Consider the following 40625-nt stretch of genomic DNA (forward strand, 5'->3'; position numbering starts at 1 on the left):
TCTGCAATGCCTACCGCAGCAGAACCCATAATGGGCCGCTTGGTGGCGTCTCTGTCGCCGCCGGCACCGAGTACCACTGCAACTCGTCCCTGCACTTGCGTCTTAACGCTCTCGAGCACAGCACTGACAGCAGCTGGCTTATGGGCGTAGTCCACGACTGCGAGGAAGTTCTGGCCCTCATCTATCCGCTCCATGCGACCCGGCACACCGACCTCGGCAATACCAGCGATGAAAGCTGCAATGTCAGACTCGACCTGATGGGCAATAGCAATCGCGAGCGTTGCATTGGCCACGTTGAACTGCCCCGGCAGCGCAAGCTGTACCTGATGATCGCGACCTGCGCAGGAGACGGTGAATTCCTGGATTCCAGCTGGGCTAGTAACTACGTCGCCAGCACACACATCTACCGCTCCCCCCTGGGAGCTCACGGTGACGGCTTCACCGGCGACCTCGACCATCCGGGCACCCCACTCATCATCGACCATGATGACCGCTCGCTCAGCGCGCGCAGGAGAACCAGCGCGGAAAAAGCCAGCTTTCGCCTCGAAATATTCTTCCATTGTGTTGTGGAAGTCTAGGTGGTCTTGAGAAAGATTTGTAAAACCACCTACGGCGAACTTAGTGCCGGTGATTCGGCCCAGGGAGATCGCATGGCTGGACACTTCCATCACCACATGCGTGCACCCTTCGGAAAGCATCATGGCGAAGAGTTCCTGCAGCTTGGGAGCCTCGGGAGTAGTCAGCTTCGAGGGCACTGCGACACCGTTAATTCGGGTTCCCGTAGTACCGATAATGCCGACCTTATGTCCCAGCGCCATCAGCCCGGCTTCCAAGAGATAAGTAGTGGTGGTCTTTCCGGAAGTTCCCGTCACGCCGAGAACAGTCATGTCCTCCGAGGGGTGCCCGTAGACCGCCGCGCTCACCGGACCGAGTATCGACCGCACATCTGCCACGCTAATGACGGGCCGGGTCTCTCCACTATCTTGCAGAATTTTTAGACCGTCTTCGTCGGTGAGGATCGCAGCAGCCGGAGTGCCGGCAGCATACTTAGCTCCATGGGCGTGCAGTCCCGGCAGCGCTGCGAACAGGGAGCCGGCTTTAAGCTCACTGGAGTTCAGCGTGATGTGGTCGAAGACGAGATCAGCCACGTCGCCGCCGTTGAGGCGCCCGCCGCTCAGTGCGAGCACTTCATTAATTGTGACAGTCACGTTCCTCATTCTCCTTATTGTTTTTGTTCTGTATCTAATTATTGAGTCTGTCAGTGCGCCTGCAGAATGAGCTGGCCCTCGGCTGGCCGGGAAAGCGGCACGTTGTCGCGGTTGAGTAGCCAGGATCCGATGTCGTGGAACAACGGAGCTGCGCTTTGTCCGCCGTCGCTATGCACGCCACGTTCCGGCTCATCCAGCATGATGCCAACCACGAAGCGCGGGTCATCAGCCGGGGCAATGCCAGCGAAAGTGATCCAATACTTGCTATTGGAATAGGACTGGGTGACGGGATCTACCTTCTGGGCGGTACCAGTTTTGCCGGAGACCTGGTAGCCGTCGATAGCTGCACCTGGGCCGGTGCCCATTTGCACTCCGGTGGGATCCTTCTGGGTGACAGAACGGAACATGTCTGTGACCACCTTGGCGGTGTTTTCACTGACTACGCGAGTGCGCGCCGGCTCTGGCTGTTGCTGCACCGTGCCATCTGGATTGGTGATCTTCTTAACGATGCGTGGCTCGATACGCTCGCCACCGTTAGCCATCGTTTGGTAGATGCTAGTCATTTGCAACAGGGTCATGGACATGCCCTGGCCGATCGGCAAGTTAGCGAAAGTACCGCCGGACCATTGGGAGCGGTCCGGAACTAGTCCCTCAGATTCGCTAGGCAGCTCGACGCCAGTGACACGTCCGAGCCCAAACTTCTCCAGATACTCCGCATAGCGATCCTCACCAACCCGTTCGGCCAGCATCAGGGTGCCAACGTTGGAGGACTTACCAAAGATTCCTGTGGTGGTGTACTGTGCGTCGCCGTGCTCCCAGGCATCGCGGACCGTCACACCAGACATGTGGATGGAGCCGGGAACGGTGAGTACCTCGTCCGGTGTGGTCACGCCGCCCTCAATCGCTGCGGCAGCCGTGATGATCTTAGCCACGGAGCCCGGCTCGAATGGGTGCGTGACAGCCGGGTTGTCAAAACTCCGGCCCTTTTCAACCTGCTTTTCGATGTCCCCGTTCGGGTCTATGGTGTCCGAGTTAGCCATCGCCAGAACTTGGCCGGTTTTCACATCCAGCACCACGGCTGAAGCTTCCTTAGCCTTGGAATTCACCTTGGCTTGTTCCACCTGCTGCTGCACATAAGTCTGCAAGTCTAGGTCGAGGGTGAGCTCGACTTCCGCGCCGTCCGTCGCCGGAATGTGATCGCGGGAGGTACCTGGGATGGATTGGCCATCCGCGGACACATCCTGCGTCAACCGTCCATCGAGCCCAGCAAGCATCGCATCTGAGCTTGCTTCGAGCCCGAACTGGCCTTCGCCGTCCATGGAGATCTTGCCGACCACGTTTTCTCCGACTGCCCCATTCGGGTACTGCCGGATGTCTTGGTGGTCCGCAGCCACGCCTTTGAACTTCTGGGCGATGTCTGCGGCAACATCGGGATCCACGTTGCGAACCAAAACCTCGTAGTGGCTGTCCGCGCGGATCTTCCGCTTAATGTCATCGCCGTTAACTTTGTTTGTGGAGCCTCCGGATTCCGAAATGATCTTCGGGATCTCGGTAGCCATCCGCTCAATTTCCTCATCGAGCTTTTGTTCCAGTACGCCGTCGAGTTGATCCTCGGGAATCGCGGACAATTGCCCTTCGGTAGCAAGCCGCTGTCGAGCGCGTTCTTTGATCTCATCGCGGAGTCGATCTGGTGAGACCGTCAGGGACCGTGCCTGCATGGTGTACGCCAGCAGATTGCCCTCATGATCGGTGATTGCGCCGCGACGAGCAGGGTCAACGTACACGCGGGTGCGCTGTTCCTCCGCTTTGGCCTGAAACTCTGGGCCCCACACGATCTGTACCCAGCCGAGGCGCGCCACGAGCAGGCCTGCTACGACGACGGCAACGCCGCGGGCAAATTTGAGCCTGCGGTTAGGGTCACGCTTGTTGGTGCCATCGGCGGCGCCCAGCCGCATGGAAGGGCCCGGCGCTTCTCGACGCCCATAATCGTCATCCCATGTTGGAGCTGCGCTGTCGCGGCGGGCATCAGCGTCAAATCGGTCTGAAGACAAGTCGCGAGACGAATATCCCCTCCCCGATGGGGAGGAGGGACGCGAATGTGACCGGCCTTTGCGGGGCGGGGTCATCTAGCTCCTTACTCCATCCCGCTGGTTCCAGCGCCGCGAGCACGTGGTGCATATGGTGCTACACCTGGCACCGTGGCACCGTTTTGCGGAATCGGTTGAATGTTCTCCGTTACGGCCTTGATTTCATTCGGATTGCTGGACGCCTGCTGTGGGCGACTCTGCGCACCGTTGACATCAATAATAGGACGAACAGCTGCTGGATCACTGGGACGCTGCTCCGTAATTGCGCCATCTTTTTCCACGGCAAGGATTCCCGGTTGCTCGGCCACGACCATCTTGTGGTCAGCTGCTACACGTGCAACTTCTGCGGCAGCACGAGTGGCCTCCACATCGCGGTTGAGGGTTTCCAGCTGGTTGTCCAACTGCTGTTCCTGCGCGTTGAGTTCCTGGAGGTGAAAGGCCTGCTCGGTGGACTTGCCCGAGAGCAGCATCGCCGCTGCAATCGCAAACATGATCAGTACTACGATTCCGATGGCAAGGTTCGTGCGATGCGGATTGGCCTTTTCGACCACAACACGGCGCCCGCGAACCGATACCACCTGCTGTGAACCAAGTCGACGCTGGAAACGACGCGTTGGGGTTGGCTGCAACCGGGACGGAGTTTGTGGGCGATCAAGGAGCGCAGTTGCCGCGCGCTGAGTACGCACTGGGGCCTGCGGATTGCGGTGCTGCTGTCCGCGCTTCGGGGTACGTGGCGGGGTGATGACACTCATTAGAATTCTCCTCCGTCAGTGTGCGCAATGCGTTCGACCGCCCGCACGCGGACCGGTGCGGAACGTGGGTTTTCGTTGATTTCTGCTTCGGTAGCCGTCTCCGCACCTCGCGTAACGAGTGCGAACTGGGGCGCAGTGCCCGGCAAATCCATCGGCAACCCCGGCGGGGTTTTCGACTTACTCAGCTCAGCCAGCTGCTTCTTCACGATTTTGTCTTCCAACGACTGGTAGCTCATGAACACCACTCGCCCACCCAATGCCAGGCGTTCGCAGATCATGGGGATGACATTCGCCAGAGCATCCAGCTCAGCGTTGACCTCTACCCGCAGCGCCTGGAAGGTGCGCTTGGCGGGATGTCCACCTGTGCGCCGGGTTGCCGCAGGAATCGTCGCATAGAGCAACTCCACAAGTCGGGCCGACGTACTAAACGGCTCCTTCTCGCGTTCCCGGAGCACCGCGGAAGCAATTTTTCCTGCGAAGCGCTCGTCGCCATATGCCTTAAGCACATGCGCCAGCTCGCCATGGGAGTAGGTGTTCAGGACGTCGGCAGCCGTGATGCCCTTGGTCGGGTCCATTCGCATATCCAGCGGCGCGTCCACTTTGTAGGCAAAGCCACGCTCCGGCTGATCGAGCTGCATGGAAGACACCCCGAGATCAAACAAGGCCCCGGCGATGCCGTGTGTGCGAGCGGTATCGAAAATTTCTCCGGCTTCGTTCGAGATGGCGTCCTCGAGGCCGTCGAAACGCGTCTGCACTCCCACGAAGCGGCCCTCGAAGGGTGCTAACCGTTCACGCGCACCGTCCAGCGCGAGGGGGTCACGATCAATGCCGATCACCTTGGCCTGCGGGAATGTACGCAGGAAATGCTCCGTATGCCCGCCGGCACCAAGCGTGCCATCAACAATCACCGCGTTCGCACCAAGCTTCTCGACGCCCGGCCGCAACAAATCTGCCATGCGATCGCGCATCACTGGGACGTGGCCGTGATGAGCCTCAATATCGAAATTTTCCATCCTGTGGCCACCTCCCTTTTGCCGTAGTTGCTTGGGTTACGCTTCGTTGTTCACAGCCCCGATACGTATAGGGCCCTACTCGGAGGGATCGATCTGATGTCGGGGAAGTACACCAGAGCTTTCGACCTCCAAGCAGAGTCCATACACGCACCGCATGGCGCGAGCTTTCTGCCCTATAGCAAGCCACCCAAGATCTCGCCCTCCGCGGAGGAGAAGGAGTCTTCGGTTTCTGCCTGGTAGTTGGACCAGCTTTCGGCATCCCAGATTTCCAAGAAGTCCACCGAACCGATCACGACACATTCTTTGGTCAACCCTGCGTACTGCCGATGCGTGGCCGCCAAGGTGATTCGCCCCTGGGAGTCCGGCCGTTGCTCGTCAGCACTCGCAGCGAGGTTTCGAATGAATGCGCGTGCTTCTGGGTTCGTACGAGAGACCATGGCCGCTTTGCGGGCACGTTCCTCGAATTCCGCCTTCGGGTAGATCGCAAGGCTGTGATCTTGCCCTTTGGTGACCATCAATCCACCTGCGAGCTCCTCGCGGAACTTTGCGGGCAGTGTCAGTCGCCCCTTGTCATCGAGCTTTGGGGTGTAGGTACCTAGGAACATTCCCGGACCCACCTTCCTTCAAGCTTTGAACAAGTTCGGGAGTTGAACTTCTTTGGCTGCTGGCGAGTTGATTCCATCCTCGTTGGGTACCGATTCAAGAGTCACCTACCCCAACCACCGAAACCCACAATACCCCACTTTCCCCCACTCACAACCCCTAACACCCCACCACCAATGCCTTCACAAATATAAATGCAGGTGAAAGCACTTTAATGCACTTGAAGAAATTTGGTAACTTTTTGATGCAAAAATCACATTAGCCACATCAGCAACATTGGCAACAAAATGGCGCTGCGGGCTATGCGGCGACCCCATGACATTTCCCCACATCATTAGCGTTTTCCCGCCAACAGGAATGCAGAGTGGGGCAAAGTGGGGGAAGTTTCCCTATTTTGAGAAAGCCGGCCACTTCCAAGGCGGAAAGAAGGAGTCAAGATGGCTATAGACGCCCCGTTTGGGCATAGAAAAACCCCTGGGATCATCCAACACATTGATCCTCAGGGAGTTTTCGTTCTAGCTCTTACTGACCTTCTTCAAAGCGACTACGAAAGCGCTCATCCATGCGGCCGGTAAACCCAGAGCCGTTACTCGGTTTACGTTGGCGGACACTCTGGGGTCGCGATAGGGGCACGACCCTATCATTACTTCGCAGCATCCAAATTCCAGAGCCGAGCATAGTTAAGAAGCCGACCGCACTAAGCCCTACAAACCACAAGGTTTCTTGACTCAGGGCGATTCCGCCGATGAGAAACACGAGACCGAGCACAAAAATGGCTACGCCCTTCAGGGAGAACTCAAAACGCGATTCCCCAGCTACACTAGATACCGTGGCACCAAATTTGGGATCTTCAGCCAAGAGAGACTGTTCGATTTCCCGAAGTGCACGCAACTCTTGTTCAGATAGCGACACTGTTTCCTCCAATCGACCACGGGCAACGATTCCACACCTACGCCCTTATACTCCCCTTAACGTCCACCCTATCGGGAAAGTTCCCTGCGCTAGAAAAAACTGCACAGTTCCTTAAGCCGCGATTGCCCCAGCAAACACGCCTCCCTCAACTTCATCCAGAAACTGCTCAACTAGTTCAAGAAGCCCCGCCACCATTTGAGGCTCCACCTCTGTCTCAAGCCCATTAATTGCCCGCGACCGCATCCGGGAATAAGGCTTAAAAATCGCCGCCCATTCTCCACCCCGCGAATCAACCAGCTCTAGCTGCGCCCAGGCGCTAGAAGGTCGACGGCGTCGATTAGCAACAGCAGATCCAGCGACACACGCCCCAGCAGTGCGCAACGCAGCCTGGTACGCAAATTCCAGAGCGCTCGCATAGTCTCCGGCTTGATATGCCTCAAGAGCATCTCTAATTAACACCGAAGCACGGCTAATAAATCCAGCCTGCTTACCGTAATACTTAGAGATTGACCTCGTTGTCGCCGATACCACCGTTGCCATGCGAACCACGTCCTAATACTTGTTCTACGCTGCTATTACCCACACCTTAAAAGTCAAGCCGGACACCACCATCTCCAATTTAGAACATACTTTCTAATCGGCAGATAAAACACCTGCTTACACTCCATATTCTACGCCCGAGTCATCAACAAAAACAACGGTTTTCCAACTCTGAGCCAACAATCATGCTTCGATAGTCATGTGCCTGTAAAAATCCGCCGACTCGACCGCATCGAGTTTGCCCACCATGTTCCGCAACTCGTCGACCTGTACATGGACGCCATGAACTACGACGACAACTTGCGAGCTACGTGGATTCAGTCATGGCGGCAACACGCCTCCAATGCCGGTTTCGTAGCCGTGGTCGCATACGACGAAGAACAGTTACTCGGTATCGCCCATGGGCATTCCGGTAATCCCATGAACTGGTGGCACCTACAGGTACAAAACGGCCTCATCACCACCGGCAAACATGACCTCCATCGCCGGAAACTCATCAACTACTTCGAACTCTCCGAGATCCACGTCCGCCCCGGCGAACAAGGAAGAGGAATCGGTACCGGTCTACTGCGAGAGCTGCTCGCAGAAAACCGGCATCCGTGTGTGATGCTGTCAACGCCGGAAGTGGCCGAGGAACGCAACGGCGCCTTCGGTCTCTACCGAAAATTTGGCTTTGAGGACATCCTGCGAAACTTCATCTTCAGCGGCGATGCCCGCGAGTTTGCGATACTCGCGGCACCACTACCACTCCGCGAGAACCAACCCACATAGCACCAGCCGCCGAAATCCGACTTCCATGTTTCGACCCGGAACTAAACCACCCATCGGCGACCTGCAGATTTCCCAACGCCGACAAGCGAAAGTCGGATCATGAAAGTCGGAATTCGGAAAAACCACCAGAACCCGAAGCCCGCGGATTTGAGATACTCGCGGCACCACTACCACTCCGCGAGAACCAACCCACATAGCACCAGCCGCCGAAATCCGACTTCCATGTTTCGACCCGGAACTAAACCACCCATCGGCGACCTGCAGTTTTCCTAACGCCGGCAAGCGAAAGTCGGATCATGAAAGCCGGAATTCGGAAAACCCACCCGATCCAAAAGCACCGGCAACCCAACATCCCAACTAGCCAGCCGGCTGCCACGCTGGGGCCATCCCAAGGTTGTGTAGTACCTCGTGCGTTGCTTTTGCAAAGTTCATTGTCATGAAGTGCAGGTCAGGGACGCCTTCAGCAATGAGTTTTTCCGCCATCTCGGTAGACAGCGCAATCCCCTCTTCGCGAACTGCCGCTGGGCCGCTAGCTGCAGCTTTGTTGAGGCGGACTGCCACCGCAGACGGCAACGTGGCTCCAGAAAGCTCGATCTGTTTCTCAACTGAACGCAGACTGGTGATGGGCATGATTCCCGGTACGAGTGGCTTTGTGCCTTGCTCGGGATCGGCAGCAATCAGGCGATCCCGCAGGCTTAAGAAGTGCTCTGCGTCGAAGAATACTTGGGTGATCGCATAATTCGCCCCGGCGCGCAGCTTTTCCAGCGTGTAGGAAGTATCGGCCTCGAGGTTCGCAGCACGATGATGTCCCTCGGGAAATGCTGCGATGCCGATGTCGAAGTGGGCGGATGCCGGGGTCTTTCGCACGTGCTCGATGAGCTCCTTGGTGTATTCGAGTCCGGCCGGATCCTTGCGCCATTCGCCGAGGGGGTCGCCTGGGGGGTCGCCGCGGAGCGCGAGCAGATTCGTCAGTTCTGCTTGAGCGTAGGCGGAGAGGATTTCGGTTAGCTCGGCAACAGAGTGCTCGACGAGGGTGAGGTGCACGAGTGTCGGCAATGGCATCGCCGCGAGGCGCTTGGCTACTCTGAAGGTGCGGTCACGGGTGGAACCACCTGCTCCGTAGGTGACTGAGGCAAAGCTAACCCCAAGTCGCTGAAAAGCAGTGGCGGCATTCCACAGGCGCATTTCCGCGGCGTCGTCTCTCGGCGGCATGAATTCCACGGAGAATTTGACGCGCGCATCGTTTGGCTCGGCTAGCAGCGTGGAAATTGGGGTATGTCGTGGTTCTGCCATGGCTAGGTATCTTATTGTTATAGAAGTGCTGTTTGCGGGTTTTCCGCAAAAGTAGGGTGCTCGGCCAACTACAAGTGAGGGAAGTGCTGTGACTACTTTCGATTCCCAAGACCTAACGCTGGAGAACATTCCGGCGGCGGTCAATGAGTGCCTCGCGGAGTTTTTCAATTCGCAGCGGGCCGTTGTCGCGGAGATCGACGCGGTGGTCCTCGATGCAGTGTCGCTGCTGGAAGACATGGTGATGGGTGGCGGCAAACGCATGCGTCCGATGTTCGCCTGGGCGGGTTATCAGGGCGCAGGCGGACATGTCGAGGAAGACCCGATGGCAGTGCTGCGGGCGGTGTCGGCGCTAGAGTTCATTCAGGCCTGCGCGCTCATTCACGATGACATCATTGATGCCTCAGATACGCGTCGTGGCTCCCCCACCGTGCACCGCAGGGTGGAGGCCAATCACAACATCAGCGGGTGGGTCGGAGATGCCGCAGACTTCGGCACCGGGGTCGCGATCCTCATCGGAGACCTTGCACTGTCCTGGGCCGAGGAAATGCTGCAGAGTTCGGGACTGTCCGATGCCGCATTGCGCCGGGTCCGCGCCCCGTGGAGCGCTATGAAAACCGAGGTCATCGCGGGCCAGATCCTCGATATCACCGCCGAGAGTTCCGCCAATGAGCGCGCGGACATCGCGGAAAAGGTCAACCGCTTCAAAACCGCCGCGTACACCATCGAGCGCCCGCTCCATATCGGCGCTGCGCTCGCAGATGCTCCTGCCCCGCTTGTCGACGCCTACCGCGCCTTCGGCCATGACATCGGCATCGCGTTCCAACTTCGCGATGACCTCCTAGGAGTCTTTGGAGATCCCAGCATCACCGGCAAGCCTGCTGGCGATGACCTTCGGGAAGGAAAGCGCACAGTGCTGCTAGCGGAGGCGCTGCGTCGCGCGGATGCCGATGCGCCGGCCCATGCCACTGCGCTGCGCACCGGCATTGGGGCCACCGATGACCCGCAGCAACTCGCTGCATTGGCAAGAATCATTGCTGAGTTGGGCGCGGACGATGTCGTCGAAAAGCGAATCGCAGAACTGACGGAGACTGGGTTGCAGCACCTCGAAGGCACCGAGCTGTCTGAAGAAGTGCGCCTGAAGCTGCGCGAATTGGCGATCCGAGCCACGAAGCGACAGGTCTAGCGTGACTTCCTTTTTGCGTACCCCCTGGTTGGGGCTTCTTTCCGCCTGCTTGATCACTATCGCCTCGTTTGGGGCGGGCGCGATCCGCAATCGTGGTGGAGTGCTCGAACACCTCGGGCTTTCACTGTTTGCGTATGGGCACGGCGCTGCCCTGAGCAACGCCCTACTGTGGGTCGGCATGCTGGGGATGATCGCCGCTTGGGTGGTCCTGGGACGACGCCTCCGCCTGGAGCCGGCTGCCATCACCGCAGGCTCACTGCGACGGGTCTTGATCTGGTGGATCGCGCCGCTGACCTTTGCAGCCCCGATTTTGTCCCGCGACGTGTACTCGTATCTGATGCAGGGCGCAATGCTTCGCGACGGCTTCGACCCCTATACCCAAGGCGCAGCCATCAATCCCGGCCCCATGCTGCTGGAAGTTAGCCATGACTGGCGCAATACCACCACCCCTTATGGCCCGCTGCACTTGTGGATCGGCGAGATTATCACCTCGATAGTGGGCGACAACGTCACCCTGGGCGTAGTTCTTTACAAGGTGGTCTCGATCTGTGGCTTCCTGATGATCGCCTGGTCCGTACCACGCATCGCTACCGAGCTGGGGGCCGATCCGCGCTGGGCGTTGTGGCTCGGTGTGGCTAACCCGGTGATGATTTTCCATCTCATCGGCGGCATGCACAATGAGTCCCTCATGGTGGGGTTGGTGAGCGTCGGCGTGCTGTGTGCGATCCGAGACCGCTTCGTTCCCGCGGTAGTACTGGTGGCCATTTCGGTGTCACTGAAAGCAACCGCGGTGTTCGCATTGCCGTTTATGGTGTGGATGGCCATGCGCAAGTTCGCGCATCGCACGAGCGCCGAGCCGAGCATCGCGCAACGTTGTCTGGCATTCGTCCTCAGTGGCGTGTGGATGACCGCCCTGACAGTAGCGGTGGTCGGCGCAGTTACCTGGGCCTCCGGCGCTTCTTGGGGCTGGATTTCGCAGATCTCCGGCAACTCTAAGGTGATCAATCCGCTGGCGCTGCCGTCTTTCGTCGCCGGCGTGCTCACGCCCATCGGACAGCTAATCAACGAGGACATTGATTACAACAACTTCCTCGTATTTACCCGCCCGATCAGCCAGGTGCTGATGCTGGTTGGTTTGGTAACTGTCTGGTGGATATTCCGCAAGAACCGCGTGCGGGCTGTCATGGGCATCGTCGCTGCCTATGCTGTGGCCGTGGTTTTCAACGCGGTAACCCTGCCCTGGTACTACACCAGCTTGCTCAACCTAGTCGGGACGTTTCCACAGCCGGTTAAGGTGCGTCGGCTCACCACAATGCTCTCCGTGGTGATTGCCGCATCCTTCACAGGCAGCGGCAATCACATGTTGTATAACATCACCTGGATGGCGGGAGTCGTTGTTGGCGCTTGGCTGCTAACCCAATTTGTTTTCGGTGAGGAAGCAGCCCAGCGGTCGGCCTAAATGGCCATCGACTGCGCGCGCCGCATCACTTCCCGAGCGAGGTGACCGTGCAGCGCATCCACCGGGCGTCCGGGTAGCGAATCATCGTCAGTAAACAAGTAGCCGATGATTTCTTCGTCGGTGTAGCCGCCATCGCTGAGGAGCGCGATTACACCGGGGACAAATTTCACCAGGTGGCCGTCCTCGGCAAGGAAGCGCTCCGGCAAGTATTTGACGCCATCACGGTTAACTGCGATGAGCTGGCGCTCACGCAACAGGTGGAAAACTCGGGTCACCACCACACCCATACGATCCGCAAATTCGGGAATCGTCAACAAGGGTTCATCGGCGGAAAGTACGTCGTGTGCAGAAGGAATAGAACTCACAAGCACACAGTCTACCCGGGTCGCCTAGCGTTCTCGCAGTTCGGTGGGCCATACTATTCCCCATGAGCAATGTAATGGTCGGTGACATCCTCGATGGGCGCTATCGGGTAGAAACGCAGATTGCCAAAGGCGGCATGTCTACGGTCTATCGCTGCGTTGATATGAGGCTGAGCCGGCCCGTCGCCGCGAAGGTGATGGACGAGCGCTACTTGGACGATCCTGTCTTCCGGAGCCGTTTCGAACGTGAAGCAAAGTCAATGGCGCAGCTCAACCACCCGAATCTGGTGAATGTCTATGACTTCAACTCCACCGGTGACCACGCTTTCCTCGTCATGGAGCTCATCACTGGCGGCACGTTGCGCGAGCTGCTGGCCGAGCGGGGTCCGATGCCTCCTCATGCCGCAACCCAAGTGATGCGGGGCGTGTTGACGGGTCTGACTGCGGCGCACCAAAAGGGACTCGTCCACCGAGATATTAAGCCGGACAACGTCCTGATCAATTCCGATCACCGCGTTAAGCTTGCCGATTTCGGCCTAGTCCGGGCGGTTTCTTCTTCGGATCGCACCTCCGACAGCATCGTTGGCACAGTCTCCTATCTTTCCCCTGAGCAGGTCAGCGGAGCGCAGATTGGGCCCGCCTCAGATGTCTATTCGGCCGGGGTGCTCCTGTTCGAGTTGCTCACCGGCACCACCCCATTTGATGGCGATACCCAGCTCGCCCACGCGATGCGGCGCCTGAACCAGGACGTCCCACTCCCGAGCTCGCGCATCGACGGCGTGCCATCGCTATTCGACGAGTTAGTCGTCGCCGCCACTCACCGCAGCCCTGCCGAGCGCTTCGCGACGGCCGCCGACTTCCTCGCAGCGCTCGAAGACGTTGCGACTGAACTGGAGTTACCTTCTTTCAAGGTGCCAGTTCCCACCGATACGGCGGCCTCGCGCGCCACAGAGATTGTCGCCCCGCTGCCCGCTGCGCAGCCCCTGGCTCCGGACACTGCCCACTCAACCAGCATCTTGCCGCCGTATCAGGAGCCGGAACCAGTCGCCCCGGAAACCGCGGCATTTCCCGTCGCTGCCACCCCAATGGAACGCGCTCCCCTGCCAACACCACTACCGCCCCGTGACCTGGAGATGAGGGACCAGCAGCCACCAGATATCGCTTTTGAAGAATCTCAGCCGGTAAGTAACCGTTCCCCGATCAAGCTCATTGCGTGGCTACTGGTGGTTGCGCTGCTGATTTCAGCTGTGGCCGTAGGCGGATGGTGGTTCGGCTCGGGTCGCTATGGCGAGATTCCGCAGATCCTCGGCATGGAGCAGGCCGCAGCAGTCGCAGCAGTATCCGAGGCCGGTTTTGATCCCGTCATAGCGGATTCCTATTCGGATGATGTTCCGGTAGGAAAGGCGGTGGGCACTGAACCCCCTTTTGGGCAACGAGTGCCGCGATCTGATCAGGTAACGGTACTCATCTCACAAGGTCAGCCCACGGTGCCAGCGTTGCCAATCGGCGGCGATATCGCCGAATATCGGCGCAGCGTAGAGGAACGCACACTGCAATTGGCGATCGGCGACGATGTTTATTCTGAGTCGGTTCCGGTCGGCGCAATCGCCCAGGTTTCCCCTGCGGCTGGGGTGAGCGTGCGAACCGGTTCCACGATCACGGCTTCTCTGAGCAAGGGAGCCGCCCCAATCCCGGTCCCAGACGTCGCTGGGCGTGAACTCGACACTGCGCGTGCGATGCTGGAACAAGCCGGTTTACACGTTGGGTCTATTTCCGAGGACTACTCCCCACAGCATGCCCAGGGGCACGTGATTTCCAGTAGTCCGGGCGCGTCCTCGAAGCTAGCCAAAGGCTCCGCTGTGGACCTGAAGGTCTCCAATGCGCTACAGGTTCCGGACTTAGAAGGAACCTCGCTGGATAAGGTGCAGTCAGAGCTAGCAGCGGCCGGATTCATCGTCACCGTGGAGCGCTCTAATGCGGCTGGCGACGTCCCCAATGAGATCGTGGGGGTATCGCGAAAGGCAGGCGATCTGGTAGATCCTGCTTCTGCGGAGCTAAAAGTTACAGTCGCATCAAAAATCAAGGTAGCATCTGTGACAGGAAAGACGGTGCAAGAAGCAACCGCCATCCTCGGCGCCCAGGGTCTGGGTGTTTCTGTTAACCGCTCGGGCGACAGAGTAATCCGGCAGAGCCCTCGAGCTGGAAGCAAAGTCGAGCCGCGCACGAGTATAGAACTGACAATTATCTAAAGAATGAAAACCAAGTACGCCGCACCCATTGCGTGGGCAACAATCATCGTCATTGCCCTGTTCAGCCGAATCGTTGTCAGTCCCAGCGGCGTGCGCCTACGCGGCGCAATTGACCTGCAGGTGTATGCCCATGGCGGAATGACTTTTCTCCGCGGGTTGCCGCTCTACGCTGCGTCCTTTGGCGAGTCTGGTAACGGGCTCCCCTTCACCTATCCCCCTTTCGCGGCATTCCTCTTCAGTACTTTCGCCTGGCTCCCATTTCCGGTCGTCGTCACGCTTTATCTGTGCGCCTGCCTGGCCTGCCTGTGGGCGATTGCGCGCTGGCTCGCATTACCGGTGCCCACTGCTGTTGTCACTGCGCTCTTCCTGTGCGCACACCCCACCTTCAACACCCTCAGCTTCGGCCAGATCAACATCTTCCTGATGACGCTGATCCTGGCGGACGCTTTTGATAAACGCCCAGCATGGCTCCCGCGCGGAGTGCTGATTGGCATCGCCGCAGCGATCAAGGTCACCCCAGGAATTTTCCTGTTGTGGTTCTTAGTACGCCGCGACTTCCGTGGTTTGCTGGGAATGCTGGCTGGCGGCGCTGCGGCAACGCTCGGGATGGCGGTATGGAAACCACGGGATACCTGGACCTATTTCACCGAAGCTCTCGTCGACCCGAACCGCGTCGGCAATCCCGCCTACATCTACAACGCCGCTCTCAAGGGTGATCTGCTCCGCCTGGGGGCGCCGGATGCAGTGTGGTACCTCGCCCTAGTAGTCAGCCTCGCCTTGGGGGTATGGGCAGCCTACCGGGCACACCGCTGTGGCCAGCCTGTGCTGAGCCTGGTATTCATTGCGGCGATTGGTCTGCTGGTCAGCCCAATTAGCTGGACGCATCACTGGACGTGGTTGCCGGTACTCGCACTGCTCGCGATCAAATCTGCAGCTGCAGTCGGCGTGCGGCAGGACGTGTTTAAGGTGCTTGCTGCCTTGACGTTCTTCCTGCTGATCTTTGTGTTCCCGCTTGCGGCACCACTACCGTGGCTGGAGTCCATTGTGGTGGCCAGCTTCGCGGTGCTGTGCCTGGCGTATTTTGTGGTCACGCTGCGACTTTTCCCGAAGGTCGCGCCGGTTTAGCACCCAAGCAAAAGGCGCCTCTGGGATCAATCCTTCCAGAGGCGCCGAAACAGCTAATTTTGGGCTAACGACGCTGGTTACGCAACATCTCCGCCACCAGGAACGCCAGCTCCAGTGATTGCTGAGTGTTCAAACGCGGATCACACGCCGACTCATACCGTCCCGGCAGATCAACATCAGTGATGTCCTCTGCACCACCCAAGCACTCGGTGACGTTCTCACCGGTCAATTCGATATGAATACCACCGGGGTGGGTGCCCAACGCGCGGTGCACTTCAAAGAAGCCCTGCACCTCATCGATGACCTTGTCAAAGTGCCGCGTTTTGTAGCCATTGGAGGAGGTGTAGGTATTGCCGTGCATCGGGTCCGACTGCCAAATGACCTTGTGCCCAGCATTCTCTACAGCCTGGACGATGCCGGGAAGAACCTCACGAATCTTGTCATGACCCATGCGTGCCACGATGGTTACCCGGCCAGGTTCATTATTCGGATCGAGCTTTGCCACGTATGCCACAGCTTCCTCCGGTGTGATGGAAGGGCCGATCTTGATGCCTACGGGGTTCGCGATCAGCGCAGCGAAATTGACGTGGAAATCATCAATGCCACGGGTACGCTCCCCGATCCAAAGCTGGTGTGCGGACACGTCCCAGAGTTCTTCCTGGTTCTCATCCAGGCGCAGCATCGCGCGCTCGTAGTCCACCAGGAGCGCCTCATGGGAGGCAAAGATATCGGCGGCGCGCAGACCAGGGTCATCCACTCCACAGGCATCCATGAATCGCAGACCAGCCTCGATCTCCCGGGCCAGCGCTTCATAACGCGCACCGGCAGGAGAATTCTGCACGAACTCGCGGTTCCACTCGTGGAGACTGCGCAAATCAGCGGTACCAGAGCTGGTGAGCGCACGCACCAAGTTCATCGCGGCCGAAGAGTTAGCGTATGCACGGATCATGCGGGCCGGGTCGTGGCGACGCGCCTCCGGGGTAGCCTCCACTCCGTTGACGATGTCACCGCGATAATTCGGCAAGCCCGTAGCGTCGAGGTCAGAAGAGCGTGGCTTGGCGTACTGACCTGCAATACGGGCCATTTTGACTACCGGAGTCGAGGCACCGTAAGTCAGCACTACTGCCATCTGCAGCAGGGTCTTAACGTTAGCTCGGATGTGCTGCTCAGTGTTGCTCTCGAAGGTCTCGGCGCAGTCTCCACCCTGCAGCAGGAAAGCCTTGCCCAAGGCGACGTCAGCCAGCTGCTTCTTCAGGTTGCGGATTTCCTGTGGCACCACGATCGGCGGAACAGTCTCTAGGATGCGGCGCACCGCGGCTGATTGCCCTTCATCCCAGGTCGGCTGCTGATGCGCGTCACGCGCGATAACGTCACGGAAGCGCTCCTCCATTCCGGGCGGCAATGGTGGGAGGCTTGGTAGCTCGTTTACAGGGATATCAACAGTCCAACTCACACTCCACAAACTACCACGCTAGATGGGCGGAGCGAACTAGTTGACGCAGTTCTTGGCGTCGATAGGCAGCGCCTGCATACACACCTGGAACTTAGCTAGGTTGTGGCGTGCATCTACCAGCGCATCGTGATTGCCCTGCGGAATCGGCGGCAGCTTTGGATAACCGGCCATTTCCCAGTACTGCTTGAGCTCCCGGGTGTAGCGCGGAATGGCCCGTGGCAAACCCGCCATGTCGCCCCATAGTTGGGCAAGCAACACGTGGTCATAGGCGCCGACCCACGCCCACAATTGGGGCTGGGTGCCTGTCGACGTCAAGAACTCATATACCTCTTGCCGAATGCGTTCCTCGGACTTCCACGCCGGATCGCTCGGATTGGGTAGTTGCGCAAGGACATTCGCCGCTACCCAGGCATTGGCCTTGGATGCGTCGAATTCCGTGGAGACGGCGTAGTACTCGCGGCCATCCTCAGCCACTATTGCGATGGAGACCAGCTCGATAGTCTGGCCGTCCTCGATGAATTCGGTGTCATAAAAATAGCGCACGCAGAGGCTTTCTAGTTGAGCGTCGGTTCTACCTCAACAATAGTCGGCGGTGTGCAGGCTCGGACTGTTGCCCCAGTATTGCTAGCAGCTGCTGGTAGACCGCCGGCGGCTTTACTGACCACCCCAGAACGGGGATCTTGGAAATGAGGTGGAAGGCTACCCCACCGACCAAGCTGAAGACTACGCACATCCATACCCACACTGTGGCGTTGTGCAAGGGGTTTTGGGCACCGATTTCGAAGGGTAGGCCCCGGAACAGGAACGGGAAGCAGAACAACAGGGTCAGCCCGAAGCCGTGCCCGATGTACAGCACCAGAGTGTTACGCCCGAAAAACCGCAACACAGGAAATACTGCAGGCAACTTTGCAATAGCCACGGCGAGCAGCAGCGCCGCTGGCAGCGTCAGAACTCGCACGGGCAGTTTCACCAGCAGTTCCGCCTCATAGAATCCCAGCACGTGGTCAGACCACAGTGGCCAACCGACAAAGTCTACGGACCACTGGTGGATCCACAGTAGGTCGAGTTTGCGTGAGCCCGCGTAGGTGAGCGCCGTAAGCGCGAGGGCTAGCGGGTGGAACGCGTTCTTCGTGAAATATGAAATGGCCGGTTTGCAGCGGACACCAATCAGGAAGATTGGTAGGTACAGCGCCACATGATTGACGATTACTGGGCGTTCCTCTATCAACAAGGCGCATAGCGGAAGCACACTGAGGACAAACACCCACGGGGTAGCTAGCGCGCGTGTAGCCCAAGCAATGATGGTCACCACCACCAGGCAATACAAGAACCACATCAAGGTGGATCCTTCCAGGACCGTCTTAAAGACAATGTCCCAGGTGGGCTCGGGATCGGCAAGAAACTTGTGCCATTCCACGTACTTCAGCCACAGCTCGACGGGCGCCCAAATTGCGTAAGGGATGAGGATGAACCACACGCGCTTAAACAGCAATTCCGCCAGCGTGAAGTGCAAAACCTTGGCAGCCAAGAAGCCACTGACTACAAAGAACAGTGGCATCCGCATCGGGTCCAGAAAGGCATTTACTTTGGCGGGCCAGCTTTCAAGCCCATTGGGCACCACTAGGGTCGCGTGCAGAAACAACACACCGAGGATTGAAAGTCCCCGAGCTGCGTCGGGCCAATCCAGGTATTCTTTCTCAACCTGCGCCGCCATATTGCCTTACTTGTTGCGATTAACTACTAGAAAACTGGAATCCCATAGGATTCTCCAGGGTTTTCCTAGGTTAACCCAAAGTAAAGTGCGGGGCCAAACTTAGAAACTACGCTCCGGGCATGGCTGCTGGCGGATATCCCCTGCCAGCTTCCAAGGATTTCTTCACGTCAGCTGCATAAACGTCGACATAGGTCTGGCCCGAAAGCTCCGCCAAGACGTGCATCACATGATCGGTGAGTTCGCGCTGCGTGCTGTATTCATTCGCATCCAATCCGCGTTCCGCAGCGAACTGCATTGGATCTATCGGGGCACCAATGACAATGCCTACCCGCGTTGGTCGCGGTATCCACGAGCCGATGGGGTTTGCCTTTCGGGTTCCGATCATCGCCACTGGAATGATCGGGGCCTTGGTGGCCATGGCAATACGCGCCATTCCCGTCTTGCCACGGTATAGGCGTCCATCTGGGGAGCGAGTTCCTTCCGGGTAGATGCAAAGGACGTCGCCACGCTTGATAACGGCCTCACCTGCATCCATAGCTGACTGCGCGGCGTCACCCGAGCTGCGGTCGATAGGAATCTGGCCGACGCTGGTAAAGAACCAACGCTGCAGTTTCCCCTTCACACCGGTTCCGGTGAAGTATTCCTTCTTAGCCGGAAACGTAATTTGCCTTGGGCACAGTAGCGGCAGGTAGAAAGAATCCATCACTGCCTGGTGGTTCGACACCAGTAATGCCCCGCCCGTTGCTGGGATGTTTTCCGCACCAATAATGGTCGGACGGTTGTAGACGCGCAAGAACGGGCCAACAAAGACGTTCTTAAACAGCCAGTACCACTTGTTGCGCATCTCGACTCTCCACCTCGGCCTTGAATTACTGAACTTTTCCAACCTTACCTTGGGCTGTGCCAGCTTTGCCCATTGTGCGCCCTGTGTCTGCTGCAATCCTTGCCATTCGGGCCGCACCGATGATGCCGGCATCGTTACCCAACTGCGCCAGCTTCACCTCAGGAAAAGGCCGGTGACCGGCTCCGACGATCTCCCGCTGCGCCTTCTCGACGGCCGTGGGCAGGAATACATCACCATCCGCAGACACACCACCCCCGAGGACAATCAGTTCGGGATCGAAGATATCGCTAGTCATGGCGAGAGTAACCCCGAGCCAGTGGGTGAAATCAGCCATTGCGGCCAGCGCTATGGGGTCTTCAGTGCGCGCTGCCGCAATCACAGATTCCCCGGTCCACGCTTGGTCTGAGGAGCCGTGCTGTGCGCTTAGCTCGATGGCCGTAGCAGCGAGCGCTGTCCCCGAGCAGTATCGCTCCAGGCAGCCACGCTTGCCACATGGGCATTCTCGGCCGTCGGGAACCACCGGAAGATGCCCAAGCTCCGGAGCGGTGCCAAATGCCCCGCGATATATTTCACCGCGGTGAACCAGCGCAGCCCCAATGCCGGTGCCAACGCTGACCAGCACCCAGGTCTCAGCATCGCGCGCTGCGCCGTAGGCCGCCTCCGCTATCGCTGCGGAGTTTGCGTCATGTTCCAACGCAACGGGCACAGGAAGCCGGGCAGCTAGTCGTTCTTGCAATGGCGCATCGCGCCACGGCAGATGGGGGGCGAAGCGCACCCTTTCGCGCCCTGCGGTGAGGAAACCAGCTACTGCGATTCCTATTCCAAGCACGTGGTACCGCTCGATGAAATCCATGCTCATATGAACGATCGAGTCTTCCATGCTGCGCTCAGTCCCGTAAGACTTCAGCTGCATACGTTCGACGATCGTGCCATCCGCAGTAACGGCGGCGGCCCGCAGGTTGGTACCGCCGATGTCAAACCCTAACGTGACGTGATCGAGTTGCTCAGACACTGCAGCCACCTCCCTCTTCCCTTGCCATACCAAGCAAACCCGTTAAGTATAGCGTGGGTGTTAAGGACGTAACACTTCCTGGAAACGCGCGCCCAGCTGCTCCCACGTCCAATTCTCCCGAACGTTTCGCAGACCGGCCTCCCCCATGGCTGCCCTCAAGGTCCCATCTGAAAGCAGTGTCAGCAGTTCGTGCTCTAGGCTTGCTAGGTTTCGGCCGTCAATGACTCGGCCGCTCTCAGGGGTGACGGTCTCCGGGGCGCCACCGGAATTCCCGGCGATAACTGCGCATCGTGCGGCCTGTGCCTCAAGATAAACGATGCCAAGGCCCTCAACGTCCAACCCCCAGCCTCGCGTCCGGGCTGGCATCGCGAATACGTCACTAATAGCTAGAGCGCACAAGCGTTCCTCATCCGAGACTCGTCCGGTAAACACCACGCCATTCCCAGCCATTTTCTTCAGCCGGGTGCAATAGCTGCCGTCCCCAACGATCAATAGTTGCGCTGCGGGAAAACGTTCACGAATCTTGGGCCACACTTTAATCAAGGCGTCTTGTCCTTTGCGCGGGACGAGCCGCGAGATGCAGCTGACCACTGGCCCGGATTCAAGGCCCCAGCGCTGCCGGAAAGCAGCTAAGGCCTCTGGGGCGGGACTGAGAAACGCGTCCGCTGCGACCCCCGAAGGCAGGTGCGCAAACCGGGTGCCGCGTCCAAAGGGCCGCGCTAATCGACGCCGGGTGTATTCCGAAATGTATGTCACCACATCACAGCGTTGGCCGATCACACCTAGGCACTGGCGCGCCACCGGGAGCATCGACCAACCGACTTCATGTCCATGAGTGGAAGCAACGATCTTTCGTGCTCCCGCGGCACGTGCCTGCCCAGCCATGAGAGCCAAGGGGGCAGCAGCGCCAAACCAGATAGTATCCACTTCATGTTCGCGAATGAGTCGTGCCATTTCCCGTGCAGTGGCAGGAGTCGGCAGCATCACTCGATGTGGCCACCGCACCACCGTATAGGGACTCTCCGCATCCCATGCCGCAGCGGCAAGTGCGTCCTGAGTAGAGGCGAAAACAATCACATCTCGGGGATCGAGCGTGGCGAGGAAATCGCGGACATAAGACTGAATCCCGCCTATGGTGGGCGGGAAATCATTAGTCACCAGGAGAACCTTCATCGGATGTAAGTCCTAATAGCGACGCGCTCCATAAAACGGCATGGAATCCATGTTCACAACCTGCAGCGGGATGCCGTAATCAGATGCGTGGACAATCTTTCCATCTCCCGCGTAGATGCCCACATGTGTGGCACCGGGATAGAAACCAACGACGTCGCCAGGCTGCAGCGCAGCCCGGTCAACAGGCGCGCCGCCAGCCATTTGAGCTTGAGAAGTACGCGGCAAAGACTTGCCCTGTTGTGCGTAGGACCAGACCACTAGGCCCGAGCAATCGAAGGTATCCGGGCCAGCTGCACCCCAACCATAGGGAGCGCCGATCTTCGTCATTGCTACCTCGAGGGCTTTCATCCCCTCAGCGTTAGTCGAGGTGATCCCAGCGAGACTGTGCTTGACGGGGCCATTCTTACGCTCCCACGCGGCACGCTCTGCCGGATTGAGCTCGTTGATCCGCTTCTCAATCTCCGCAATGCGCCCCCGGAGCTCCTTGTCCTGCGCCTCCAGTTCGGACTTCTTATGGTTCAAATCGCTCACTTGGAACTCGGCTTCTGCCTCTAGCCGTGCGGCTTCGCCATGAAGCCTTCCGGCTTCTGCCGATTTTGCACGCTGTTCATCCAACGCGGCTTGTGCACGCCGAAGATAAGAGGAGATGTAAGCGGAACGGTCAATAGCATTCTGCGGGCCATCCGAATTGATGACGGTGGTGATTGGATCAATCAAAGCGCCACGGTATTTAGTGGCCGCCAGCTCGTCCACTACTCCCTTTGCCAGCAATTCTTCCTGCCGCGCTTGTTCCGCAGCTGCCGTCGCAGTCTTTGATTGTGCCCGCAGTTCACCAAGACGGTGTTCTTTGGCATCAACATCGGCCTGCAGCTGCTTGAATTCCTCGCTCTTTGTGGAGACTTGCTCAGAGGCAGCGTCTAGCGCCTTCACCAAGCTATCCATGTCATTAGCTTCGGGAACGCTCGGTGCGGTGGAGACGGCTGGATCAGCAAATGCTACTGGGGCCGCCAATGGAAGTAGTGCAGAGGATCCTGCAATTAGCGAAGCAAGTACCACTCCGCGAATCGACGAAGTTTTCACAGGTGAAATGACCTTTTCAGTAACAAGGAGGCACGGGAGAACCAGAGAGTCTTGCGCGTGCGAATTGCTTCTCAGAATACGTCATTAACGACGCAATAACCAATAGCACATCCGTTGCGCGATTTGTCCCAAAACGACGATTGCCCAGCCCGAATAGCCGGGCTGGGCAAAGGAGTCAATGCAAAAACTAGAAGCGCACTGCGGAGTGGTACGGCATGTAGTCCAATGGAGACTCAGACAAAGGGGTGCCTTCGTTGAGAGCGTGAATAACGGTGCCATTTCCGGAGTAGATGCCAACGTGGGAAGCACCATCGTAGAACGCAACGATGTCGCCTGCCTGCAGCTGGTCACGAGAAACTGGGGTACCTTCTGCGGCCTGTGCGTAGGAGGTACGAGGGATGGACTTACCGACCTGGCTGTAAGCCCAGGAGGTAAGACCAGAGCAGTCAAAAGCGCTTGGGCCAGCGGCGCCGTAAACGTATGGGGAGCCGATCTTGGAGCGAGCGGCGTCAACAATAGCCTGGCCATTGTTTGACTGCGGTGCAGCGACGGCTGCGGCTGCTTCGTTCACGGAAGCGTAGCTCACGGTCTGCCCCTGGTTCTGCAGCGCAGGAACCCACTGATCAGCACCTGGCACATTGGCCAGGTTTGGAACGTTTTCAAGGCCAGGAACCTCGACGGTCATTCCGGTGTTTGGTACTGCTACCGGAACAGCGTTTGCAGGCTGCGCGAGGGATACAGCGGCGCCAACAGCTACCGCGGATGCGGCGGTGCGCTTAGCGATGGTCACGTTCGAACGGGTGTGCTTACCCATGAATATTCTCCAAATCTTCCAGTGAGCCGGCCGGGTTAGCTGACGGATTAGGAAACGGAAGCTTCCCCTCCCCACTCGATCCCCTATTAAGGACTCTCGCGGCGAGTACACCCCAGATAAAAGGTGGTTCCCCGACTCGGATGTAGCGGACTGAAAATTAATCCAGTTCCACAACGCCCGATTAGGCATTATTTCGGTTGTATTCCAGGTATCGCCCAAATGACATTTGGCGCGTCCCGTAATGTCTCGACAAGATTACGAAATTGCAACGACGGATGTCCAACGACGCACCGGCCTCACAGGCCGTTACAAGCTTGTTACAAACAGTGGAACTACTACAGACTCGCCATCAGCAGAAAGCTACCACTTTAAGTAAACCTGTCGAACAATAGGCATGCGCTGGGCAAATACTAAAGTTGCAAACCTGAAATTAGAGCACTTAGGGCCACGAAACCACCAGTTCCGTAGCCTTAAAAATTAACACTGTGGCCTTAGTCACACTGCAATCCTGTGAGTCACAGCCACACCAGCAGTCACAACCGCAACCGATCTTAATCCATGCGAATTTGGGTCACATCATCGACCCCAAGTTGCTGCCATTGGCGGGTCTAAAAATAGGGCAAAAAAGAACTGGCGCCTCTACCCCAACTTTCGGGGTAAAGGACGCCAGCACTCTAAGTTGCGCAGTCAGGGTGGCCGTTAGCGGCCATTCTCCTCGTCTTCAGCGCGGGTGCGCTTCTGAAGCTCCTCAAACATACGAGCTTCTTCTTCATGGTTCTCGTGAGCACGCTTGTTCTTAAGTGCTACGAGTTCCGCGTCATCAGACTTGAATGCAGAGCCATGGCTCAAGGAATCAGCGAATCCGAGTTCATTCATCTGCTTAGGCACCTTCGCGCCAGCGTAAGGCAATGGCACTGGGTGACCATGTTCGTCCACTGGGCCCAGTGGCTGGTGCACCTCGATGAAGGCACCGTTGGACAGCTGGTGGATGACGCCGGTTTCGATACCGTGCTCCAGAACTTCGCGGTCAGAACGCTGCAGACCCAAGCAGATGCGGTAGGTCAGGAAGTAGGTGATCGGAGGCAGGATGATCAAGCCGATACGACCGACCCACGTCATCGCATTCAGCGAAATCTGGAAGTGGTAGGCGAACAGGTCGTTACCGCCAGACAGAGTCAGCAGGAAGTAGAACATGAGAGCCATCGCGCCGATAGCCGTACGAACGGGAACGTCGCGCGGACGCTGCAACAGGTTGTGGTGAGCATCGTCGCCGGTGATCTTCTTCTCGATCCATGGGTAGGCGAACAGCAGCACCACCAGAATGCCGAGCATGATTGCTACCCAGAATACTGCAGGGATGGTGTAGTTACCGAGGTAGAGCTCCCACGCTGGCATGACACGGGCCGCGCCGTCAGTCCACAGCATGTAGATATCAGGCTGGGAACCAGCGGAGACCTGTGCCGGGTTGTAAGGGCCGAGGTTCCAAATGGCGTTAATGGTGGTGACACCGGCCATCAGTGCAAGAACACCGAAAGTAAACAGACCGTAGGCTACAGACTTCACTGCGAACACTGGCAGGATTCGAACACCGACGACGTTGTTCTCCGCACGGCCAGGTCCAGGGAACTGGGTGTGCTTTTGGTACCACACGATTGCGAGGTGAGCCGCGATCAGCGCCAGGATAATGCCCGGGATCAACAGCACGTGCATGATGTAGAAACGGTCAAGCATGATTTCCGATGGGAAGTCACCGCCGAATACTGCCCAGTGCATCCAGGTACCGATAATAGGCAGGGATACCACGATGGCAGACATGATTCGCAGGCCGACACCAGAAAGCAGGTCATCAGGCAGGGAGTAACCCATGAAGCCTTCAGCGACCGAGAGAATAAGCAGGATGCAGCCGATGATCCAGTTCGCTTCACGTGGGCGTCGGAAAGCACCGGTGAAGAAGATACGCATCATGTGAACCATGATGGACACTGCGAACATCAGTGCAGCCCAGTGGTGCATCTGGCGGATGAAGAGGCCGCCACGGACCTCGAAGGAGAGGTTCAGGGCGGTCTCGTAGGCACGAGACATTTCGACGCCGTTGAGCGGAGCGTATGCGCCGTCGTAGATCACCTTGGTGATCGATGGATCGAAGAACAGGGTCAGGTAGACACCGGTCAACAGCAGAATGATGAAGCTGTATAGCGCTACCTCACCCAGCATGAAGGACCAGTGGGTTGGGAATACCTTGTTGATCTGGGTACGAACCATCCCGGAGATGGTGTACCGAGAATCAACGTTATTACCGATTTCAGCTAGCTTGTTGCTCATGACTTACGCTCCCAGAATGCAGGGCCGACAGGCTCAACAAAGTTGCCTGCAGCGACGAGGTAGCCCTCTTCGTCCACGGTGATTGGCAGCTGTGGCAGTGCACGAGCCGCCGGACCGAACAGTGGCTTGCCATGACGCAGCGCGTCGAACTGCGACTGGTGGCAAGGGCAAAGAATACGGTTGGTCTGTGCTTCATAAAGGGAAGTCGGGCAACCAATGTGCGTACAGATCTTGGAGTACGCGTAGTAATCGCCGTAGTGGAAATCTTCCTGGTTTTCGCGCTCGATCACACGCTCAGCATCGGCGCTGCGTAGACGGATCAGCATAACTGCGTTGCGTGGGCCGTGAATGGAGTGCATGTGCATCTCGTACACGTCCAGCATTGGGTCGTAGTTATCGCCGTCGTTGACATCTTCTTCGTAGAGCGGGAAGACGGTCTCCATTGCGGCAGCAGATAGATCCTCTGGGCGCATGCGTACCAGGCGGGTAACACCAGTGGTGCTGTAGTGCTCACCATGCTTTTCTGCAATTGCGGAGGTGTCTCGGCCGAGGTAGACCTTGGCGCCTTCGTTAGCCTTAGTCCACCCGGAAGTCCACAGGGTGCCGTCACCGTTGTAGTCCAGTGGGCCTTCCTTTGGCTTCCATGGGTTCTTGATCATTCCACCGAGCGGGAAGATGATCGTCAGGCCAGCCAGAGCGGCTGCCGTACCAGCGATTCCCTTCAGCACCTTGCGGCGACCAAGAGTGGATGTATCCCAAGAATCGTTGAGCAGCGCAACCAGGGTTTGACGATCCACTTCCTCAGAAGGGCCGTCGTGGCGACGTTGCACGGAGATCTCTTCCGGAACGAACTTCTTCTGGTACAGGGTCAAGCCAAAGGCCAGGCTCAGGATGGACAGGCCCATCGTAGCGCCGAGCAGTGGTGTGTAGAGGCTGTACCAACCCAGACCTTCTTCACCGTGACCCTTGTACTCCCAAGGCCAGAAAATGTAGACGGCCATGAAGGCCAGTGCAAACACAGCCCCGAGAGCAAACCAAATGGTGACCGCGCGCTCTGCGCGCTTCTCAGCGGGATCGTTGGCATCTGGGAAACGCTCCTTACGGAACGCAACCGTGACATCGTCCAACTCGGTACCAAGACGAGCAAGTTCTTCATTGCTCATGCCGCTCAATTCCTTGGCGGTGTACTTCTTTGCTTCGTTATTACTCATGAGCGAGATCCAATCCACAGTGCAGCCGCGATCAGAGTCGCGATACCGACGAGCCACATCAGCATGCCTTCAGCAACTGGACCAATGCCGCCGAGGGCGTAGCCACCCGGGCTTGGGGTTTCTTTAGCATTCTTGATGTAGGCGATGATGTCCTTCTTCTCGTCCTCAGTCAGCTGACGGTCGGAGAACTTAGGCATGTTCTGTGGACCGGTGAGCATTGCCTGGTAGATCTCCTGCTCGTTGGCAGGGTCGAGGTAAGGAGCGTACTTACCGGAGGAGAGGGCACCGCCCTTGCCAGTGAAGTTGTGGCATGAGGCGCAGTTCAAACGGAACAGTTCGGAACCACGAGCAACGTCTGCCGGGTCGATCTGACCGTCGAAGTTCTTGCCACGAAGAGACTCCATAGCTACTGAGCCGTCTTCATTCTTCACGATCTCTGGGCCACCGCCATTGGCGTTGACATAGGCAGCGATAGCGAGAGTCTGGTGCTCGTTGTAGCGAGGGTTCTTACGGGCTGCTTGTGCTTCGTTACGAAGCATAGGCATACGGCCCGAGTGCACCTGGAAGTACACTGCGCCTTCACCGACGCCGATGAGCGATGGGCCGCGGCCTTCAACGCCCTGAAGGTTGACACCGTGGCAGGTGACACAAGCGACGTCGTAGAGATCCTTGCCCTCGGCAACGAGAGCCTTCTCATCGACATCGGCCGTGACAACCTGTGCGTCCGGGGTGAATGCGGAGGCGAGGAGGCCTGCGCTGGTAAGGCCGAATGTGAGCGCCGCGGCGCCGGCAACAGTCCGACGTACCTTTCGACGGCTCTTGGCCTTCTTAGCAGTGCTCGTTGCGTCTGCAACGATCTCCTGCTGCTGTGGGTTGGTTTCCATCATTTCCCTTAAAACTCGTATTCGGAAAGTGAAGGGCTGTAGGCCGAATGAAGCACTTTAGGTGAGTCCAAACGCTTCGGCCGCTACGGCCTACTGAATGAAGTAAATGGTGATAAAGAGGCCGATCCAGACAACGTCAACGAAGTGCCAGTAATAGGACACTGCCATTGCCGCGGTCGCCTGAGCCGGGGTGAATTTAGACTTCGCGATACGAAGCATCACGACGACGAATGCCAGCACACCTGCAAGCACGTGTGCGGCGTGGAAGCCAGTCGTAATGAAGAAGGCTGAACCATACACAGAACTCTGGATGGTCAAACCATGCTCCACGAGGTGGTAGTACTCATAAGCCTGGCCGAGAAGGAACACGGAACCCAAGAGAATGGTTACTGCGTACCAAAGGCGAAGCTTAAAGACGTCACCTCGCTCCGCTGCGAAGACGCCAGCCTGTGCCGTAAAAGAAGACGACACCAGAATGACGGTGATAGTCAATGCGTAAGGAACATTGAGGTGTCCAGTACCCCAGTCCCACGCTTCTCCCTGGCCGTTAGCGCGAGATACAAAGTACATCGCGAAAAGACCAGCAAAGAACATTAATTCCTGAGACAGGAACACAACCGTGCCGACACTGACCATGTTTGGTCGGTTCAATGCCACAACACGCTGTGGTGCTGCCATACCTGTATTTCCTACTGCGCTCGTCACGCGTTCTAGTATGCCGGTAATCGTCGCCTAAGTCACTTTGAACCCCCCGCTACACAGGGGAAATCCACCGAAAGTCGCAGGCCGTATCATCATCATTTTTCGGGGGAATTTTTTCTACCCCCATGGGAACTATCCCAGAATTTTTCCGACTCAAGCGTTTGTGCAGGTCAGTTGAAGTATTATCCGCACCACTCCCCCAAGCGGCAGGCCGTCTATTAATTTTATCCGAACCATCGGCAACTTTCACAGGATTCACCAATGTATTGCGGAGATTCATGTCACATTTACTGCGGGAACTTTATCCGAAAATTACAACTTTGGGTTGACCCCCACCCCACAGCCTGGGTCCGGGCCATCATGTAATCCCTGAGGGTCTGCGCAGGCCATGGACGTCGACAAGCAAGCCCTAACGCCATACAAAACAGCAGCAGGCTCACCGAAATGGCGAGCCTGCTGCTATAGGAATGACTAGCTTAGTGCTTTTCCTTTGGGATGCCGTACTGGAGGTTCAGCATGGTGCCGGACCAGATCAGCAGTACGGCGCCGAAGGCGATCAGCCAGTAGTGCATATACACGATGCCGAAGCCAAGCACAGCGATCGCGCCGGACATCACAGCTGGCCAGACGGAGCCAGGGCTGAAGAAGCCGAGCATACCGGTGCCATCCTCAACTTCTGCTTGCTCCCAGTCCTCAGGAAGCACGTCGAGACGACGCTCGGTGAAGTGGAAGTAACCACCCAGCATGAGGCATAGCCCAGTAGCCAGCACTAGGCCCGTGCCGCCAGCCCACTCCATGCCCTGCAAGTTACCGGCATCCGAAACGTGCATGGTTGAAACGATGTAAACAATGGTGACCACAACCAGAAATGCGGCCAGACCGTACATGATCTTTGCGGAAGACTTCATTTTTAGTCAGCTCCCTTACTTTGCTGTTTCATTGAGTTCGACAGCGTTGTCTGCATTACGACTGTCCAGACGACCGGAGACGAATGGAGCGGTGGAGGTCGCATATGGAGCCTCGCCGATAGCCTTCAGCGCTTCAGAGTTAGGCGCCTTAGGGTTCTGGTTACGGAATTCCATGTACTGCTTGAACTTGTCGGCCGAAACGACGCGGATCTCAAAGTTCATCATTGCATGGTAGGTACCACACATCTCGGCACAACGACCGACAAAGGCGCCTTCTTCTTCAATCTTTTCAACCTGGAAGGAACGCTGGGACTTGTTCATCTCTGGGTGTGGGTAAGCATCGCGCTTAAACAAGAACTCAGGAACCCAGAAGGAGTGCGCAACGTCAGCGGATGCCAAGTTGAACTCGATTGGGGTCTGGGATGGGAGAACCAATACTGGAACTTCATCGGTAGTACCCAGAGTTTCGATCTGGTTGAAGTGCAAGTAGGACACATCCGACTTGGACTTGCCGTGAATCGGGCCGCCAATGCCGTGCTCCTCCATGTAAGCCTCGTCGATCTCAGAGGCTTCAGCCTGGTCTTGACGGGCCTGATCTGTGCCCACATATTCAGCTCCGGTTGGAGAGAAGGCTGGGGAAACCTTGGAGTAACCGAACTTCCAGTTCCACTGGTAAGCCGTCACATCCACGGTGACCTCTGGCTCCTTGTCCAGGGCTGTGACCTTGTCCTGAGTCTGAACAGTGAAGAAGAACAGGGCCATGACGATGAGGATCGGCATGATGGTCAGGACCAGTTCCAACGGCACGTTGTACTGCAACTGCTTAGGGAATTCATCCTTACCAGCCTTCTTAGCCCGCTTCGCGGAGAATGCTGGGATCGAGTAGAGCATCAGAGCCCACATAATGATGCCGATGATCCAGGCAGTCACCCAAGTCCAGACCCAGAAGTTACCCATTGCAGTTGCTTCCGGGGTAATACCTTTCGGCCAACCCATGCGCAGGGCATCAAAGAGACCGTTTTCTGGCGGCGCTACATCACAACCAGCAAGTGCGAGGCTTCCCGCGCCAATTACGCCGGTGAGCAGCGCTTTACGGTGAAAGCCGCGCTTGTTTCGCTGTTTCACGTGTGTCTACCTTCCTGTTCCACACAAACCAAAGGACACTAAGTTCCCATTCCTAACTGTGCAGAATATCGCACTTTGCAGGGAATTCCATGCCGATAGGCGCCGTGGGGTTAACCGCATTAGCTACTACCAGGCTTTCAAGAGAGAGGAGTGCTGCAATTTCGGGCCATTTTGCAGGTACAACTCATCACATTTGTAACCTAACTCACAGACTTTCCCGCCCTCAACGGGGGCTTACTTATGGTTGATATCAAGACGTTAGTGTAAAACTGACGCATTCCACCGCAGCGCTGCTGCCCGTTTTCTGGCGCAAGCCCGTACAGTTGCAGTGTTGATAGCTGTCCTTTCACTTTAGACAGCACATAGATTCAGAATCGAAAGGGTTAAGTAGACGTATGTGTGGCCTTCTCGGCATGCTGACCGCTCACAGCAACGCGCAGGAATTCGACGGCGCGATCCGCCATGCTCTCCCATGCATGCGACACCGTGGACCCGACGACGCTGGCACGTGGCATGACAATGACGCAGTCTTCGGCTTCAACCGACTTTCGATCATTGACATCGCGCACTCTCACCAGCCACTGCAATGGGGTCCGGAAAACCAGCCGGATCGCTACGCAATGACCTTTAACGGTGAGATCTACAACTATGTTGAGCTCCGCGCCGAGCTGCAAGAGTTGGGTTATACCTTCAACACTGAGGGTGACGGCGAACCAATCGTCGTAGGCTTCCATCACTGGGGCACCGACGTAGTTAAACACCTGCGTGGCATGTTCGGGATTGCAATTTGGGACAGTCAGGAAAAGCGACTCTTCCTAGCGCGTGACCAGTTTGGCATCAAGCCGCTGTACTTTACTTCGACCGCTGCCGGTACCGTATTCGCTTCCGAAAAGAAGTGCATTCTAGACATGGCACAAGCTATCGGTTTAAGCAACGATCTAGACAAGCGCGCGATTGAGCACTACGTGGATTTGCAGTACGTGCCAGAACCTGAATCGCTACATGCAGACATTCGACGCCTCGAATCCGGTTGTTTCGCCGTCGTTAAGCCTGGTGGCGAGGTTGAGGCACAACGCTATTTTGAGCCGAAGTTTGAAACACGCCCTGTAAGCAATGAGCATGATTTGTTCGACCGGATTGCTAAGGCGCTCGAGGATTCCGTCGAGAAGCATATGCGTGCTGATGTTACCGTCGGCTCTTTCCTCTCCGGCGGCATCGATTCCACGGCCATCGCCGCGCTCGCCAAGCGTCACAATCCGAACCTGTTAACCTTCACCACTGGTTTTGAACGCGAGGGCTACTCCGAGGTCGATGTTGCAGCCGAGTCCGCCGCGGCTATCGACGCCGAGCACATCGTCAAGGTGGTCTCCCCTGAGGAATACGCCGCCGCAGTTCCCAAGATCATGTGGTACCTCGATGACCCTGTGGCCGATCCTTCCTTAGTTCCGCTGTACTTCGTTGCCGCCGAGGCCCGCAAGCATGTGAAGGTGGTTCTCTCTGGCGAGGGGGCCGATGAGCTCTTCGGCGGCTACACGATTTACAAAGAGCCGCTGTCCTTAGCTCCTTTCGAAAAGGTCCCGGCACCGCTACGTCGTGGCCTTGGTATGTTGGGCAACTCGCTTCCCGACGGCATCAAGGGCAAATCCCTGTTGCAGCGTGGCTCCATGACCATGGAAGAGCGCTACTACGGCAATGCCCGCTCCTTCAACTTTGAGCAGCTGCAGCGGGTTCTCCCCTGGGCTCGCGAAGAGTGGGACCACAAGGACGTTACTGCCCCGATCTACGCCAAATCTCGAGACATGGACCCGGTGGCCCGCATGCAGCACTTGGATCTGTTCACCTGGATGCGCGGTGACATTCTGGTCAAGGCGGACAAGATCACCATGGCGAACTCCCTCGAGTTGCGCGTGCCTTTCCTAGACAAGGTGGTCTTTGACGTCGCGGAGTCTATTCCTTATGACATGAAGATCTCCCACGGCACCACCAAGTACGCCCTACGCCGTGCGATGGAGGGTATCGTGCCGGATCATGTGCTGCACCGCAAGAAGCTCGGCTTCCCGGTGCCCATGCGTCACTGGCTCGCTGGTGATGAACTCTTCGGGTGGGCCCAGGACACCATCAATGAGTCCCAAACGGAGCACATCTTTAACAAGAAGGCTGTGCTCGAGATGCTGAATGAGCATCGCGCAGGCGTATCCGACCATTCCCGTCGCCTTTGGACTGTCCTTGCCTTCATGATCTGGCACGGTATTTTCATGGAGCGCCGCATCGATCCACAGATCGAAGAAAAGGACTACCCGATCCATCTCTAGAAACGGCGAATCCCCCTAGCCAGCCGCGCGGAGTTGAAGATAACCGCTCAGCTGGCTAGGGGGATTTAGCGATTCCTATTAGTTGAAGGAATCACCACAAGCGCAGGAGCCCGACGCATTCGGGTTGTCGATGGTGAAGCCCTGAGCTTCGATCGTGTCGGCGAAGTCAATGCGAGCGCCAGAAAGGTACGGTGCGCTCATCTTGTCCACCACGAGTCGGACGCCACCGATGACATCGGTTTTGTCACCGTCGAGCTCACGGTCATCGAAGTAGAGCTGGTAGCGCAGGCCAGCGCAGCCGCCGGGCTGAACAGCGATGCGCAGAGCTAGGTCCTCGCGCCCTTCCTGCTCAAGTAGGGCTTTTGCCTTAACTGCAGCTGCGTCGGTGAGGATGACACCGGTGCTGGTTTCTGGGGCAGTCATATTGCTTCTCCTTGAAGATCTCGTACTCTGTGCCACTACCGTACTCTGTTTTGGGCATCATTGAGGTAATGCTGAGGTAGAGCTGGCGCTGTGGCTCTTAGTGTATTCAACGTCGGCCGGTGCTACTTTGTTTCCATTTCACCCAGTTTCCTTGTTGCCAGTGCTCTCGCGGTACTCTTATGGCGTGACTACACCGAATGATTCTGCGGAAAACAACCTACCTAAGGGCTACACCCCGAAGAAGGGGCGACCGACCCCAAAGCGCGACGAGGTCGAGCGGGCGCGCGGTGTCCGTCGTGGTGGCTCTACCAAGATTCAGACACCCCAAGAGCGCAAAGCCCATGAAAAGGCGCTCAAGGAGTCAATGACCAAGGCAGAGTGGAAAGACTACAAGCGCAAGCAACGCGAAGAGCGTTCAGCTGAGTCCAGGCGGATCCAAGCAGCCATGGATCGCGGCGATGAGAAGTACCTGCAGCCTCGAGATCAGGGAGCAGTGCGCGGTTTTGTACGCGATTGGGTCGATTCGCGGCGCTTCTTCATGCAACTCGTGATGCCTGTCGCCCTGGTTTTGTTGGTGATCCTGTTCATTGGCCAGTCCTACCCGGAAATCGCGGCGGGCGCCTCAATGGTGTCAATGGTCATAATAACCATCTTCTTCATCGAAGGCATCATCACCGGCATCCGTGTAAACAAGGCCGTCCGCCAAAAGTTCCCCGATTCTTCCGAGCACGGCCTCGGCCTCGGCTTTTATGCCTGTTCTCGAGCCTCCCAGCTCCGCAAACTGCGTACTCCAAAGCCGCGAGTGGACGTCGGACAAAGCGTTTAGCCCATGTTGACGCTAGTTCTCGGTGGGGCACGCAGCGGCAAGTCCGCATGGGCAGAGGCGCTCTTCCCCACCGACGCGCAGGTGTGTTATATCGCAACCGCGCGCCCCTATCCTGGCGATACTGACTTCGCGGCGCGGATCAAGGAACACCAGGATCGCCGTCCGGCGCACTGGGTCACCGAGGATGAGCTGGAGCTTTGCCAGGCGCTCCAGGCTGGGCATGAGCATGTGCTTATCGACGACCTCGGCACCTGGCTCACACACCGAATTGATGCGGCCACGGCATGGGAATTGCCACGAGGGACAGTGACTCCGGACGTCGACAAGCTCCTTGGCGTACTCACGGAAACACAAAACAACGTCGTGGTCGTTACCCCGGAGGTTGGTCTCGGTGTGATCCCGGAAACCGCAGCTGGCCGACTCTTCCGGGATGAGTTGGGGCGACTGAACGCCCGTGTTGCCGAATTGGCTGACAAAGTAGTGCTCGTGGTAGCTGGTATCCCGCTAACCTTGAAATCTGACTCTTAACGAATCCCTCTGAAGGAGACCTCATGGTACCTGCTGAAATCTTTGACCGCGTGCAAACGCCGAGCGCACAGGCCCGGGAGGAAGCCACGGAGTTTCAGACGCAGCTGACCAAACCAGTTGGTTCCTTGGGGCGACTTGAGGAGATCGGGGTGTTCCTCTCCGCTTGCCAGGGGCAGGTACCACCCCGCCCGATCAATCGGGCTCGCATTGTTGTGTTCGCCGGCGACCACGGGGTGGCGCAGCATGGTGTCTCTGCCTTCCCTTCGGAAGTTTCTCTGCAAATGGCCGCAAACATCCGCGCTGGGGGCGCGGCGATTTCTGTGCTGGCGGAATCTGCCGGGGCAAGCGTCCGCGTCGCCGATATTTCCTTGGATCACGAGGCCTGGGGTGAAGAACGCGTTTCCCGTTCTTGCGGCGCAATCCACTTAGAAGATGCGATGACCGCGGAGCAGGTGATTCGAGCATTGCAGATCGGCAAGCAGATCGCCGACCAGGAGGTCGATGGTGGCGCTGACCTGCTCATGGCAGGCGATCTCGGCATCGGCAACACCACCCCGGCAGCTGCGCTGATCGGTGTGGCCACTCGCAGCGAACCTGTGGCTGTTGTCGGCCGCGGTACCGGTATCGATGACGAGGGGTGGAAGCGGAAGGTATCCGTTGTTCGTGACGCTATGTTCCGGGTGCGAAACTTCCGCAACGATCCGATCCGGGTGTTGCAAGCTATCTCCTCCCCCGATCTTGCCGCGATGGCTGGGTTCCTCGCCCAAGCCTCGATTCGGCGTACACCGGTGATCCTAGATGGTGTGGTGGTTACTTCAGCGGCACTCTGGGCCACGAGGCTCGCACCTGGAGCCCGCAACTGGTGGCTGGCGGGTCACCAGTCTGCCGAACCGGCCCACAAGTTTGCCTTGCAGAACCTTGAGCTAGAGCCGCTGCTGGAATACAACATGCGTTTGGGTGAAGGTTCGGGCGCGATGACGGCGCTGCCGCTAGTCAAAGCCGCCGCTGACATCATGGCAAATATGGCCACCTTTGCTGCTGCCGGCGTATCTGAAGCGCACTAGCCATGTCAGGCAAGGCGGGGCACTCCGGCGACGGCAACCATGGCAATGCGCTAGTGGAGGGCATTGGCACGGCGCTGAGCTGGTTGACGATCTTCCCTGCCCGGGGCGCGCAGACCTTTGATCGCACCACCGGCGCCCGCGCCATGGCTGCGATTCCTGTAGCTGGCCTCGCCCTCGGCAGTGCCGTGGCAGTTCCAACTGCCATTGCCTTGAGTTTTTCCGCTCCTGCACTGCTCATAGCCGCGCTCACAATAGTTGGTTGGGAGCTCGGCTCCCGCATGATGCATATCGACGGGCTTGCTGATGTCGGAGATGCGCTGGGTTCCTATGCTCCGCCAGAACGCGCACAGGAAATCCTCGGCGACCGCTACACCGGGGCCCTGGGGATGGGGGCAGTGCTGCTCACGCTGCTAACGCAGCTCGCGGGACTTTCCGCAATCTTCTCCATATATGGCACGCGCGGCGCACTGCTGAGTGCCATAGTGCCAGCAATCGGACGGGCCGCGAGCCTGATTGGCTGCCATTGCGCCTATCAGCCGTTTTCCAGCACAGGTTTCGGCAGTCTCATCATCGGCACTGTACGCACGGGCTGGATCGCAGGATGGCTCTTCGGCCTAGCTACGCTCGGCACCCTCGCGATGTGGCTGATTAGTCGCCACATTCTGCTGGGGCCAACATTAGCTGTGCTCACTGCAGCGCTAGGAGCGCATATACTGCTGCGCCACTGTAACCGCCGGTTTCAAGGCCTCAACGGCGATTGCATTGGAGCCGCTATCGAGGTAGCCGTCGCAATCGCCGTCGTAACGCTGGCCTTGACCTTTTAGGCAGTGACCAAAGTGTGCAACCAGCCGTGCCGGTCCTCGACAGTGCCGCGCTGAATGCCGGTCAAAGTCTCGCGCAGCTTCATAGTCAGCTCGCCAGTCTCCGCATTGTTCACGGTGAAGTCACCCGAGGTAGAACGCACGGTGCCCACCGGAGTGATCACCGCTGCAGTGCCACATGCAAAAGCCTCAGACATAGCACCCGAGGTGGCATCTGCTCGCCATTCCTCGGTGGAGATCAGCTTCTCTTCAGTTCGCATACCAAGATCCTGCGCCACCTGCAGCAGGGAATCACGGGTGATGCCGGGCAACAACGAGCCGCTCAACTGCGGAGTCACTAGGGTGACCTCTTCGCCATCGCGATAAATGAACCCCAAGTTCATGCCTCCCATTTCTTCAATGTAGGAGTGCTCGATAGCATCCAGCCACACCACCTGGTCACACCCCTTTTCTTGGGCTTGTGCCTGCGCCAGCAGAGAGGCTGCATAGTTGCCGGCAAACTTGGCGGCACCGGTGCCGCCTGGGGCAGCACGGACGTAGTCCTCACAGAGCCACACACTGACGGGCTTGATTCCGCCGGAGAAGTAAGCACCCGCTGGGGACGCGATAACGATGAACTTGTATGCGCCTGCTGGGTGGACACCCAGGCTGACTTCGGTGGAGATCATAAACGGGCGCAAGTAGAGGGCTTCTTCACCGCCTGCTGCTGGCACCCACGCTTGGTCTGCGTCCACGAGCAGTCGGATCGCCTCGAGGAAGTCCGCGACGGGCAGTTCTGGCATCGCCAGTCTGCGTGCCGAGTCCTGCATACGCTTGGCGTTAGCTTCGGGCCGGAAGGTCGCAATTTCGCCGTTTGGCTGGCGGTACGCCTTCAGGCCCTCGAAGATGGCCTGGCCGTAGTGGAACACTGTGGTCGCCGGGTCCATCGGCAGCGAACCATAAGGGAGCACGGCAGCATTGTGCCAGCCTTCAGATTCGTTCCAGTCGATCGTCACCATGTGGTCGGTGAAGGTCTTACCGAAGCCTGGGTTCGCCAGAACTTCGTCGATTTTTTCCTGCGGGGTTGGGTTCGGATTCTTTGTGATCTCAAAGTTCAAAGGGCTCATGGAACCAACTTAACGCAACTTTGAGACGTACATCGCATTTTTTAATCTGTTGCGCTCCCAGTCACCACTTTTGGGGCATCACGTACTGTGTGGAGGAATGGTTTAATTCGCGCGAATGAAGGAGACACCTCACATGCCAAAGCAGCTCTCATTACCCGCCACGGGCGCCATGCCTAAGCTGAGCATTTCCGCCAAACTGCCAAAGAAGACCGAGGCGGTTCTGATCCCGATTTTTAGTGGTGAGTCAGGAGCTGAGATCGCAGCCACTGGCGTGTTCAAGGAAAAGACCGAGGTAGCAATCCTCGAGGCACTAACGGCTCTCGGGGCGAGCGGCAAATCGCAGGAGATCACCAAGCTCACCGGCCTGGATGATTCGGTTCCAGTGATCGTCACCGTGGGACTTGGGGACTCGGAGGACTTCGATGCGGAACAGCTGCGTCGATGCGCGGGCGTGGCAAGCCGGGCGCTCAAGGGCTTCGGCAAGGTTGCCTCGACGCTCGGCACGTTTGGGCTTGCCGACGCCGTTATTGGCTCCGCCCTCGGCGCTTATTCTTTCCGTGGCCAGAAAACCAGCAAACAGGATAAAAGCGCCGCACCGGTTGGCGAGCTTGTTTTCATCTCCGACAAGAAGGCCGAGTTCAAGGACGCGGTAATCCTTGTTGAATCTGTGGCACTGGCCCGGGACTTGGTCAACACCGCTTCCTCGCATCTTTACCCACAGGCCTACGCAGACATCATTGCGGGCATGGCCGCTGATTTGGGGATTGCAGCCGAGATTCTCAACGAAAAGGACCTGGCCAAGAACAAGTTTGGCGGAATTCTGGCCGTCGGCAATGGCTCGGCACGTAAACCTAGGCTGCTACGACTGCGCTACGAGGCTAAAAAGTCTGCTCCAACCGTCGCGCTCGTGGGTAAGGGAATCACCTTTGACACCGGCGGAATCTCCCTGAAACCAGGCGCGAAGATGGACGACATGATCTCAGACATGGGCGGTTCTGCGGCCGCAATCGCAGCGACGATCGCCGCTGCCCGGCTGGGTATTAAGGTCAATGTCACTGCCACCATTCCGATGGCGGAAAACATGCCCGACGGCGAATCCTACCGCCCCGGCGATGTAGTCACCCATTACGGCGGAAAGACCTCCGAGATCCTCAACACCGATGCGGAAGGTCGCCTCGTGCTTGCCGACGCGATGGCGCGCGCCGCTGAGGACAAACCGGACTACCTCATGGACATGGCCACGCTCACTGGCGCTCAACTCGTCGCCCTCGGTGCCCGCACCACCGGTGTGATGGGAACAGAGCAATTCCGCGATCGCGTCGCTGAACTGGGCCGAGAGGTCGGTGAACCAGCTTGGGCGATGCCTCTGATTGAGGAGCTCGCAGATGAAATGAAATCCGATGTTGCCGACTTACGTAACATCGGCAAAACCCGCTTCGGCGGAATGATGCAAGCTGGCTACTTCCTATCCCAGTTCGTACCTGAAGATGTGCAGTGGGTTCACCTGGACATCGCCGGACCGGCTTACAATACGGCAGGCGCCTACGGCTACATCCCAACTCGAGGCACGGGCGCGCCTGTGCGAACCATTGTTGCTGTGCTCCAGGAGCTTGCCTCCTAAGAGTGTGGATCGCGCTGAATCGCCATCCTCGACTGCCACGACAACCCCGTGGGAAGCAGTAGTCGAGGATGGTTTTTCCTAGCTATCCCCCGAAACAGCCACGATCCGCCAGTCTCCGTGCAGCTATTTGCCAAAGACCACCACCTATACGCCACACTCCACAACGGGAACCGGTACTCTACTAGGTATCAACATCGTTCTATAGACCCAATTGTTTGAGGAGTCCTACACAATGGCGTTTTCTGTCGAGATGCCCGAGCTCGGTGAGTCAGTAACCGAGGGTACGATTACCCGCTGGCTGAAGCAGGTTGGCGACACCGTCACCGCTGATGAGCCTTTGTTGGAGGTGTCCACGGACAAGGTCGACACCGAGATCCCAGCACCTGCGTCCGGTGTACTGACGAAGGTCCTGTTTGAAGAGGATGACACCGTCGATGTCGGCGAAGTCATCGCTGAAATCGGCGAGGAAGGCGAAGCCGCCGGTTCTTCCGATGCCGCGCCCGCCGAAGAAGCTGCGCCAGCACAGGAAGCAGCCCCAGCCGAGGAAGCTGCTCCTGCTGCAGGTTCCGGTGACACCACCGACGTGAAGATGCCTGAACTAGGCGAATCCGTCACTGAAGGCACCATTACCCGCTGGCTCAAGTCCGTCGGCGACACCGTCGCTGTCGACGAGCCACTCCTCGAGGTCTCCACCGACAAGGTCGACACCGAGGTGCCTTCCCCAGTAGCCGGCACCATCGTAGAGATCCTGTTCCAGGAAGACGATACCGTCGATGTCGGCGAAATCATCGTCCGCATCGGCGACGGCTCCGCACCAGCAGCCAAGCCAGCCGAGAAGCAGGAGACCCCTTCCGAGGCCGAAACCAAGGAAGCTGAAACCAAGGAAGAAAATGCCACCGTTGCGGAGGCTGCTCCTGCTGCAGGTTCCGGTGACACCACCGACGTGAAGATGCCTGAACTAGGCGAATCCGTCACTGAAGGCACCATTACCCGCTGGCTCAAGTCCGTCGGCGACACCGTCGCTGTCGACGAGCCACTCCTCGAGGTCTCCACCGACAAGGTCGACACCGAGGTGCCTTCCCCAGTAGCCGGCACCATCGTAGAGATCCTGTTCCAGGAAGACGA

General features: G+C 57.9%; 37 protein-coding genes and 1 riboswitch (1 of these 38 only partly in view). Of the genes, 12 read left to right on the forward strand and 25 right to left on the reverse strand.

Features of this window, described 5'->3' with window-relative positions; all coding sequences use genetic code 11:
• The 7 genes from WG915_RS09680 to WG915_RS09710 all read right to left on the reverse strand — a co-directional run.
• Window positions 1-1217: the 5' portion of a UDP-N-acetylmuramoyl-L-alanyl-D-glutamate--2,6-diaminopimelate ligase gene (locus WG915_RS09680; protein WP_339565176.1), read on the reverse strand. 304 nt of this gene lie to the left of the window's left edge; 1217 of the gene's 1521 nt are visible here — the first part of the coding sequence; its start codon is at window positions 1215-1217; its stop codon lies off the left edge, out of view.
• Between the two features lie 41 nt (window positions 1218-1258).
• Window positions 1259-3163 carry a peptidoglycan D,D-transpeptidase FtsI family protein gene (locus WG915_RS09685; RefSeq protein ID WP_339565214.1) on the reverse strand — a complete coding sequence of 635 codons (1905 nt, stop codon included), beginning with the start codon at window positions 3161-3163 and terminating at the stop codon, window positions 1259-1261.
• 179 nt (window positions 3164-3342) lie between these two features.
• Complete coding sequence (locus tag WG915_RS09690; RefSeq protein ID WP_339565177.1) at window positions 3343-4047, reverse strand: hypothetical protein; 705 nt, start codon at window positions 4045-4047, stop codon at window positions 3343-3345.
• Window positions 4047-5060, reverse strand: coding sequence for a 16S rRNA (cytosine(1402)-N(4))-methyltransferase RsmH (rsmH, locus tag WG915_RS09695; RefSeq protein WP_339565178.1), 1014 nt, complete (start codon window positions 5058-5060; stop codon window positions 4047-4049). The genes WG915_RS09690 and rsmH overlap by 1 nt, the downstream gene beginning before the upstream one ends.
• Before the next feature lie 173 nt (window positions 5061-5233).
• Window positions 5234-5665, reverse strand: coding sequence for a division/cell wall cluster transcriptional repressor MraZ (mraZ, locus tag WG915_RS09700; protein ID WP_339565179.1), 432 nt, complete (start codon window positions 5663-5665; stop codon window positions 5234-5236).
• A gap of 520 nt (window positions 5666-6185) precedes the next feature.
• Complete coding sequence (locus WG915_RS09705) at window positions 6186-6575, reverse strand: DUF3040 domain-containing protein (RefSeq protein ID WP_339565180.1); 390 nt, start codon at window positions 6573-6575, stop codon at window positions 6186-6188.
• Window positions 6576-6686: 111 nt separating this feature from the next.
• Window positions 6687-7115, reverse strand: a complete 429-nt coding sequence (locus WG915_RS09710) for an SAV_6107 family HEPN domain-containing protein (protein WP_339565181.1) — start codon at window positions 7113-7115, stop codon at window positions 6687-6689.
• A 201-nt stretch (window positions 7116-7316) separates the two neighbouring features.
• Between WG915_RS09710 and WG915_RS09715 the strand changes: the two genes are divergently transcribed.
• Window positions 7317-7886 (forward strand): GNAT family N-acetyltransferase, encoded by a 570-nt coding sequence (locus tag WG915_RS09715; RefSeq protein ID WP_339565182.1) that lies wholly within the window; start codon window positions 7317-7319, stop codon window positions 7884-7886.
• Between the two features lie 357 nt (window positions 7887-8243).
• On the opposite strand, the gene WG915_RS09720 is transcribed toward WG915_RS09715, so the two are convergent.
• Complete coding sequence (locus WG915_RS09720) at window positions 8244-9179, reverse strand: methylenetetrahydrofolate reductase (RefSeq protein WP_339565183.1); 936 nt, start codon at window positions 9177-9179, stop codon at window positions 8244-8246.
• A gap of 88 nt (window positions 9180-9267) precedes the next feature.
• Between WG915_RS09720 and WG915_RS09725 the strand changes: the two genes are divergently transcribed.
• Window positions 9268-10362 (forward strand): polyprenyl synthetase family protein, encoded by a 1095-nt coding sequence (locus tag WG915_RS09725; protein ID WP_339565184.1) that lies wholly within the window; start codon window positions 9268-9270, stop codon window positions 10360-10362.
• A 1-nt stretch (window position 10363) separates the two neighbouring features.
• Complete coding sequence (locus WG915_RS09730) at window positions 10364-11821, forward strand: alpha-(1->6)-mannopyranosyltransferase A (RefSeq protein ID WP_339565185.1); 1458 nt, start codon at window positions 10364-10366, stop codon at window positions 11819-11821.
• On the opposite strand, the gene WG915_RS09735 is transcribed toward WG915_RS09730, so the two are convergent.
• On the reverse strand, window positions 11818-12186 hold the full coding sequence (locus WG915_RS09735; protein WP_445227820.1) for an Rv2175c family DNA-binding protein: 369 nt from the start codon (window positions 12184-12186) through the stop codon (window positions 11818-11820). The two genes, WG915_RS09730 and WG915_RS09735, sit on opposite strands and share 4 nt — an antisense overlap.
• 62 nt (window positions 12187-12248) lie before the next feature.
• Between WG915_RS09735 and pknB the strand changes: the two genes are divergently transcribed.
• Entirely contained in the window at window positions 12249-14432 is a 2184-nt protein-coding gene (pknB, locus tag WG915_RS09740; protein WP_339565187.1) for a Stk1 family PASTA domain-containing Ser/Thr kinase, read from the forward strand.
• 3 nt (window positions 14433-14435) lie between these two features.
• Window positions 14436-15557, forward strand: coding sequence for a glycosyltransferase 87 family protein (locus tag WG915_RS09745; protein ID WP_339565188.1), 1122 nt, complete (start codon window positions 14436-14438; stop codon window positions 15555-15557).
• A 64-nt stretch (window positions 15558-15621) separates the two neighbouring features.
• On the opposite strand, the gene WG915_RS09750 is transcribed toward WG915_RS09745, so the two are convergent.
• The 14 genes from WG915_RS09750 to ctaC form a co-directional block, all read right to left on the reverse strand.
• Window positions 15622-17010, reverse strand: coding sequence for a class II 3-deoxy-7-phosphoheptulonate synthase (locus WG915_RS09750; RefSeq protein WP_339565189.1), 1389 nt, complete (start codon window positions 17008-17010; stop codon window positions 15622-15624).
• A gap of 36 nt (window positions 17011-17046) precedes the next feature.
• The gene (locus tag WG915_RS09755; protein ID WP_339565190.1) at window positions 17047-17553 is read right to left on the reverse strand and encodes a polyadenylate-specific 3'-exoribonuclease AS; all 507 of its coding nucleotides are present in this window, start codon (window positions 17551-17553) and stop codon (window positions 17047-17049) included.
• Between the two features lie 28 nt (window positions 17554-17581).
• Window positions 17582-18724 (reverse strand): acyltransferase family protein, encoded by a 1143-nt coding sequence (locus WG915_RS09760; RefSeq protein ID WP_339565191.1) that lies wholly within the window; start codon window positions 18722-18724, stop codon window positions 17582-17584.
• Between the two features lie 106 nt (window positions 18725-18830).
• A complete protein-coding gene (locus tag WG915_RS09765; RefSeq protein ID WP_339565192.1) occupies window positions 18831-19568 on the reverse strand; it encodes a lysophospholipid acyltransferase family protein in 738 nt (245 codons plus the stop codon).
• A 25-nt stretch (window positions 19569-19593) separates the two neighbouring features.
• A complete protein-coding gene (locus WG915_RS09770) occupies window positions 19594-20580 on the reverse strand; it encodes an ROK family protein (RefSeq protein WP_339565193.1) in 987 nt (328 codons plus the stop codon).
• 60 nt (window positions 20581-20640) lie between these two features.
• Complete coding sequence (locus tag WG915_RS09775; RefSeq protein ID WP_339565194.1) at window positions 20641-21753, reverse strand: glycosyltransferase family 4 protein; 1113 nt, start codon at window positions 21751-21753, stop codon at window positions 20641-20643.
• Window positions 21754-21765: 12 nt separating this feature from the next.
• The gene (locus tag WG915_RS09780; RefSeq protein WP_339565195.1) at window positions 21766-22833 is read right to left on the reverse strand and encodes a C40 family peptidase; all 1068 of its coding nucleotides are present in this window, start codon (window positions 22831-22833) and stop codon (window positions 21766-21768) included.
• Between the two features lie 187 nt (window positions 22834-23020).
• The gene (locus WG915_RS09785) at window positions 23021-23647 is read right to left on the reverse strand and encodes a C40 family peptidase (protein WP_339565196.1); all 627 of its coding nucleotides are present in this window, start codon (window positions 23645-23647) and stop codon (window positions 23021-23023) included.
• A gap of 10 nt (window positions 23648-23657) precedes the next feature.
• A riboswitch (cyclic di-AMP (ydaO/yuaA leader) is annotated at window positions 23658-23805 on the reverse strand.
• Between the two features lie 541 nt (window positions 23806-24346).
• Window positions 24347-25969 (reverse strand): cytochrome bc1 complex cytochrome b subunit, encoded by a 1623-nt coding sequence (gene qcrB, locus WG915_RS09790; protein WP_339565197.1) that lies wholly within the window; start codon window positions 25967-25969, stop codon window positions 24347-24349.
• Complete coding sequence (qcrA, locus tag WG915_RS09795; protein WP_339565198.1) at window positions 25966-27180, reverse strand: cytochrome bc1 complex Rieske iron-sulfur subunit; 1215 nt, start codon at window positions 27178-27180, stop codon at window positions 25966-25968. The genes qcrB and qcrA overlap by 4 nt, the downstream gene beginning before the upstream one ends.
• Window positions 27177-28067 (reverse strand): cytochrome bc1 complex diheme cytochrome c subunit, encoded by an 891-nt coding sequence (qcrC, locus tag WG915_RS09800; protein ID WP_339565199.1) that lies wholly within the window; start codon window positions 28065-28067, stop codon window positions 27177-27179. Before qcrC ends, qcrA begins: the two co-directional genes overlap by 4 nt.
• Window positions 28068-28154: 87 nt before the next feature.
• Complete coding sequence (gene ctaE / locus WG915_RS09805; RefSeq protein WP_339565200.1) at window positions 28155-28769, reverse strand: aa3-type cytochrome oxidase subunit III; 615 nt, start codon at window positions 28767-28769, stop codon at window positions 28155-28157.
• Between the two features lie 473 nt (window positions 28770-29242).
• On the reverse strand, window positions 29243-29674 hold the full coding sequence (gene ctaF, locus WG915_RS09810; protein WP_339565201.1) for an aa3-type cytochrome oxidase subunit IV: 432 nt from the start codon (window positions 29672-29674) through the stop codon (window positions 29243-29245).
• 15 nt (window positions 29675-29689) lie between these two features.
• Window positions 29690-30799: an aa3-type cytochrome oxidase subunit II gene (gene ctaC, locus WG915_RS09815; RefSeq protein ID WP_339565202.1), complete on the reverse strand. Its 1110-nt coding sequence runs from the start codon at window positions 30797-30799 to the stop codon at window positions 29690-29692.
• Between the two features lie 395 nt (window positions 30800-31194).
• On the opposite strand from ctaC, the gene asnB reads away from it, so the two are divergent.
• On the forward strand, window positions 31195-33111 hold the full coding sequence (asnB, locus tag WG915_RS09820) for an asparagine synthase (glutamine-hydrolyzing) (RefSeq protein WP_339565203.1): 1917 nt from the start codon (window positions 31195-31197) through the stop codon (window positions 33109-33111).
• A 78-nt stretch (window positions 33112-33189) separates the two neighbouring features.
• On the opposite strand, the gene WG915_RS09825 is transcribed toward asnB, so the two are convergent.
• Entirely contained in the window at window positions 33190-33534 is a 345-nt protein-coding gene (locus WG915_RS09825; protein ID WP_339565204.1) for a HesB/IscA family protein, read from the reverse strand.
• A gap of 184 nt (window positions 33535-33718) precedes the next feature.
• Between WG915_RS09825 and WG915_RS09830 the strand changes: the two genes are divergently transcribed.
• The 4 genes from WG915_RS09830 to WG915_RS09845 are packed head-to-tail and all read left to right on the forward strand — an operon-like array spanning window position 33719 to window position 36776.
• A complete protein-coding gene (locus tag WG915_RS09830) occupies window positions 33719-34360 on the forward strand; it encodes a DUF3043 domain-containing protein (RefSeq protein ID WP_339565205.1) in 642 nt (213 codons plus the stop codon).
• 3 nt (window positions 34361-34363) lie between these two features.
• Window positions 34364-34888: a bifunctional adenosylcobinamide kinase/adenosylcobinamide-phosphate guanylyltransferase gene (gene cobU, locus WG915_RS09835; RefSeq protein WP_339565206.1), complete on the forward strand. Its 525-nt coding sequence runs from the start codon at window positions 34364-34366 to the stop codon at window positions 34886-34888.
• Between the two features lie 23 nt (window positions 34889-34911).
• Window positions 34912-35952, forward strand: coding sequence for a nicotinate-nucleotide--dimethylbenzimidazole phosphoribosyltransferase (gene cobT, locus WG915_RS09840; protein WP_339565207.1), 1041 nt, complete (start codon window positions 34912-34914; stop codon window positions 35950-35952).
• A gap of 2 nt (window positions 35953-35954) precedes the next feature.
• Complete coding sequence (locus WG915_RS09845; protein ID WP_339565208.1) at window positions 35955-36776, forward strand: adenosylcobinamide-GDP ribazoletransferase; 822 nt, start codon at window positions 35955-35957, stop codon at window positions 36774-36776.
• Here WG915_RS09845 and WG915_RS09850 read toward each other — a convergent pair.
• A complete protein-coding gene (locus tag WG915_RS09850; protein ID WP_339565209.1) occupies window positions 36773-37879 on the reverse strand; it encodes a branched-chain amino acid aminotransferase in 1107 nt (368 codons plus the stop codon). The genes WG915_RS09845 and WG915_RS09850 overlap by 4 nt on opposite strands.
• Before the next feature lie 133 nt (window positions 37880-38012).
• Between WG915_RS09850 and WG915_RS09855 the strand changes: the two genes are divergently transcribed.
• Both WG915_RS09855 and WG915_RS09860 read left to right on the forward strand, forming a co-directional pair.
• The gene (locus WG915_RS09855) at window positions 38013-39500 is read left to right on the forward strand and encodes a leucyl aminopeptidase (RefSeq protein WP_339565210.1); all 1488 of its coding nucleotides are present in this window, start codon (window positions 38013-38015) and stop codon (window positions 39498-39500) included.
• A gap of 232 nt (window positions 39501-39732) precedes the next feature.
• A partial coding sequence (locus tag WG915_RS09860; RefSeq protein ID WP_339565211.1) for a biotin/lipoyl-containing protein occupies window positions 39733-40625 on the forward strand: 893 nt, incomplete at its 3' end.

The sequence above is a fragment of the Corynebacterium sp. H128 genome (assembly GCF_037482625.1).
In the GTDB taxonomy this organism is placed as follows: Bacteria; Actinomycetota; Actinomycetes; order Mycobacteriales; family Mycobacteriaceae; genus Corynebacterium.

What these genes read in the sequence shown, in the direction of transcription:
- cobU (WP_339565206.1), top strand. Translation starts at nt 34,364, where the DNA reads ATGTTGACGCTAGTTCTCGGTGGGGCACGCAGCGGCAAGTCCGCATGG.
- WG915_RS09720 (WP_339565183.1), bottom strand. Translation starts at nt 9,179, where the DNA reads ATGGCAGAACCACGACATACCCCAATTTCCACGCTGCTAGCCGAGCCA.
- WG915_RS09685 (WP_339565214.1), bottom strand. Translation starts at nt 3,163, where the DNA reads ATGCGGCTGGGCGCCGCCGATGGCACCAACAAGCGTGACCCTAACCGC.
- WG915_RS09690 (WP_339565177.1), bottom strand. Translation starts at nt 4,047, where the DNA reads ATGAGTGTCATCACCCCGCCACGTACCCCGAAGCGCGGACAGCAGCAC.
- ctaF (WP_339565201.1), bottom strand. Translation starts at nt 29,674, where the DNA reads ATGAAGTCTTCCGCAAAGATCATGTACGGTCTGGCCGCATTTCTGGTT.
- mraZ (WP_339565179.1), bottom strand. Translation starts at nt 5,665, where the DNA reads ATGTTCCTAGGTACCTACACCCCAAAGCTCGATGACAAGGGGCGACTG.
- qcrB (WP_339565197.1), bottom strand. Translation starts at nt 25,969, where the DNA reads ATGAGCAACAAGCTAGCTGAAATCGGTAATAACGTTGATTCTCGGTAC.
- WG915_RS09775 (WP_339565194.1), bottom strand. Translation starts at nt 21,753, where the DNA reads ATGAAGGTTCTCCTGGTGACTAATGATTTCCCGCCCACCATAGGCGGG.
- WG915_RS09745 (WP_339565188.1), top strand. Translation starts at nt 14,436, where the DNA reads ATGAAAACCAAGTACGCCGCACCCATTGCGTGGGCAACAATCATCGTC.
- cobT (WP_339565207.1), top strand. Translation starts at nt 34,912, where the DNA reads ATGGTACCTGCTGAAATCTTTGACCGCGTGCAAACGCCGAGCGCACAG.
- WG915_RS09760 (WP_339565191.1), bottom strand. Translation starts at nt 18,724, where the DNA reads ATGGCGGCGCAGGTTGAGAAAGAATACCTGGATTGGCCCGACGCAGCT.
- qcrC (WP_339565199.1), bottom strand. Translation starts at nt 28,067, where the DNA reads ATGATGGAAACCAACCCACAGCAGCAGGAGATCGTTGCAGACGCAACG.
- WG915_RS09845 (WP_339565208.1), top strand. Translation starts at nt 35,955, where the DNA reads ATGTCAGGCAAGGCGGGGCACTCCGGCGACGGCAACCATGGCAATGCG.
- WG915_RS09825 (WP_339565204.1), bottom strand. Translation starts at nt 33,534, where the DNA reads ATGACTGCCCCAGAAACCAGCACCGGTGTCATCCTCACCGACGCAGCT.
- qcrA (WP_339565198.1), bottom strand. Translation starts at nt 27,180, where the DNA reads ATGAGTAATAACGAAGCAAAGAAGTACACCGCCAAGGAATTGAGCGGC.
- pknB (WP_339565187.1), top strand. Translation starts at nt 12,249, where the DNA reads ATGAGCAATGTAATGGTCGGTGACATCCTCGATGGGCGCTATCGGGTA.
- WG915_RS09710 (WP_339565181.1), bottom strand. Translation starts at nt 7,115, where the DNA reads ATGGCAACGGTGGTATCGGCGACAACGAGGTCAATCTCTAAGTATTAC.
- WG915_RS09850 (WP_339565209.1), bottom strand. Translation starts at nt 37,879, where the DNA reads ATGAGCCCTTTGAACTTTGAGATCACAAAGAATCCGAACCCAACCCCG.
- rsmH (WP_339565178.1), bottom strand. Translation starts at nt 5,060, where the DNA reads ATGGAAAATTTCGATATTGAGGCTCATCACGGCCACGTCCCAGTGATG.
- WG915_RS09785 (WP_339565196.1), bottom strand. Translation starts at nt 23,647, where the DNA reads ATGGGTAAGCACACCCGTTCGAACGTGACCATCGCTAAGCGCACCGCC.
- WG915_RS09765 (WP_339565192.1), bottom strand. Translation starts at nt 19,568, where the DNA reads ATGCGCAACAAGTGGTACTGGCTGTTTAAGAACGTCTTTGTTGGCCCG.
- WG915_RS09855 (WP_339565210.1), top strand. Translation starts at nt 38,013, where the DNA reads ATGCCAAAGCAGCTCTCATTACCCGCCACGGGCGCCATGCCTAAGCTG.
- asnB (WP_339565203.1), top strand. Translation starts at nt 31,195, where the DNA reads ATGTGTGGCCTTCTCGGCATGCTGACCGCTCACAGCAACGCGCAGGAA.